This is a genomic window from Amphibiibacter pelophylacis (assembly GCF_037688875.1).
In the GTDB taxonomy this organism is placed as follows: domain Bacteria; phylum Pseudomonadota; class Gammaproteobacteria; order Burkholderiales; family Burkholderiaceae_C; genus Amphibiibacter; species Amphibiibacter pelophylacis.
On sequence record NZ_JAWDIE010000006.1, the window covers coordinates 1 to 55,426 of the forward strand.

General features: G+C 65.5%; 55 protein-coding genes, 1 tRNA gene and 1 CRISPR repeat array (1 of these 57 cut by a window edge). Of the genes, 26 read left to right on the top strand and 30 right to left on the bottom strand.

Going from position 1 to position 55,426, the window contains the following annotated elements; translation table 11 throughout:
• The first annotated feature begins 32 nt into the window (after positions 1-32).
• Positions 33-960: a CRISPR direct-repeat array (repeat unit 28 nt; unit sequence GTTCACTGCCGGATAGGCAGCTTAGAAA).
• A 106-nt stretch (positions 961-1,066) separates the two neighbouring features.
• From RV045_RS04850 to RV045_RS04870, 5 genes are all read right to left on the bottom strand, one after another.
• The gene (locus tag RV045_RS04850) at positions 1,067-1,720 is read right to left on the bottom strand and encodes a DUF6962 family protein (protein WP_423234649.1); all 654 of its coding nucleotides are present in this window, start codon (positions 1,718-1,720) and stop codon (positions 1,067-1,069) included.
• Between the two features lie 140 nt (positions 1,721-1,860).
• The gene (locus tag RV045_RS04855; protein WP_423234650.1) at positions 1,861-3,213 is read right to left on the bottom strand and encodes a DEAD/DEAH box helicase; all 1,353 of its coding nucleotides are present in this window, start codon (positions 3,211-3,213) and stop codon (positions 1,861-1,863) included.
• A gap of 229 nt (positions 3,214-3,442) precedes the next feature.
• Complete coding sequence (purU, locus tag RV045_RS04860) at positions 3,443-4,342, bottom strand: formyltetrahydrofolate deformylase (protein WP_423234651.1); 900 nt, start codon at positions 4,340-4,342, stop codon at positions 3,443-3,445.
• Between the two features lie 19 nt (positions 4,343-4,361).
• Positions 4,362-4,571: a zinc-finger domain-containing protein gene (locus RV045_RS04865; RefSeq protein ID WP_423234652.1), complete on the bottom strand. Its 210-nt coding sequence runs from the start codon at positions 4,569-4,571 to the stop codon at positions 4,362-4,364.
• An 18-nt stretch (positions 4,572-4,589) separates the two neighbouring features.
• A complete protein-coding gene (locus RV045_RS04870; RefSeq protein WP_423234653.1) occupies positions 4,590-5,513 on the bottom strand; it encodes a branched-chain amino acid transaminase in 924 nt (307 codons plus the stop codon).
• Between the two features lie 192 nt (positions 5,514-5,705).
• Here RV045_RS04870 and RV045_RS04875 point away from each other — a divergent pair, with 192 nt between their 5' ends.
• A complete protein-coding gene (locus RV045_RS04875) occupies positions 5,706-6,113 on the top strand; it encodes a YidB family protein (RefSeq protein ID WP_423234654.1) in 408 nt (135 codons plus the stop codon).
• Here the strand turns inward: RV045_RS04875 and RV045_RS04880 are convergent, their stop codons facing one another.
• The 3 genes from RV045_RS04880 to RV045_RS04890 are packed head-to-tail and all read right to left on the bottom strand — an operon-like array spanning position 6,114 to position 8,297.
• The gene (locus RV045_RS04880) at positions 6,114-6,500 is read right to left on the bottom strand and encodes a BrnA antitoxin family protein (RefSeq protein ID WP_423234655.1); all 387 of its coding nucleotides are present in this window, start codon (positions 6,498-6,500) and stop codon (positions 6,114-6,116) included.
• Positions 6,448-6,822: a BrnT family toxin gene (locus RV045_RS04885; RefSeq protein WP_423234656.1), complete on the bottom strand. Its 375-nt coding sequence runs from the start codon at positions 6,820-6,822 to the stop codon at positions 6,448-6,450. Before RV045_RS04885 ends, RV045_RS04880 begins: the two co-directional genes overlap by 53 nt.
• 38 nt (positions 6,823-6,860) lie before the next feature.
• Positions 6,861-8,297 (bottom strand): serine/threonine-protein kinase, encoded by a 1,437-nt coding sequence (locus RV045_RS04890; RefSeq protein WP_423234657.1) that lies wholly within the window; start codon positions 8,295-8,297, stop codon positions 6,861-6,863.
• Positions 8,298-8,345: 48 nt separating this feature from the next.
• Here RV045_RS04890 and argS point away from each other — a divergent pair, with 48 nt between their 5' ends.
• The 12 genes from argS (at position 8,346) to RV045_RS04950 (ending at position 18,859) form a co-directional block, all read left to right on the top strand.
• Entirely contained in the window at positions 8,346-10,097 is a 1,752-nt protein-coding gene (gene argS, locus RV045_RS04895; RefSeq protein WP_423234658.1) for an arginine--tRNA ligase, read from the top strand.
• Positions 10,098-10,116: 19 nt separating this feature from the next.
• A complete protein-coding gene (locus RV045_RS04900; RefSeq protein ID WP_423234659.1) occupies positions 10,117-11,052 on the top strand; it encodes an SPOR domain-containing protein in 936 nt (311 codons plus the stop codon).
• A gap of 150 nt (positions 11,053-11,202) precedes the next feature.
• Positions 11,203-11,892, top strand: coding sequence for a thiol:disulfide interchange protein DsbA/DsbL (locus RV045_RS04905; RefSeq protein WP_423234660.1), 690 nt, complete (start codon positions 11,203-11,205; stop codon positions 11,890-11,892).
• A gap of 92 nt (positions 11,893-11,984) precedes the next feature.
• Positions 11,985-12,956, top strand: a complete 972-nt coding sequence (locus tag RV045_RS04910) for an ABC transporter ATP-binding protein (protein WP_423234661.1) — start codon at positions 11,985-11,987, stop codon at positions 12,954-12,956.
• Entirely contained in the window at positions 12,953-13,774 is an 822-nt protein-coding gene (locus RV045_RS04915) for an ABC transporter permease (protein WP_423234662.1), read from the top strand. The genes RV045_RS04910 and RV045_RS04915 overlap by 4 nt, the downstream gene beginning before the upstream one ends.
• Positions 13,775-13,793: 19 nt before the next feature.
• Positions 13,794-14,042: a BolA family protein gene (locus RV045_RS04920; RefSeq protein ID WP_423234663.1), complete on the top strand. Its 249-nt coding sequence runs from the start codon at positions 13,794-13,796 to the stop codon at positions 14,040-14,042.
• A 55-nt stretch (positions 14,043-14,097) separates the two neighbouring features.
• A complete protein-coding gene (gene murA / locus RV045_RS04925) occupies positions 14,098-15,402 on the top strand; it encodes a UDP-N-acetylglucosamine 1-carboxyvinyltransferase (RefSeq protein WP_423234664.1) in 1,305 nt (434 codons plus the stop codon).
• Positions 15,399-16,085: an ATP phosphoribosyltransferase gene (hisG, locus tag RV045_RS04930; protein WP_423234665.1), complete on the top strand. Its 687-nt coding sequence runs from the start codon at positions 15,399-15,401 to the stop codon at positions 16,083-16,085. The genes murA and hisG overlap by 4 nt, the downstream gene beginning before the upstream one ends.
• Before the next feature lie 17 nt (positions 16,086-16,102).
• Complete coding sequence (hisD, locus tag RV045_RS04935; protein WP_423234666.1) at positions 16,103-17,449, top strand: histidinol dehydrogenase; 1,347 nt, start codon at positions 16,103-16,105, stop codon at positions 17,447-17,449.
• A 234-nt stretch (positions 17,450-17,683) separates the two neighbouring features.
• A complete protein-coding gene (locus RV045_RS04940) occupies positions 17,684-18,331 on the top strand; it encodes a YqiA/YcfP family alpha/beta fold hydrolase (RefSeq protein WP_423234667.1) in 648 nt (215 codons plus the stop codon).
• A 47-nt stretch (positions 18,332-18,378) separates the two neighbouring features.
• Entirely contained in the window at positions 18,379-18,606 is a 228-nt protein-coding gene (relB, locus tag RV045_RS04945; protein ID WP_423234668.1) for a type II toxin-antitoxin system RelB family antitoxin, read from the top strand.
• Entirely contained in the window at positions 18,590-18,859 is a 270-nt protein-coding gene (locus RV045_RS04950) for a type II toxin-antitoxin system RelE family toxin (protein ID WP_423234669.1), read from the top strand. The genes relB and RV045_RS04950 overlap by 17 nt, the downstream gene beginning before the upstream one ends.
• A 7-nt stretch (positions 18,860-18,866) precedes the next feature.
• Here the strand turns inward: RV045_RS04950 and mnmH are convergent, their stop codons facing one another.
• From mnmH to RV045_RS04990, 8 genes are all read right to left on the bottom strand, one after another.
• Positions 18,867-20,048, bottom strand: a complete 1,182-nt coding sequence (mnmH, locus tag RV045_RS04955; protein WP_423234670.1) for a tRNA 2-selenouridine(34) synthase MnmH — start codon at positions 20,046-20,048, stop codon at positions 18,867-18,869.
• Positions 20,049-20,055: 7 nt separating this feature from the next.
• Positions 20,056-21,111, bottom strand: coding sequence for a selenide, water dikinase SelD (gene selD / locus RV045_RS04960; protein ID WP_423234671.1), 1,056 nt, complete (start codon positions 21,109-21,111; stop codon positions 20,056-20,058).
• Positions 21,108-23,021, bottom strand: a complete 1,914-nt coding sequence (locus RV045_RS04965) for a SurA N-terminal domain-containing protein (RefSeq protein ID WP_423234672.1) — start codon at positions 23,019-23,021, stop codon at positions 21,108-21,110. The genes selD and RV045_RS04965 overlap by 4 nt, the downstream gene beginning before the upstream one ends.
• 90 nt (positions 23,022-23,111) lie before the next feature.
• A tRNA-Val gene (locus tag RV045_RS04970) sits at positions 23,112-23,187 on the bottom strand.
• 25 nt (positions 23,188-23,212) lie between these two features.
• Positions 23,213-24,403, bottom strand: a complete 1,191-nt coding sequence (locus RV045_RS04975; protein WP_423234673.1) for a hypothetical protein — start codon at positions 24,401-24,403, stop codon at positions 23,213-23,215.
• A 99-nt stretch (positions 24,404-24,502) separates the two neighbouring features.
• Complete coding sequence (locus RV045_RS04980) at positions 24,503-25,435, bottom strand: DMT family transporter (RefSeq protein ID WP_423234674.1); 933 nt, start codon at positions 25,433-25,435, stop codon at positions 24,503-24,505.
• Positions 25,432-26,601 carry an aromatic ring-hydroxylating oxygenase subunit alpha gene (locus RV045_RS04985; RefSeq protein ID WP_423234675.1) on the bottom strand — a complete coding sequence of 390 codons (1,170 nt, stop codon included), beginning with the start codon at positions 26,599-26,601 and terminating at the stop codon, positions 25,432-25,434. The genes RV045_RS04980 and RV045_RS04985 overlap by 4 nt, the downstream gene beginning before the upstream one ends.
• Positions 26,602-26,779: 178 nt before the next feature.
• Positions 26,780-27,850: a quinone-dependent dihydroorotate dehydrogenase gene (locus RV045_RS04990; RefSeq protein WP_423234676.1), complete on the bottom strand. Its 1,071-nt coding sequence runs from the start codon at positions 27,848-27,850 to the stop codon at positions 26,780-26,782.
• A 106-nt stretch (positions 27,851-27,956) separates the two neighbouring features.
• Between RV045_RS04990 and RV045_RS04995 the strand changes: the two genes are divergently transcribed.
• Together RV045_RS04995 and lplT are read left to right on the top strand one after the other, a co-directional pair.
• Complete coding sequence (locus tag RV045_RS04995) at positions 27,957-28,862, top strand: MurR/RpiR family transcriptional regulator (protein ID WP_423234677.1); 906 nt, start codon at positions 27,957-27,959, stop codon at positions 28,860-28,862.
• Between the two features lie 73 nt (positions 28,863-28,935).
• Positions 28,936-30,210 carry a lysophospholipid transporter LplT gene (gene lplT / locus RV045_RS05000; protein ID WP_423234678.1) on the top strand — a complete coding sequence of 425 codons (1,275 nt, stop codon included), beginning with the start codon at positions 28,936-28,938 and terminating at the stop codon, positions 30,208-30,210.
• Positions 30,211-30,246: 36 nt separating this feature from the next.
• Here lplT and mobA read toward each other — a convergent pair whose 3' ends face one another.
• From mobA to RV045_RS05015, 3 genes are read right to left on the bottom strand one after another with little or no spacing between them, the layout of a single operon-like run.
• Entirely contained in the window at positions 30,247-30,897 is a 651-nt protein-coding gene (mobA, locus tag RV045_RS05005) for a molybdenum cofactor guanylyltransferase (protein ID WP_423234679.1), read from the bottom strand.
• A complete protein-coding gene (locus tag RV045_RS05010) occupies positions 30,894-31,697 on the bottom strand; it encodes a HesA/MoeB/ThiF family protein (protein WP_423234680.1) in 804 nt (267 codons plus the stop codon). Before RV045_RS05010 ends, mobA begins: the two co-directional genes overlap by 4 nt.
• A 4-nt stretch (positions 31,698-31,701) precedes the next feature.
• Positions 31,702-32,709 (bottom strand): D-2-hydroxyacid dehydrogenase family protein, encoded by a 1,008-nt coding sequence (locus tag RV045_RS05015; RefSeq protein WP_423234681.1) that lies wholly within the window; start codon positions 32,707-32,709, stop codon positions 31,702-31,704.
• Positions 32,710-32,892: 183 nt separating this feature from the next.
• Between RV045_RS05015 and RV045_RS05020 the strand changes: the two genes are divergently transcribed.
• Entirely contained in the window at positions 32,893-33,201 is a 309-nt protein-coding gene (locus tag RV045_RS05020) for a DUF485 domain-containing protein (RefSeq protein ID WP_423234682.1), read from the top strand.
• Positions 33,198-34,949, top strand: a complete 1,752-nt coding sequence (locus tag RV045_RS05025) for a cation acetate symporter (RefSeq protein ID WP_423234683.1) — start codon at positions 33,198-33,200, stop codon at positions 34,947-34,949. The genes RV045_RS05020 and RV045_RS05025 overlap by 4 nt, the downstream gene beginning before the upstream one ends.
• Before the next feature lie 50 nt (positions 34,950-34,999).
• On the opposite strand, the gene RV045_RS05030 is transcribed toward RV045_RS05025, so the two are convergent.
• Complete coding sequence (locus RV045_RS05030; RefSeq protein WP_423234684.1) at positions 35,000-36,403, bottom strand: sensor histidine kinase; 1,404 nt, start codon at positions 36,401-36,403, stop codon at positions 35,000-35,002.
• Positions 36,404-36,411: 8 nt separating this feature from the next.
• On the bottom strand, positions 36,412-37,098 hold the full coding sequence (locus RV045_RS05035; RefSeq protein WP_423234685.1) for a response regulator: 687 nt from the start codon (positions 37,096-37,098) through the stop codon (positions 36,412-36,414).
• A gap of 154 nt (positions 37,099-37,252) precedes the next feature.
• On the opposite strand from RV045_RS05035, the gene RV045_RS05040 reads away from it, so the two are divergent.
• From RV045_RS05040 to RV045_RS05060, 5 genes are all read left to right on the top strand, one after another.
• Positions 37,253-38,281 (top strand): ABC transporter substrate-binding protein, encoded by a 1,029-nt coding sequence (locus RV045_RS05040; protein WP_423234686.1) that lies wholly within the window; start codon positions 37,253-37,255, stop codon positions 38,279-38,281.
• Positions 38,282-38,298: 17 nt separating this feature from the next.
• Complete coding sequence (locus RV045_RS05045) at positions 38,299-39,339, top strand: ABC transporter substrate-binding protein (RefSeq protein WP_423234687.1); 1,041 nt, start codon at positions 38,299-38,301, stop codon at positions 39,337-39,339.
• A gap of 32 nt (positions 39,340-39,371) precedes the next feature.
• Positions 39,372-40,157, top strand: coding sequence for an ABC transporter ATP-binding protein (locus RV045_RS05050; protein WP_423234688.1), 786 nt, complete (start codon positions 39,372-39,374; stop codon positions 40,155-40,157).
• A gap of 34 nt (positions 40,158-40,191) precedes the next feature.
• Positions 40,192-41,040 (top strand): ABC transporter permease, encoded by an 849-nt coding sequence (locus tag RV045_RS05055; protein WP_423234794.1) that lies wholly within the window; start codon positions 40,192-40,194, stop codon positions 41,038-41,040.
• 175 nt (positions 41,041-41,215) lie between these two features.
• On the top strand, positions 41,216-41,779 hold the full coding sequence (locus RV045_RS05060) for a sll1863 family stress response protein (protein WP_423234689.1): 564 nt from the start codon (positions 41,216-41,218) through the stop codon (positions 41,777-41,779).
• A 79-nt stretch (positions 41,780-41,858) separates the two neighbouring features.
• Here the strand turns inward: RV045_RS05060 and RV045_RS05065 are convergent, their stop codons facing one another.
• Positions 41,859-42,674, bottom strand: coding sequence for an enoyl-CoA hydratase (locus RV045_RS05065; protein ID WP_423234690.1), 816 nt, complete (start codon positions 42,672-42,674; stop codon positions 41,859-41,861).
• A 187-nt stretch (positions 42,675-42,861) separates the two neighbouring features.
• Between RV045_RS05065 and RV045_RS05070 the strand changes: the two genes are divergently transcribed.
• Genes RV045_RS05070 through RV045_RS05080 form a run of 3 tightly spaced genes read left to right on the top strand, consistent with a single transcriptional unit; the run spans position 42,862 to position 45,319 of the window.
• The gene (locus RV045_RS05070) at positions 42,862-43,509 is read left to right on the top strand and encodes a DUF47 domain-containing protein (RefSeq protein ID WP_423234691.1); all 648 of its coding nucleotides are present in this window, start codon (positions 42,862-42,864) and stop codon (positions 43,507-43,509) included.
• 17 nt (positions 43,510-43,526) lie between these two features.
• Positions 43,527-44,564 carry an inorganic phosphate transporter gene (locus RV045_RS05075; RefSeq protein WP_423234692.1) on the top strand — a complete coding sequence of 346 codons (1,038 nt, stop codon included), beginning with the start codon at positions 43,527-43,529 and terminating at the stop codon, positions 44,562-44,564.
• Positions 44,565-44,602: 38 nt separating this feature from the next.
• On the top strand, positions 44,603-45,319 hold the full coding sequence (locus RV045_RS05080; protein WP_423234693.1) for a hypothetical protein: 717 nt from the start codon (positions 44,603-44,605) through the stop codon (positions 45,317-45,319).
• A gap of 58 nt (positions 45,320-45,377) precedes the next feature.
• Here the strand turns inward: RV045_RS05080 and RV045_RS05085 are convergent, their stop codons facing one another.
• The 7 genes from RV045_RS05085 to RV045_RS05115 all read right to left on the bottom strand — a co-directional run bounded on the left by RV045_RS05085 (position 45,378) and on the right by RV045_RS05115 (position 54,609).
• Positions 45,378-45,947 (bottom strand): hypothetical protein, encoded by a 570-nt coding sequence (locus RV045_RS05085; RefSeq protein WP_423234694.1) that lies wholly within the window; start codon positions 45,945-45,947, stop codon positions 45,378-45,380.
• Between the two features lie 370 nt (positions 45,948-46,317).
• Entirely contained in the window at positions 46,318-46,599 is a 282-nt protein-coding gene (locus RV045_RS05090; RefSeq protein WP_423234695.1) for a hypothetical protein, read from the bottom strand.
• Between the two features lie 958 nt (positions 46,600-47,557).
• Entirely contained in the window at positions 47,558-47,920 is a 363-nt protein-coding gene (locus tag RV045_RS05095) for a hypothetical protein (protein ID WP_423234696.1), read from the bottom strand.
• 109 nt (positions 47,921-48,029) lie between these two features.
• A complete protein-coding gene (gene carB / locus RV045_RS05100) occupies positions 48,030-51,341 on the bottom strand; it encodes a carbamoyl-phosphate synthase large subunit (RefSeq protein WP_423234697.1) in 3,312 nt (1,103 codons plus the stop codon).
• 90 nt (positions 51,342-51,431) lie between these two features.
• Complete coding sequence (gene leuE / locus RV045_RS05105; protein WP_423234698.1) at positions 51,432-52,133, bottom strand: leucine efflux protein LeuE; 702 nt, start codon at positions 52,131-52,133, stop codon at positions 51,432-51,434.
• Positions 52,134-52,140: 7 nt separating this feature from the next.
• The gene (gene carA, locus RV045_RS05110; RefSeq protein ID WP_423234699.1) at positions 52,141-53,292 is read right to left on the bottom strand and encodes a glutamine-hydrolyzing carbamoyl-phosphate synthase small subunit; all 1,152 of its coding nucleotides are present in this window, start codon (positions 53,290-53,292) and stop codon (positions 52,141-52,143) included.
• A 63-nt stretch (positions 53,293-53,355) separates the two neighbouring features.
• The gene (locus RV045_RS05115; protein ID WP_423234700.1) at positions 53,356-54,609 is read right to left on the bottom strand and encodes a multidrug effflux MFS transporter; all 1,254 of its coding nucleotides are present in this window, start codon (positions 54,607-54,609) and stop codon (positions 53,356-53,358) included.
• A 123-nt stretch (positions 54,610-54,732) separates the two neighbouring features.
• Here RV045_RS05115 and RV045_RS05120 point away from each other — a divergent pair, with 123 nt between their 5' ends.
• Positions 54,733-55,404: a DUF1345 domain-containing protein gene (locus RV045_RS05120; protein ID WP_423234701.1), complete on the top strand. Its 672-nt coding sequence runs from the start codon at positions 54,733-54,735 to the stop codon at positions 55,402-55,404.
• Here the strand turns inward: RV045_RS05120 and RV045_RS05125 are convergent.
• On the bottom strand, positions 55,379-55,426 hold the end of the coding sequence (locus tag RV045_RS05125; RefSeq protein ID WP_423234702.1) for a DMT family transporter. Its footprint extends 873 nt past the window's final position; the window shows 48 of its 921 coding nt (coding positions 874-921); its start codon lies off the right edge, out of view; the stop codon is at positions 55,379-55,381. The genes RV045_RS05120 and RV045_RS05125 overlap by 26 nt on opposite strands.

Sequence of the window (55,426 nt, forward strand, 5' to 3'; positions counted from 1 at the left end):
GCAGACCTGTTCAGCAGCTTTGCGCTGGGATTGTTCACTGCCGGATAGGCAGCTTAGAAAAGCTTGAGAGATTCGTGCTGCGGTTGCTGTTGGTTCACTGCCGGATAGGCAGCTTAGAAATGGGCGCTCCTGTGCGTCGCATCTCATCGTTTGTTCACTGCCGGATAGGCAGCTTAGAAACAAACAGCACACAGAACAGAGCGGGTCAGGGGGTTCACTGCCGGATAGGCAGCTTAGAAAATGAGGCCACTTGCTGGATTTGTTGCGCGAGGGTTCACTGCCGGATAGGCAGCTTAGAAAACCAGCTCAGGTCGAGCGCCCCAGCAGCATCAGTTCACTGCCGGATAGGCAGCTTAGAAATTCAACCCGGCCAGCCTGATCGCTGGCGCATGGTTCACTGCCGGATAGGCAGCTTAGAAAAACATTTGGGAAGCCCGCCACCAGTCACAAAGGTTCACTGCCGGATAGGCAGCCTAGAAATTGCAGGCCCCGGCCTGCGCTTCGGTGTTGCGGTTCACTGCCGGATAGGCAGCTTAGAAAAGTGTCGAGGCGAAGGCAAGCGCTTAAATTTTGTTCACTGCCGGATAGGCAGCTTAGAAATCGAAAAAATCCGCGCCGATCGCCAGGATCGCGTTCACTGCCGGATAGGCAGCTTAGAAAAAACACAGGCCTGCTCGATGCCGCCAGGCAGTGTTCACTGCCGGATAGGCAGCTTAGAAATACTGACCAACCCGCAATATGGCGCCGGATTCGTTCACTGCCGGATAGGCAGCTTAGAAAACCAGCAGGACCAACAACCGAGCGCCAGACAGGTTCACTGCCGGATAGGCGGCTTAGAAATGTACGTCACCGACCCGGACCATGGCGCAGGCGTTCACTGCCGGATAGGCAGCTTAGAAACGGCCCAGCGCCGCGCTGCGCTGCCGGACGCCGTTCACTGCCGGATAGACAGCCTGGAAATCAAATAATCGCTTGTGCGTGGGATAGCGCTGATACGCCGCCAGGCCGCAGTGCCGTCCTGGCTGTGGCTATGCCTGCTGGGGCGCTCTCAATAGTTGCCAAGCCTTCAAACCGGTCCACAACTTGCACGTAGCCCGCGCCCACCCAGCGCCATCGGAACCACCGCCACCATGACGATCAGGTGATACAGCCCGTTGTGGTCCAGCAGCTCGGCGCCGGGCCAGCGGACTTTCAAAGCCTGCCCCGCCGATGCCGCCAGCAAAAGCACCACGCCCGCCACCATGGCGGGTGATGCGCCCGGACTTCCCTGGCGCAGATGCAAGACGTTAAGCCCCAGCCACAGCAGCATGACAGGCAGATAGTTGACGATGACGACGACAAAGCGGTCGGTCTGCCACAGCACGCTGCTGTAGGCCGCCCACTGCAGCAGCGCCACGGCCACCAGAACGCGCCGCGTCCGCCCCGTAAAAAACTGCTGCGCGGCGGCCAGCAGCACGCAAGCTGTCATGCCGCCCAGCACCATCCAGTTCAGGTGGGTGATGAGGTAGCGGTCCAGGCCACGCGCCTGGACAAAGCCGTGGTCTATGCCGCCCAGCAGCGCCGACAGGCCCAGCAGCGTCAGGCCCAGCGCCCACCAGAAGGCGGCAGAACCGCGCTGCAGGGCGCCGCTGGATGGGCCACGCGCCAGCCATCCTGCAAGGAAAAAAACCTCGCAGGCCAGCATGAAGTTGGTGATAGCCGTGATGGCAATGGCGTCCATGTCCGCGCTCCCGCTCAGGAATGGACGCCAGTGTAGCCACCCGCTGCGGACAGCGGACGGTCAGAAGTCGCTGATCAGGCGCTGCAGGCCGTGACCCAGCGCAACGCTTACGCGCTGCAGGCCATGACCCAGCGCAGCACTTATGCGCTGCGCGTGCGGGGCGCGAAGCCCGAGCGGCCGCCGCGCGAGGGCGACGGTTTGGGGCTGGCGGGCTTGCTGCCACCTCCCGAAGGCGTGGCCGGACGGCCACCGCCGTGCCCGTTGCCCGATGGACGGCGTCCGCCGTTGCCTGCGCCAGCCCCGATGGTCATGCGGCGACCCAGCACGATGGGCTCGGGCCGCTCGTCGGGACGCGGCTCGAAACCGGCCACGGTATGGCGCGGAATCTGCAGCTTGATCAGGCGCTCGATGTCGCGCAGGAAAATATCCTCATCCACGCTGACCAGCGACAAAGCCTCGCCCGTCGCGCCCGCGCGGCCCGTGCGGCCGATGCGGTGGACGTAGTCTTCCGGCACATTGGGCAGCTCGTAGTTGATGACGTGCGGCAGCTGGTCGATGTCGATGCCGCGGGCGGCAATGTCGGTGGCCACCAGCACGCGCAGCTGGCCGGTCTTGAAATCGGCCAGCGCCTTGGTGCGCGCCGACTGGCTCTTGTTGCCGTGGATGGCCATGGCGGTGACGCCCTGGGTGTTCAGAAAATCAACCAGGCGGTTGGCGCCGTGCTTCATGCGCGCGAACACCAGGACCTGGTCCCAGCGGTTGCTCTGGATCAGGTGGGCCAGCAGCTCTTTCTTGCGATCGCGGCTGACGGTGTAAACGCGCTGCTCGATCGATTCAGCGGCCGTGTTGCGGCGCGCGACCTCGATCAGCTCGGGCTGCTTGAGCAGGCGGTCGGCCAGGGCCTTGATCTCGTCGCTGAAGGTGGCCGAGAACAGCAGGCTCTGCTTGTCCTTGGGCACGATGGCCAGGACTTTCTTGATGTCGTGGATGAAGCCCATGTCCAGCATGCGGTCGGCTTCGTCGAGCACGAAAATCTGCACCTGGCTCAGGTCCAGCGTGCCCTGCTGGTGGTGATCCAGCAGGCGGCCGGGCGTGGCGACCAGAATGTCCACGCCTTTTTTCAGGCGCTCGACCTGCGGCTGCATGCCCACACCGCCAAACATGACCATCGAGGTCAGCGGCAGGTATTTGGCGTACTGGCGCACATTTTCTTCGACCTGCGCAGCGAGTTCGCGCGTGGGCGTCAGGATCAGGGCGCGGATGGGCCAGCGGCCTTTGGCGTCTTTGCGCGGTGGCTGGGCCGACAGCAGCTGCAGCATGGGCAGCGTAAAACCGGCCGTCTTGCCGGTACCGGTCTGCGCGCCCGCCAGCACGTCGCCACCGCCCAGAACGAGCGGAATGGCCTTGGCCTGGATGGGGGTGGGGGTCTCGTAACCTTGTTCGCGGACAGCACGCAAAATCGGTGCCGCAAGGCCCAGGGACTCAAAACTCATGGAATACGACCAATAGGACAAACACCCGTCAGGGTGCAGCGGAATCCTCCTTGGCCTTGGCCAATCAGACAGGAGAAAACAGCCAGAAAGTGCAAAAAGGGCGGAAACGAGCCCTGAGAGGGCGTCTGAGGTCCCTTTCATCAAGCTGCGGATTCTATCGAGGAATCTACTCAGCGCCGGAAAGAACCAACCCCCGCAAACAGGGGGGGGGCGCCACCCGGAATTCCGCCTAGCGAAAAACCACCGTGCGCTGACCATTGATCAGCACACGGCGTTCGGCATGCCACCGAAGGGCACGGGCCAGCACCCGGCATTCGATATCGCGGCCCACGGCCGTCAGATCTTCAACCGTCAGGCGATGGTCAACGCGCTCGACATCCTGCTCGATGATGGGGCCTTCGTCGAGGTCAGTTGTCACGTAATGCGCTGTGGCGCCAATGATTTTCACGCCACGGGCGTGCGCCTGGGCGTAGGGGCGGGCGCCCTTGAAGCTGGGCAGAAAGCTGTGATGGATGTTGATGGCGCGGCCGCTGAGCACCTGGCAGAACTCGGGGCTGAGGATCTGCATGTAACGCGCCAGCACCACGGTATCGACCTGATGATCGTGGATCAGCGCCTCGATGCGCTGCTCCTGGGCGCGCTTGGCCGCGTGGTCGCTGCCCGGGGCCAGCGGCAGGTGGTACCACGGCAGGCCGTAGTGGCGCGCCAGCGCTTCGAAATCGGGGTGGTTGGAGACCACGCAGGCCACGTCCACCGGCAGCTGGCGGTTGTGCCAGCGGTAGAGCAGATCGTTCAGGCAGTGCCCGAACCGGCTGACCAGCAGCATCACGCGCGGGCGCTGACCCAGCGCGTGAAAACTGTGCTGCATCTTCAGGGCCTGCGCGGTCGGCGCAAAGCGCTGCTGCAGCGTCTCCAGCACGTCACCGGCAGCGCCGTCATTCTCGGCCAGCGCCTGAACATGCACGCGCATGAAAAATCGCCCCGAAGCGTCGGCCTCGAAGACATCGCCGTACTGCTGCGATTCGACGATGTTGCAGCCAGCTTCGTGCAGCACCTGCGAGACGCGGTGCACGATGCCCGGCGCGTCCGGGCAGGACAGGGTCAGGACGATGTCCTGCAGGGCGCTCATGGGGCTGTCGCGCGGGTGTTCAGTGTCCGCCGCCAGCCACTTCGCCCTCTTTGAGCTGGTACTGCGTGCCGCAGTAGGGGCAGACGCCCCGGCCGGTGTGGCTGATGTCGATGAAAACGCGCGGGTGGCTGTTCCAGGCCGTCATTGACGGATTGGGGCAGCACACCGAGGTGCAGCCGTGCAGTTCGCGGGCGGTGACGATGACGGGGGAGGCTGTCGGAGTGCTCATGACGGAACCTTGGCGCGATCAGGCAGAAACGGGCGTGAGCCAGTGGGCGTACTTGGGGTTGCGGCCGTTCACGATGTCGAAGAAGGCCGACTGGATCTTCTCGGTGATGGGGCCACGCGAGCCCGCGCCCAGGGCGATGCGGTCGAGTTCGCGAATAGGCGTGACTTCAGCGGCGGTGCCGGTGAAGAAGGCCTCGTCGGCGATGTAGACCTCGTCGCGGGTGATGCGCTTCTGGATGATCTCCAGGCCCAGGTCTTTGGCGATGTGGAACACGGTGTTGCGCGTGATCCCGTTGAGCGCACCAGCCGACAGGTCGGGCGTGTAGATTGTGCCGTCCTTGATGACGAAGATGTTCTCGCCCGCGCCTTCCGACACGAAGCCGCTGGAATCCAGCAGCAGCGCTTCGTCGTAGCCGTCGTCCGTGACTTCCATATTGGCCAGGATGGAGTTGGTGTAGTTGGACACCGCCTTGGCCTGCGTCATCGTGATGTTGACGTGGTGGCGTGTGTAGCTGCTGGTCTTGACGCGGATGCCGCGCTTCAGGCCTTCTTCGCCCAGGTAGGCGCCCCAGTTCCAGGCGGCGACCATGGCGTGCACGGTGTTGCCCTTGGGCGAAACGCCCAGCTTCTCGGAGCCCAGCCAGACCAGCGGACGGATGTAGGCGCTGTCCAGCGCGTTTTCGCGCACGACCTGACACTGCGCGGCATTGAGCTGATCGGCCGTCCAGGTGATGGGCATGCGCAGGATCTTGCTGCTGTTGAGCAGGCGCTGGGTGTGTTCCTGCAGGCGGAAAATCGCGGTGCCCTTGTCGGTTTTGTAAGCGCGCACGCCTTCGAAAGCGCCGCAGCCGTAGTGCAGGGTGTGCGTCAGCACGTGGACTTTGGCGTCGCGCCAGTCGACCAGCTGGCCGTCCATCCAGATTTTTCCGTCTCTGTCATCCATTGTCAGCGCCATGGTCCTGCTCCGCATCCAGTTGTCGTTGAAGCAACAATTCTAGCCGCAGCCGTGGCCTTGTGCGCCTGGCCGGGGGCGTCGTGCGTGGCGGGTGTCCGGTGGCGGCTTGTCTGGCGTCGGGCTGCAGTACAGTGCGGACTCTTGTATTTGCAACCGGGCGCTGCGGCGCAGGAGATCACGATGGGACTGTTCGATAAAGTGGCTGAGATGGCTGCAGGCGTCATGGGCGGCCAGGGCGGCAACGGCAACCTGATCGGCGCGCTGGTCAGCGTTCTGGGTCAGCAGGAAGGTGGCCTGCAGGGCCTGATGGCCAAGGCGCAGCAGCTGGGCCTGGGCGACATCGTCCAGTCCTGGATCGGCAAGGGCGCCAACGAGCCCATCGCCCCCGGTCAGGTCAGCGAACTGCTGGGCACGGACACTGTCAACCAGCTGGCCAGCAAAGTGGGCACGACCGCCCCCGAAGTCACGGACCAGCTCAGCCAGCTTCTGCCCGGCCTGATCGACCGCATCAGCCCCAACGGCCAGCTGCCCACCGGCGGCATCGCCGAAATCGCCCAGCAGGCGCTGGGTTCGCTGTTCAAGCGCTGATCAGGGCTTGTCTGGTGTGCGGGCTTCCTGCAGCACTTCGCGCAGGGCCTGCTTGATCGTTTCCAGTGGCGCTGACCCTGCGCTCCCGCCTTGAGTTGACAGCGCTGCACGCAGCGTACTGTTAATCAGCGACTGATAGCCACGCCCACCCGCTAGAGCCTTGAACTGATCCACCACCGTCCGATCCAGCGAGATCGTGATGCGCTGGCGCCCCTTTTCAGAATCCGCCAGAACCTGCGCCAGCGGCCGAAGGCGCACCGCTTCCGCTTCGGTCAATTCCGGGCTCTCGTCGTCGGGCTGACCGGCGTGGGGCGCGGCATCTGCTCTGGCCCAGTCAATGGCGGGTCTGGGTTCGCCAACGGATAGCGTCAACCATTTTTTGCTCACGATCATTGGCCTTTCTGAGTGAAATAATCCGCATGATGTGCGGTTCTGGCTGACAGAAAACCACCACCATCAGGCGGCTGCTGATGTCGTTGTACCCCCGGAAACGCGGCTCAGGATAGGCGTTGCGCAAGTCTTCGATCACAAGCATGGCGTCACTGGCAGGCGGGAACATGGCTATGGCCTGCAGCAGACCAATGCCGTGTTTGACGATGTTGGATTCGTTTTTGCCTGGATCACATTCGAACTTCATGGGCAACTCCTGTTTTTGTTGTTGTGTGGAGTAGTTTGAAAGATTCAGACAACATTGATTATGCATGTTCATGCATAAGAGTCAATCGTCGCATCTCTTGATAGTCCTCCTCAGCGGCTCGGCGGCAGAATCTGTCTCGGGTGGGCCAGCGATTCGTGGGCGGCGTGCAGGCGGCGCACCAGCACCTGAATGAAGGCCTGGTCGAAGCAGTGGCGGGTTTCGGCGCTGAACTGCGCCATGCTTTCTACTGTCAGGCCCAGCGCCGTGGTGGCTTCGCTGGCGCGCACCAGTGCGCTGTGCTGGCGCAGTTCGGGGCTGGGGGCCAGATAGGCCATCTCGCCGACCGAGGTGCCGCTGCCCAGATCGGCCACGCGCAGATCGCCCCGGAAAACCTCGACCCGGCCACGGCCCAGAATGTAAAAGCGCCCGCCGATTTCGCCGGGGGTGAAGAGCGCCTCGCCCGCCGCAAAACGCTGCCAGTGGCCGCGCCGGGCCACTTCCCACAGCTGCACGTCGTTGAATCCGCCAAAAAACTCCAGCCCGCGCAGCAGCGCAAAGCGTTCGGTGTCCAGCACCTCCTGCTGGCTGGCCTGGCCCAGATCGCCCCGGCTGACCAGATCGGCGAGCTGCTGCGCCACCTGCGCCCAGTCGGGCCAGCGCTCAGCCGGGTCTTTGGCCAAGCCGCGCGCCACCAGCGCGACCAGCGCGGGCGGCAGGTTCTGGCGGCGCTGGTCCAGCAGCAGCGGCGTCTGGCTGTAAATCTGGTGGACCAGCATGCCGTGGTTGGCGGCCTCGAAGGGCGCGCGCCCGGCGATCAGGTGGTAGAGCACCGCACACAGCGCGTACTGGTCGGCGCGGTGATCCAGATCCTTGCCATCGAGCTGCTCGGGCGGCATGTAAGACAGCGATCCCACGCGGAAGACCTGCGTCTGGTCTGAGGTGAAATTGAAGGCGCTGCCGAAATCCGAAATCTTCACATCCAGGCCGTGCCCGCCGCTGCGCGAGTAGAGAATGTTGGCCGGTTTGATGTCGCGGTGCACCACGCCCTGGCGGTAAACATGGTCCAGCGCCTGCGCGCACTTGAAGCCCGCGTCCACCACCTGATCCAGCGGCAGCAGGTGGTCGGCGGCGCAGAACTCGCGCAGCGTGCCGCCGGGCACGTACTCCATCACCAGAAAAGGCGGCTGCGCGTGCGCGTCAGCATCCAGAATCTGGACGATGTTGGGGTGGTTCAGCCGCCCGACCAGTGCGGCTTCTGCGGCAAAAAATCGCGGCAGGAAATCGGTCTCGCCCTCGCAGGCGCCTTCCTGCTGGACCAGCATGCGTTTGATGGCGACCAGGCGCGAGCTGAAATCGTCGCGCGCCAGAAACACTTCGGCGGTGGCGCCACTGCCCAGACGCTGCATCACGCGGTAGCGCCCGATGTGGCCGGGCAGGCCCGTGGCGCTGGCGGCCCCGGGCGGGTCTGAAGCGGCGTGCGCAGGCAGCGCCTCGCCCGCCTGCGGCCGACGCTGGCCCGCGGCCCAACTGGGGAAAAAGCGCTTCATCCCCGAAGTGTGACCGCTTGGCAACGGGGCGCCGTTAAAATAAGCGCCATGATTCAAGCCAAAAAACACCTTCAGCAGGCGCTGGACGCCGTGCTGGTCCGACTTTCGCCCCCCGACGCGCCGGTACGCGCCACCCTCGAACTGCCGCGCCAGGCCGCCCACGGCGATTTCGCCATCACCGCCGCCATGGCGCTGGCGCGCCCCCTGCGCCAGCCCCCGCGCGAAGTCGCCCAGGCGCTGGTTGCCGCGCTGGAGCAGGAAGAGGCCTTTCGCCAGCACGTCGAATCGATGGAGCTGGCGGGCCCCGGCTTCATCAACCTGCGTCTGAAGGCCGCCAGCCGCCAGGCGGTGATCGCCGAAGTGCTGGCTGCCACCGACGCCTTCGGCCACCAGCCGCCGCATGAGCAGCGCGTGATGGTCGAGTTCGTCTCGGCCAACCCGACGGGGCCGCTGCACGTGGGCCACGCCCGCCAGGCGGCGCTGGGCGACAGCCTGTGCCGCCTCTTCGCCACCCAGGGCTGGCAGGTGGCCCGCGAGTTTTACTACAACGACGCGGGCGCGCAGATTCACAACCTGGCGCTGTCGGTGCAGGCGCGCCTGCGCGGCCACGAGCCCGGCTCCGACGAAGCGCCCAACCCCGATTGGCCCAAAGACGGCTACCGGGGCGAGTACATCATGGACATCGCCCGCGAATTTGCCGCGCGCGCCAGCGTCCAGGCCGACGACCGCAGCACCACCGCCAGCGGCGACGCGGACGATCTGGACAGCATCCGCGAGTTCGCCGTGGCCTATCTGCGCCGCGAGCAGGATCTGGACCTGCGCGCCTTCGATCTGCGCTTCGACCGCTACTTCCTGGAGAGCAGCCTGTACACCAGCGGCCAGGTCGAGGCGACGGTGTCGGCGCTGGTCGCCGCCGGTCACACCTTCGAGCAGGACGGCGCCCTGTGGCTGCGCACCACCGATTACGGCGACGACAAGGACCGCGTCATGCGCAAGGCGGATGGCAGCGGCTACACCTATTTCGTGCCAGACGTGGCCTACCACGTGGACAAGTTCCGCCGGGGCTATCACAAGGTCATCAACGTGCAGGGCACCGACCACCACGGCACCATCGCCCGCGTGCGCGCCGGGCTGCAGGCGCTGGACATCGGCGTGCCGGGCGGTTTCCCCGATTACGTGCTGCACAAGATGGTCAAAGTCATGCGCGGCGGGCAGGAGGTGAAGCTGTCCAAGCGCGCGGGCAGCTATGTCACGCTGCGCGATCTGGTCGAGATGACCAGCAAGGACGCCGTGCGCTTTTTCCTGGTCAGCCGCAAAGCCGACACCGAGTACGTTTTCGATGTCGATCTGGCCGTGCAGCACAGCGACGACAACCCGGTGTTCTATGTGCAGTACGCCCACGCGCGCATCTGCTCGGTGCTGGCGCAGTACGCGGCACGCACCGGCCTGCCCGCTGATGTGCTCGATGCGGCCTGGCTTGAGCACCTGCGCAGCGCCGATCTGGCCCTGCTGACCGACCCGCTGGAGCTGGCGCTGATGTCGCGCCTGGCCGAATTCCCCGACATGCTGACCCGCGCCAGTGTTGGTCTGACGCCACACGACGTGGCCTTTTACTTGCGCGACCTGGCAGCGTCTTTCCATTCCACTTATGGAGGGGTGAGATTCCTTGTGGATGATGCGACACTGGCGGCCGCACGCATGGCGCTCCTCTGGTCGACGGCGCAAGTGTGTCGTAACGCATTGCAGGTTTTGGGGGTCTCGGCCCCGCAGCGGCTGGAGCGTGCAGCTGCCCCCGACTGATCTTTTGCAGGAATTCCGTATGTCTTTTCAAGAGTCCCGTCCCTCCAGCGCCACGGTGTTCCGGCCCCGTCGCGCGGACGCCCAGGCAGCCGCCCGGCCGGTGACACAGTCCCGCTTCCAGGCGGGTGGTTTTGGTATCGGCCTGGTCATCGGCCTGCTGCTGGCCCTGGCTGCCGCCCTGATCGCGGCGCTGGTCATCACCCGCACCCCCGCGCCTTTTGTGGACAAGGTGCCGTCGTCCAGCGCGACCGATCGCCTGCCCATGACCGACCCGAACGCCGGCCTGAGCTCGGCGAGCAACTCCACCAAGGTCGTCACCCCGAACCAGCCCGCGCCCGAGCCGGCCGCCCCCGAGCCCGGCGCACAGCTGGCGACCGGCATGGACGATGCCCCGGCTGTGCCTGCGCCCACGGTGCCCAGCACCGCCACGCTGCCGTCGACGGCCCAGGCGCCAGCTGCACCTGCAGCGCCGGCCGCCCCGCCGGCCCGTGTCGCGGCCCTGACGCCGCCTGCCGCAGTGCTGCCCCCGGCGGTTGACCCGGCTGAAGCCGCCCGCAAGGCGAAAGAGGCCAAAGATGCCGCCGACCGCAAAGCCAAGCTCGCTGCCGAGCGCAAGGCCAAGGCCGAAGCTCTGGCCGCCGCAAAAGCCCGCGATGCCGACGCCATCCTGAATGGGGGCCAGGCCAGCGCGCCCGCGCCGCAGGCTCCGGCGGCCCAGAACCAGCGCACCTACGTTCAGGCCGGGGCTTTCTCCAGCCGCGAGCAGGCCGACCGCCAGCGTGCGCAGCTGACACTGCAGGGCTATGTGGTTCAGGTGCAGGAGCGCCAGGTCAACGGCAACACGATTTACCGCGTGCGCCTGGGACCTTTTGCCCGCCGCGCCCAGGCCGAAGTGGCCCAGGCCGAGCTGCAGGCCATGAGCGTGCCGTCCATGGTGGTGGGCGGCGGCAACTGAGCCTGGTGGCGCGGGTGGGGTGGGGAACTTCGCCGCACCCTGGCCCTCCAACCGCTGGGGTGGCCGCAGGGCCATAGGCCCCGACCGTCGCGCACCGGGCCGCTTCAGGCCATACTGTGCGCTGTGTTCCATCCAGTCCATCCATATCTCATGAACCGACGCGAATTTGTGGGCAGCACCGCTGCCCTGTGCCTTGTGACCGCTCCTTTGCTGGCCCGTGCCCAGACGGCAGCGGCGCCTGCAGCCGGTGCTGCGATGTCCGCCGCAGCGCCCAAGGTGGGGGTCAATTTCAACCGTCTGCCCAAGCCCGCGCCGGTGTCCGTGCCCAAGGGCAAGGTCGAGGTGCTGGAGTTTTTCTCTTACGCCTGCCCGCACTGTTTCCACTACCACGACGCCTTCGACGCCTGGGCGGCCAAAGTGCCCGAGAACGTCGTCGTGACCCTGGTCCCCGTCGGCTTCAACCCCACTTACACCCGCCTTCAGCGCATGCACTACACGCTGCAGGCGCTGGGGCTGATGAATACAGCGCTGAGCACCCGCATTTACAACACCATCCACGTGGATGGCAACCGTCTGGACACCAACGCGCTGGAGCAGGCTTTCGTCAAGTCACTGGGCGTGGACTGGGCCAAGTACCAGCAGGTGACCCAGTCGTTTGCTGTGGTCGGTAAACAGCGTCAGGCCCAGTCGCTGATGCAGGCCTATAAAATCCAGGGCACCCCCACGCTGGGCGTGCAGGGCCTGTACACCACGGATCTGGGCATGACCGGCGGTCCGGAAGGCTCGTTTGCAGTGCTGGACTATCTGATTGGCCGCGTGGCCGAAGGCAAACCCGCCTGATCTTTTTCTCTGACCTGGCCGCCTGTCCGTGACGGGCGCCTGGCCCAAAGCAGCGTGACAGCGGCTTTGGGTTTTGGTTTTTCTGGAGTGCCATGAGCGCGCAGGACACAATTTCCCCGCAAACCCCATCCCCGGCCGCGCCGGATCGCCACGCGGCCGTGGTGTTCGAGCAGGTGCACAAAACCTACCCGGGCGGCTTCCAGGCGCTGCAGGGGGTCGATTTCCAGATCATGCCGGGCGAATTTTTCGGCCTGCTGGGCCCTAACGGCGCGGGCAAGACCACGCTGATCAGCCTGCTGGCCGGGCTGTCGCAGGCCACGTCGGGCCGCGTCACCGTGATGGGTCACGACGTGCGCGCCGATTTCGCCACCGCGCGCAAGCTGCTGGGCGTGGTCCCGCAGGAGCTGGTTTTTGATCCGTTTTTCAGCGTGCGCGAATCGCTGGTGCAGCAGAGCGGCTATTTTGGCGTGCGCGGCAACGGCGCCTGGATCGACGAGGTGCTGGAAGGCCTGGGCCTGGCCGACAAGGCACGCGCGAACATGCGCCAGCTCTCGGGTGGCATGAAGCGCCGGGTGCTGGTGGCGCAGGCGCTGGTGCACAAACCGCCCGTCATCGTGCTGGACGAGCCCACCGCCGGGGTGGATGTCGAACTGCGCCAGACGCTGTGGCAGTTCATCAGCCGCCTCAACCGCCAGCAGGGCTGCGCGGTGCTGCTGACCACGCACTATCTGGAAGAGGCCGAAGCTCTGTGCCAGCGCATTGCCATGCTCAAAAAAGGGCGCGTCGTGGCGCTGGACAGCACCAGCCGTCTGCTCTCCAAGGCCTCGCAGAACCTGCTGGTGTTCAAGACCGACGACACGCTGCCGCCCGATCTGGCGGCCGAAGCCCGTGTGACGGGCCGCGTGGTGCAGATGCGCTGCGCGGACGCTGCGGGGCTGGAGCTGCTGCTGCAGCGCCTGCGCCAGGGCGGCGTGCGCGTCGAAGATGTCGAACTGGCGCGCACCGCGCTGGAGGATGTCTTTCTGGACATCATGGGCGAGAGCGCCGAAGGAGAATCCGCATGAAGCCCGCCGTATCCCGCCTGCCCACGTCGGCCATCGCCTGGAACGACCCGGCGCTGTGGCGCCTCGACGGCGCCCGCGCCCTGTGGCGCAAAGAGGTGCTGCGCTTCTGGAAAGTCGGTTTCCAGACCATCGCCGCGCCGGTGCTGACCGCCATGCTTTACCTGCTGATTTTCGGCCATGTGCTGGACAAGCACGTGCAGGTGTTCGACGGCGTGCCCTACACCAGCTTCCTGATCCCGGGGCTGGTGATGATGAGCGTGCTGCAGAACGCCTTTGCCAACACCTCGTCCTCGCTGATCCAGAGCAAGGTCACGGGCAACCTGATTTTCCTGCTGCTGACGCCGCTCTCCCCCGCCGCCTGGTTTGCGGGCTATGTGGGGGGCGCCGTGGTGCGGGGTCTGGCGGTGGGCGTGGGCGTGCTGGCGGTGTCGCTGTGGGCGGGTCTGCCCTGGCCCGCGCAACCGGCCTGGGTGCTGATTTTTGGCGTGCTGGGCGCGACGCTGATGGGCGCGCTGGGCCTGGTCGCCGGGCTGTGGGCCGAGAAGTTTGACCAGCTCGCGGTCTTCCAGAACTTCATCATCCTGCCCATGACCTTCCTGGCCGGGGTGTTCTACTCGGTCCAGGGCCTGCCCGCGCTGTGGCAGGTCGTCAGCCACCTGAACCCCTTCTTTTACATGATCGACGGCTTCCGCCACGGCTTTTTCGGCCAGGGCGACGTCTCTCCGTGGCTCAGCCTGCTCATCGTGGGCACCGCCAACCTGGCCGTGGTGGCCTGGGCGCTCAACCTGCTGCGCACCGGCTACCGCATCCGCAGCTGATTTTTCAGGCAGAACCGACATGAATCCCAGCCCCGACGACGTTCACCGCTACCTGGCCCAGGGCCTGGCCTGCGACCACCTGCAGGTTGAAGGAGACGGACGGCATTTTTTCGCCACCGTGGTCTCGCCCGATTTTGACGGCCTCTCGCGCGTGCAGCGCCACCAGCGCGTTTACGCCGCACTGGGCGAGCGCATGCGCGAGGAAATCCACGCCCTGTCCATGAAGCTGCACACCCCCGCCGAGTGGGCGCAGCGCGTCGCGCCTTAAACTGGCGGATTCGATTCCTTCTTCTTTTTTCCGGTCTTTTTTGCGGGAACACATCATGGACAAACTCGTCATCCGCGGCGGCAACCCCCTGCGCGGCCGCATCGACATCGCAGGCGCCAAGAACGCGGCCCTGCCCGAACTGTGCGCGGCGCTGCTGGTGCCCGGCCCGGTGACGCTGCGCAACGTGCCCGCGCTGCACGATGTGGCGACCATGCTGGCGCTGCTGGGCAATATGGGCGTGACCATCGACCGCCAGGCCGACGGCACGGTGGTGCTCAATGCCGCCGACATCCACACCCCGGAAGCGCCCTACGAACTGGTCAAGACCATGCGCGCCGCCGTGCTGGCGCTGGGCCCTTTGATGGCGCGCTTTGGTCACGCCAAGGTCTCGCTGCCGGGGGGCTGCGCAATTGGCGCGCGGCCCGTCGAGCAGCACATCAAGGGTCTGGAGGCCATGGGCGCCCACATCAGCGTCGAGCATGGCTACATGATCGCCAGCCTGCCGCCGGGCCAGAAGCGCCTGCGCGGCGCCCGCATCAAGACCGACATGGTCACGGTGACGGGTACCGAAAACTTCCTCATGGCCGCCGCGCTGGCTGACGGCGTCACCGTGCTTGAAAACGCCGCGCAGGAGCCCGAGATCCCCGATCTGGCCGAGCTGCTGATCAAAATGGGCGCGCGCATCGAAGGCCACGGCACGCCGCGCATCACCATCGAAGGCGTCGAAGCGCTGCACAGCGCCGCGCACACCGTGGTCGCCGACCGCATCGAGGCGGGCACTTTCCTGTGCGCCGTGGCCGCGACCGGTGGCGATGTCGTCCTGAAAAACGCCCGGGGCGATCACCTGGACGCGGTGATCACCAAGCTGCGCAACGCGGGCGCGGCAGTGACGGCGGTGGACGGCGGCCTGCGCATCCACTGCGCGGGACCGGCCTGGTCGCACCTGCAGGCGCAGAGCTTCCGCACCACCGAATACCCCGGGTTCCCGACCGACATGCAGGCGCAGTTCATGGCGCTGAACTGCGTTTCGCGCGGTGATTCGCTGTGCATGGAAACCATTTTCGAGAACCGCTTCATGCACGTGGACGAGCTCAAGCGCCTGGGCGCGCAGATTCGCATCGACGGCAAGGTCGCGGTGGTTGACGGCCTGCCGCAGCTCTCCGGTGCGACGGTGATGGCGACCGATCTGCGCGCTTCGGCCAGCCTGGTCATCGCGGGCCTGGTCGCCGAGGGCGAAACCACCGTCGAACGCATCTATCACCTGGACCGGGGCTACGACCGCATGGAAGACAAGCTGCGCGCCCTGGGCGCCGACATCCAGCGCGTGAGTGACAAGCCCTCTGACAAGGCCAGCGCATGAGCCTCCCGCCGCTGACCCTGGCCCTGTCCAAAGGCCGGATTTTTGACGAAACCCTGCCGCTGCTGGCCCAGGCCGGCATCGAGGTGCTGGAAGACCCGGCGCGCTCGCGCAAGCTCATCCTGCCAACCAACCAGGACGGCCTGCGCGTGGTGCTGGTGCGCGCCACCGACGTGCCCACCTATGTGCAGCAGGGCGGCGCCGACATCGGCGTGGCCGGGCGCGACATCCTGATCGAGCACGTGGCCCAGCACGTCGGCTGGGGCGCTTCGGGCCTGTATCAGCCCCTCGATCTGGGCATCGCCCGCTGCCGCATGAGCGTGGCCTGCCCCGAAGGCTTTGACTACGCCGCCCGCGTGCGCCAGGGCGCGCGGCTGCGCGTGGCCACCAAATACACGCACATCGCCCGCGAGCACTTTGCGCGCAAGGGCGTGCACGTCGATGTGATCAAGCTCTACGGCTCGATGGAGCTGGCGCCCCTGACCGGCCTGGCCGACGTCATCGTCGATCTGGTGTCCACCGGCGCGACGCTCAAGGCCAACCACCTGGTCGAGGTCGAGGCCATCATGGACATCAGCTCGCATCTGGTCGTCAACCAGGCGGCGCTCAAGCTGCGCCAGGCCCAGATCCGCCCCCTGATCGATGTCTTTGCCCGCGCCTGCGCCCCCGAAGCGCAGAGCGCCTGACTGCGGAGAACTGCCCAATGAATGCCCCTGTGAACGATCTTGCGGCTCTGGCCCCACTGGAGATACGCCGCCTGTCCACGGCCGATGCCGGTTTTGACGCCGCGCTGGACCATCTGCTGCGCGTGCCCACCGATTCCGACCCCGGCATCGCCGAGCGCACCGCCGCCATCGTGAACGATGTCCGCCAGCGCGGCGACGCCGCCGTGCTGGATTACACCCGCCGCTTCGACCGCCTGGACGCGCCCTCCGTGGCCGCGCTGGAGCTGGGTCAGGCCGACCTGAAAGCGGCATTTGAGGACCTGCCCGCCGCCCAGCGTCAGGCGCTGGAGGACGCTACGCGGCGCGTGCGCGCCTACCACGAGCGCCAGCTTCAGGCCTGCGGCCAGGGCTTCCAGTACCGCGACGAGGACGGCACCCTGCTGGGCCAGAAGGTCACGCCGCTGGACCGCGTGGGCGTTTACGTGCCCGGCGGCAAGGCGGCCTATCCGTCCAGTGTGCTGATGAACGTCGTCCCGGCGCACGTCGCGGGTTGCGGCGAAATCATCATGGTCGTGCCTACGCCGGGTGGCGAGCGCAATCCGCTCGTGCTGGCTGCGGCCTACATCGCAGGCGTCAGCCGCGCCTTCACCCTGGGCGGCGCCCAGGCCGTGGCCGCGCTGGCTTACGGCACGGCCACAGTGCCGCGCGTGGACAAGATCACCGGCCCGGGCAACGCCTACGTGGCCGAAGCCAAGCGCCTGGTGTTCGGCCAGGTCGGCATCGACATGATTGCCGGGCCTAGCGAGATTCTTGTCCTGGCCGACGGCAGCACCCCACCCGACTGGGTGGCCATGGACCTGTTCAGCCAGGCCGAGCACGACGAGCTGGCGCAGAGCATCCTGCTGTCGCCCGACGCGGCCTACCTGGACGCCGTGCAGGCCGCCATGGACCGCCTGCTGCCCACGCTGCCGCGCCGGGACATCATCCGTGCCTCGCTGCAGGGGCGTGGCGCGCTGATCTACACGCGCGACATGGCCGAGGCCTGCGCCATCAGCAACCGCGTTGCGCCCGAGCACCTGGAGGTCTCCAGCAGCGAGCCCGAGCGCTGGGAGCCGCTGCTGCGCCACGCCGGGGCCATTTTCCTGGGCCAGTACACCAGCGAATCGCTGGGCGACTACTGCGCCGGGCCCAACCACGTGCTGCCAACCAGCGGCACGGCGCGCTTTTCCAGCCCGCTGGGTGTCTACGATTTCCAGAAGCGCTCCAGCCTGATCGGCGTCAGCGCGGCCGGGGCGCAGGTGCTGGGCCGCATCGCCGTCACCCTGGCCGAGGGCGAAGGCCTGCAGGCCCACGCTCAGGCTGCGGCCTTGCGCCTGCAACCCTGATTTTTCGGCGGCTCTTTCGGGTTAATCCTGGCTGGCAGACGCTGTGATCGAAGTTACAGTTCATCCACTGGATCAGCGGCTCAGCCGCCGATCCGGAGGATGAGGAGACATTGTCCTGAATAGAGGGAAGGACACACGCCAGCCAGCAGGCTGGCGTTTTTTTTTACCGTCCAGCCAGCAGGCTGGCGTTTTTTGGCGCTGGCGCTTTCTTTCCCGCCTCTGGAGCTCCACCGCATGAACACAATCCCAAACGGCTGGCCCGCGCGCGTGCTGTATCTGCACGGCTTCCGGTCGTCGCCGCTGTCGGCCAAGGCGCGTTTCGTGCGCGAGCGTCTGGCGCAGGACGCGCCCGCCACGCAGTGGCTGTGTCCGCAGCTGCCTGCATCGCCCGCCGCCGCGATGGCGCTGATCCTGGAGCTCACCGCCTGCTGGCCGCGCGGCGATGGCGGCACGCTGGTCATGGGCTCGTCGCTGGGCGGCTTTTATGCCGTGCAGGCCGCGCACGCGCTGCAGGCACGGGCGGTGCTGCTCAACCCGGCGGTGTCGCCCGAGCGCGATCTGGCCCGCCACCTGGGCTTGCAGACGCAGTGGCACGATCCGGCACAGCGGCTGGATTTCCGCCCCGAATTTCTGCCCGAGCTGCAGGCGCAGCAGGCCGCGATCGCGCGTGAAGGCATGCGCGAGCGCCTGAGCCCCACCAGCGCTTTCGCCCTGATCACCCAGGGCGACGAGGTGCTGGACTGGCGCGAGATGCACAGTGCGCACGCCAGCGCGCGTTGCCACGTACTGCCCGGCGGCGATCACGCCATTTCGGATTTCGCGCAGCACTGGCCGCTGATCGCCGCCTTTATCCGCCAGCCGCCCGAAACTTCAGCGCAGTGACTGGCCCAGTGCGATAAGCGTATCGCAACCCGATTCTGGAGGCTGTCATGCCCATGTCCCTGCGCCTGCCCGGTGATGTCGAGGCCCGGCTGAAAAAACTGGCTGATCTGACCGGCCGCAGCAAAACCTATTACGCCACCGAGGCCATCTGCGAGCACATCGAAGATCTCGAGGATTACTACTTGGCCGAGCAGCGTCTGGCCGATATCCGGGCTGGACGGACCGAGACCGTACCGCTGGAAGACGTCCTGAGGGAATATGGCCTGGCGGATTGATTTCGACCCCGCAGCCCGGCGCGAACTGGCCCGGCTCGACCCGCAGCAGTCGCGCCGCGTCCTGGCCTTTCTGCGCGAGCGCGTGGCCGTATTGGAGGACCCGCGCAGTATCGGTGGTGCTTTGACCGGCGCGCGACTGGGCAGCTTCTGGAAATACCGGGTAGGCGACTGCCGCATCATCGCCAGCATTGAAGACGGTGCCCTGCGCATCCTGGTGGTGCGCATCGGCAACCGCCGCGACATTGACCGCTGAGCGGTTTTCAGACCCGCCGTCCGGCCAGCGGCCCCTGACGCAGGCGCTCCAGCAGCTCGTCCCGGCTGCCGCGCCAGACGATGCGTCCGCCAAAACCGTCCTGAAGGCGGTGGGCGTACAGGGGGTCGTAGTAATCGCGCAGCAGCGGGGCGATCCAGGCCAGATGCGCGGCCTGGCGTTCGGGACCAAAGGCCAGCGCGGGATCGTCGCTGCCGGTGTCCAGAGCCGCTTGCATCGCCTGGCGCAGATTCTGGTGTCGCACGCCGCCCAGCTTGCGCGAGATGCGGTCCAGGCTGTCCAGCAGGTGGCGCGCGCAGGCAGCGGGGCCTTCCTGCGGGCCCAGCAGGGCGCTGAACTCGGCGCACTGGCCGCTGACGTAATCGCGGTGGATGCGCAGGGCGCGGACGTCGAAATCTTCTTCCAGCCACAGCAGCGGCGCGGTCGACGTGCGCTCGCGCAAGGGGGCAGGCAGGGCGCAGCGGCCGATCAGGCGGCTTTCGTCTTCGACCAGCACGGTGGGCGAGGCGGTTGCGTGCTGCAGGCGCAGCAGGGCTGCGCCCAGGCGGTTCTCGAAATCGATCTGGTTGGGCTGGGGCGTGGCGTGGCGGCCAAAGCCGCTGCCCCGGTGGTGGGCCAGCGCCTCCAGATCCAGCGCAGCGGTGTGCTGCGCTACGGCGGCATCCAGCGGGAGTGCTTCCAGCAGCTCGGTTTTGCCGCTGCCCGTCAGCCCGCCCAGCACCAGCAGGGGCAGGGCGGTGCAGGCACTGCGCGTGGCGTCGATCAGGAACTGGCGCAGCGCCTTGTAGCCGCCTGCGATGCGCGGCAAGGCGATGCCGCCTTCACTGTGCAGCCACTGCTGGCTGATCTGCGAGCGCATACCGCCGCGAAAGCAGTACATCACGCCATCCGGGTTCTGGCGCGCCCAGTCGGCCCAGGCGGCGATGCGCGCGGCCTTGAGATCGCCCCGGACCAGTTCGTGACCCAGCGCGATGGCGGCGTCCTGACCCTCTTGGGCGTAGCACAGGCCGATGCGGTGGCGCTGTTCGTCGTCAATGAGCGGCAGGTTGGTGGCGCCGGGAAAAGCGCCCTGGGCGAACTCGATGGGCGCGCGCACGTCCAGCAGCGGGCGCTGCTGCGTGAAAAGGCGGGCGTAGTCGCCGGGCTGCAGCAGCTCGCCGGGGGCGGCCATGGCGCGCTCAGACAAGGCGGATGCGCGGCTGGCCCTCGGCGGGCGCAGCGGGTGATGCAGCCAGGCGGCCGATGGGCGCGAGATTCAACCCAGCGCCGCGCGTCACGGCGTAAAAATCGTCCAGCGCATCCGGGCCGACCGCGACAAGCAGGCCGCCGCTGGTCTGCGGATCGCACAGCAGGTCGTGCGCCCAGCCGTCCAGCGCGGGCAGCCGTGCGCCCAGGCTGGCGGCAGTGCGGCCCGTGCCGCCGGGCACGCAGCCCAGGGCGTGGCACTCGCGGGCGCCGGGCAGCACGGGCAGGGCGGCCAGCTGCACTTCGGCGTCCAGTCCGCTGCCTTCGGCCATTTCCAGCAGGTGACCGGCCAGGCCAAAGCCGGTGACGTCGGTCATCGCGTGGACGCCGGGCAGCCGGGCCAGATCCTGGCCGATGCGGTTGAGCGTGCACATGCTGTCGCGTGCGACGTCGCGGAAGGCGGCGGGCAGCAGGCCGCGCTTTTCGGCGGTGGTCAGCAGGCCAACCCCCAGGCCTTTGGTCAGAAAGAGCACATCGCCCGCTTGCGCCGTGTCGTTGCGCTTGATCTGGCTGCGCTCGACCAGGCCCGTGACGGCCAGGCCAAAAATGGGTTCGGGCGCGTCGATCGAGTGTCCGCCCGCCAGCGGAATCCCCGCTGCGTCGCACACAGCGCGGCCGCCCCGGACGACCTCGCGCGCCACTTCGGGCGGCAGGACGTTGACCGGCCAGCCCAGAATGGCGATGGCCATCAGCGGTTGCGCGCCCATGGCGTAGATGTCACTGATGGCGTTGGTCGCGGCGATGCGGCCAAAATCGTAGGCGTCATCGACGATGGGCATGAAAAAGTCGGTGGTGCTGACCACGCCGCGCGTCTCGTCGATGCCGTACACGGCCGCATCGTCGCGCGACGCGTTGCCCACCCAAAGGCGCGGGTCCAGGTTCTGGGCGCCGCTGCCCGCCAGAATGGTGCCCAGCACGGCGGGCGAAATCTTGCAGCCGCAGCCCGCGCCGTGGCTGTACTGCGTCAGGCGGACGGGACCGGCGCTCATGGCGCTGCGGCAGGCGCCGGGGCGGCCGCCTTGAGCTGGTCTTCGAAAACTTTGACCTTGTAGCGCGTCTTCAGATCGTCGTAAAAGGCCTGCGCCTGGGCATCGGCGCGCAGGCGCACCAGCGACTGCGTCAGCTGCGCTTTTTCGGCGGGAGGCAGCGGCGTGTCGGTCACGGCGGTGATGCGGCCGGTCACGTAGCCCACACCGGGCATGTCCAGCGTGAAGGGGTGGGGCAGCGGGCTGGCGGGAAGGGCCAGCAGGCGTTCGACCACCGGCAGGGCGAAGCCGCTGGGCTCGCGGCGCGACACGGTGGCTTTGGAGGGCAGGGCCTGTGCAGGATTGCTTTTGAGCGTGGCCAGCAGCGCTTCGGCGTCGGTCTTGACCTTGGCCTGCGCCAGCTCGCGGCGCACAGCCAGCTCGAGTGCCGGGGCGGCTTCGGCCTGCGTCTGCGGGCGCTGCGCCGAGTGCGACAGCACGCGCACGGCGACGTGCTCGCCCGGCTTCACGTCAAAACCGGCGCTGACGGTTTTGCTCTCCAGCACCTCAGGCGAAAACACCTGACGCAGGAACGGCATTTCGGCCAGCACGCCGGTCGCGCCAGGCGCGGGCTGCGGCGTCACGGTGGCCTTGTTCACGGTCAGGCCCAGGGTTTTGGCCAGCTCGGTGAAATCGGCCGGTCCGGTCTTGAGCAGGGTGTCCATCTGGTCCATGGCCTTGTTGTAAGCGTCGCTCAGCCGCGTGGTGCGCAGGGTGTTCTCGATCTGCGTGCGCACGGCGGACAGGGGCTGGACTTCGCCGCCCCGGATGTCGTCCACGCGGATGATGTGGTCGCCAAACTCGGTGGTGACGATGCCGCTGGTTTCGCCTTTCTTCAGCGCGAAAGCGGCTTTTTCGAAGGCCGGCACCATGACGCCTTTGGCGACAAAACCCAGATCGCCGCCGCTCTGGGCCGAGCCCGGGTCCTGCGAGTTGGCCTTGGCCAGCGCCTCGAAACGGTCGGGGTGCGCCTTGAGCTCGTCCAGCAGCTTCTGCGCCTTGTCGTGCGCGGCTTTTTTCACGGCGTCGCTGGCGCCCTCCGGCACGGCGATCAGGATGTGGCGCAGGTGGCGCTCTTCGGGCTGGCGGTAGTCTTCGATGCTGCTGTCGTAGGCCTTCTGGATGTCGGCGTCGCTGACGCTGATTTTCGACATCACGGCGGCTTGGTCGAGCAGCACGTATTCGATCTGGGCCTGCGCGGGCTGCTGGAAGGTCTTGCTGTTCTTTTTGAAGTAATCGGCGAGCTGCTGCGCGGTGGGCTGGACTTCGGTCTGCGCCTGCTGCAGATCAAAGCGCTGGAATTCGATAGCGCGGCCCTGAAAGTAAGCCTTGAGCGCCAGATCAGTCAGCGCCGGGGTGGCAAAAGCGGTTTCCTGCACGCCGTCGATGACCTGGCGCAGCGTGTACTCCTGGCGCAGCTGCTGTTCCAGCAGGGCGGCGTTCATGCCGCGTGCGGCCAAGGCCGCGTCGTCCAGACGGCCATCGGGCTTGCGCACGGCGGCCAGTTGCGGGTCGCTCGCGAAAAGACGCACCAGGCGGGCGTCGTCCACGGCCAGGTGCTGGTCCTGCGCGGCCTGGGCCAGCACCTGCTGGCGAACCAGCCCGTCCAGCGTCTGGCGCAGCATTTCGGGCGTATCAAAGAGCGCGGCGTCCAGATTGGGCATCTGGGCGCGGGCGGCGTTGACCTGCTGCTGGTGCGCGGCGTCCAGCTCGGTGCGGGTGATTTTGGCTTTGCCCACTTCGGCGACCGTGGCCGATGCAGAGCCACTCATGCTGCTGTAGCCCTCGACCCCGACCAGAACAAACGAGGGAACCACCGCCAGCAGGAGCAGGAACTGCATCAGACGCTTGTGGTTTCGGACGAAATCAAACATGGGCGGGTGCGGCCAGGCGGCCGGAAACGGTCAAAAAAAATGCGAACCGCAGTCCGCATCGGGGCGGGAAGCCGCCTCCTGTGCTGCGGTTGGTGGGTGCTGACGGGTTCGAACCGCCGACCTACGCCTTGTAAGGGCGCCGCTCTACCAGCTGAGCTAAGCACCCGCAGCCAGCTTTGGATTGTAACCGCTCAGGCCCGGCCTGAAGCCGACGGCGCCGCATCGCGCCAGGCGGACACTGTGGAGGCGCTGCACAGGCCGCGAGCGTGCAGCAGCGGCAGGTGCTGCTGCGCCAGGGCCGTGGCCGTACGCAAACCGTCCGGCGAGGTGGTCTGAAGGCTCCAGTACAGCAGCCCCTCCAGATGCAGCGCACTTGTGGCATGCAGGGTGGCGGCGCTGTCCGCATCCAGACCCGGTTGGCCCGCCTGCAGCCAGCCGGCCTGCACGCGCAGGCGGTGCCATTGCGCCAGACCGCCCGAACCCGACAGCAGCGGTCCAGGATGCTGGCTTTCCTGCAGCACATGGCTGGCGTGCAGGCCCGGATCAAAGAGCAGCAGGTTGAGCAGCCCCTGCACGCGCACCAGCTCGATCAGGCCCAGATCGCGCCGGGCGTGCGGCAGCAGCGCTTCCAGCGCCTCCAGCGCCTGGCGCGCTTCGACGCGGCGGCGCGACAGCGGCCCCTCGTCGCGCTGGCGCCACCACTGCAGGCGCAGCAGGCCCTGGCAGATGCGGGCTTCGGGCGTCAGTGGGCCGTCCAGCCAGGCGTCGAGGCGCTGCGGGGTGTGGGCGATGCTGCGTGCGCCGGGCGCAGCAGCTTCGAGCAGCACCAGCGTCTGCGCCGTCCAGGCGGCCAGACGCTGCAGCACGGTGTCGGTGTCGCTGCCGGGCAGATCAACAATCAGCGGCGAGGGCCACAGGCTGCGCCCGGGGCCGTGCGCCGGGTCATGCGCCATCGTCAGACTCTGGCGGGCAGCGGGCAGCGGGCTGTCGCCTTCGGTGTCCAGGTGGACGTCCACGGGCGTGCGGCCCGTCGCCGTCAGAAACCAGGGGCCGACGCTGAGCTTGCGCGGCGCGTGTTCCAGCGCCCAGGGGCGTCCGGGCAGCTCGTCCAGCCAGGCGCTCAGGCTCAGCACCAGGCGCTGCACCTGCGAGCGGTTCAGTGGCCGATTCTGTCCGCGTGCCATCAGGTGGGCGTTGAGATCGCTGGCCAGCAGCGGCTGGTGCAGGCGGGCGCGCTCCAGCAGCAGCGCCAGCATGTGAACTTCCCAGCGGCGGTTGAAGCGGTGCGGTTCGCTGTGGCCCCACTGCGCCCGGTTGCGCGCGGGCGACAGCGTCAGCGTCGGGCCAGGATCGGGCCCAGTCAATGTGGATGAGACAGTCATGGGCGCCACTGTAGGGGCCGAAAGCGCTGTCAGACCGGCTGGCCCGCTGCGGCCGCCCGGCCCGGCACGCGGCATGTGCAATCTGTCGCTATGGCGTTGTCAGGCGGCCTTGTGCTGGCTGCGCAGCCGCGTGGCCGTGATGCCGGCCGCGACGATCAGCGCCAGGCCGATCAGTGCACCGGGCGTGACGGCGTCGCCGAACAGCACCACGCCGTAGATCAGTGAAAAGACGATGCCGGTGTACTGCAGGCTGGCGTTGACCATGGGCTGGCCGCGCGTGTAGGCCACCGTCAGCAGCATCTGTCCGGCGGTGGCGAAAACCCCGGCGCCGATCAGCGCCAGCACCCCGCCCGGCGTGCTGTGCAGAAGGCTCTCCAAAGGGCGCACCTGCGCCGCCCCCTGCCACAGCGGGGCCAGCAGGCAGGCCGCGAGGCCCGATAGCGTGGTCAGCCCCGAAAAGTAAAACACCGTGCGCCAGGTGGGCTCGCCGATGCGGCCCAGCGCCGACACCTGCAGATAGGCCATGGCGGCGATCATGCCCGAGCACAGTCCGGACAGCACCGCCCACAGCGCGCCGTCGGGCATGGTCGGGCGCAGCACCAGCACCACGCCGCTGAAGCCGACAAAGACCACAGCGATCAGCCGCGCATCAACGCGTGCGCCCGAAATCAGCCCGCCTGCGGCCAGGAAAATCGCCAGCCAGATCGACGACATGTAGTTCATCGTCACCGCCGTGGCCAGCGGCAGCTGGCTGATCGCGTAAAACCACAGCGCCAGCGAACTCACACCAAAAATCGCCCGCCAGGCGTGCATGACGGGCACGGGCGTGCGCAGGCTCTGGCCGCGCCACAGCGCCTGCGCGCCCAGGATGATCACGCCGACCAGGCCGCGCGCCGTGATGACTTCGGCGACGCCGTAGTCATAGCGCGTGGACGCCCATTTGACGCACAGCGCCATGGTGGCGAAGGACAGCGTCGAGATCAGCATCAGCAGCGGCGCAGGCCAGCCGCTGCCGGGCCACAAACGCCTCATGCGCTGTGCTGCTGCGGCCACAGGCGGCGGCGATACCACTGGTGAAAGTGTTCCATGCCGCGCTCCATGGGCTGCTGGTAAGGCCCGGCCTCGTCGTCGCCCCGCTCGAAGAGCGCCTGCCGCCCGGCGTCCATGCGCTCGGCGATTTCGTCGTCCTCGATGCAGGTTTCCATGTAAGCGGCCTGCTGCGCTTCGACAAATTCGCGCTCGAAGGCGGCAATTTCTTCCGGGTAGAAGAAGGCCACGGTGTTGAGCGTTTCGCGCGGGCCGATCGGGTGCAGGGTCGAAACCACCAGCGTGCCCGGATACCACTCCAGCATGATGTGCGGGTAATAGGTCAGCCAGACCGCGCCAATGTCCGGCAGGCCGGGCGCGGGCTGCGGGCCCAGCAGCGGCAGGCCGGCTGATTGCGCCGCCAGCACCTGGTCGTGCCAGCGCGTGTAAACCGCGCTGCCCGGCTGAACCAGCGATCTGTGCAGGCCCACGGTCTGAAGACTGGCGTTGGGAAGGAGCTGCCAGGCCAGATCGTCGCAGGTGACGAAATGGCCCAGCCCCGGGTGGAAGGGGCCGACGTGGTAATCCTCGAGGTACACCTCGATGAAGGTCTTCCAGTTGTACGGGCAGCGGTGCTGCTCGACGCGGTCCAGCACATAGCCGTCGAACGAGAAGGCCGGGTGCTGCAGCAGCGGCCCCAGGTCGCCGCGCACATCGCAGCCATTGCGCTCGAACAGCAGGCCGCCGATGTTATCCAGCGGGTAACGCTGCAGGTTCAGGCAGGGTTGGGTGTCGAAGTGCGGCGCGGCCAGCAGCTGCCCCTGGGCGGAATACGTCCAGCGGTGCAGCGGGCAGACGATGCGCGGCTCAGATGGGCCACTGCCCAGATCGCCCGCGCCCTTGAGCATCACCGCCTGGCGGTGACGGCAGACGTTGGAGACCAGCTCGATCCCGTCTGGCGTGTGGATCAGGGCGCGGCCCTCGCCCTCGTGGGCCAGCGTCTGGTAGCGCCCCGGCTGGGGCACCTGCAGCGCGTGGCCCACGTAGCGCGGGCCGGAATCGAAGAGCAGCGCCTTTTCGCGCTCGAACAGCGCCGCGTCAAAGTAGCTGGATACTGGTAACTGAGAGCGCGTGCGCTCCAGAGCTTGCAGCGTGGTGCTGAGGTCCGACATGATGCCCCTTGGGATCAAAAGTGCCAGTCAACCCTTCCGCCCGGTGGCCCCGCGGGCGGAATTTCATGGTGAACAAAAGAAGCGGGATTGTCTCAAAAACGGTCGCCTGGGGCCAGATTTCCGCGCAAAACCTGCGCAAAACAGGCCAGAAGTCCCCTGAAGGCCTGCCGGGTGTGGTCTATCGGCCCACTTTGGTTTTGGGGGCAGCCGCATCGCGCAGCGCGCGGGCGCATTCGCCGACCAGATCCGGCCCTTTGTAGATCAGGCCGGTGTAAATCTGCACGGCGCTGGCGCCCGCGTGCAGCTTGTCGACGGCGTCCTGCGCGCTGCTGATGCCGCCCACGCCGATCAGCGGCAGTCCGGGCAGACGCTGGCGCAGGCGGGCCAGCACGCGCAGGCTGGCGGCGCGCACGGGCGGGCCGGACAGGCCGCCGGCCTCGTTGCCGTGCGGCAGGTGGCTGACCGCATCGCGCGCCAGCGTGGTGTTGGTGGCGATGATGCCGTCCACGCCGCTGGCGCGGACGGTCTCGGCCAGCACATCGACGGCCGCGTCGTCCAGGTCGGGCGCAATCTTGACAAACAGCGGTTTGCGCGCGCCGTGCTCCAGCGCCAGGCGGTCGCGCTCGGCCATGAGCTGGCCCAGCAGGTCAGCCAGCGCCTGGCCTTCCTGCAGGCTGCGCAGGTTCTGCGTGTTGGGGCTGGAGATGTTCACCGTGACGTAATCGGCCAGCGCGTACACGCCGCGCAGCCCGGCCAGATAGTCGCTCGCGGCGTTCTCGATGGGCGTGGCGGCGTTCTTGCCAATGTTCAGGCCCACCACGGCACGGCCGCCGCCGCTGCGCAGCTCGCGGCTGGTTGCCACGTTGCGCACGAAGGCCTGCAGACCGGCATTGTTGAAGCCCATGCGGTTGATGATGGCCTGTGCGCCTTCCAGCCGGAAAATGCGCGGTCTGGCGTTGCCCGGCTGCGCCAGCGGCGTCACCGTGCCGACTTCGACAAAGCCAAAGCCCATGGCGGCGAAGGCGTCGATGCAGCGGCCGTTCTTGTCCAGCCCGGCGGCCAGGCCCACGCGGTTGGGCAGGCGCAGCCCGGCGATCTCGACCGGATCGCTGACGCGTTCGCGCGCAAAGGTGCAGCGCAGCGGCGTGTGCTGCAGGCGCGCCAGCGTATCCAGCGCCAGGTCATGGGCGCGCTCGGCATCCATCGCAAAGAGGGCTTTGCGGGCCAGCGAAAAAGGCAGGGCGAACATGGCTGAAACTTGAATCCGAAAACAGTGAGGGAAGGGCCCGTATTGGACCACAGCGCCTGTGCCCCTGCGGTCCCGCTGGCCCGGCGGCTGGCGCACAATAGGGGCCATGAGTGACAGCCCCCTCCTTGATAGCCCTGCGCCGCCCGCCAGCGTGGATGAGCTGGTCCAGCGCATCGCGCAGGATTACGACGGCCTGAGCCGCCAGCTCAAGGTCATCGCCCGCTACATCGAGCAGCACCGCGACCACGTCGGCCTGGACGGCATCCAGACGGTGGCCCAGCAGTGCGAGGTCCAGCCCTCGGCGGTGGTTCGTTTTGCCAAGCACTTTGGCTTTTCCGGTTTTTCGGCGATGCAGGCCGTGCTGCGCGCCGGGCTGACGCAGCAGATTGCGCCGTCGCGCAGCTACCAGGCGCGCATCCGGGGCCTGATCGACGAAGGCAGCACGCGCCTGTCCGCCCCCGACATCGCCCGCGAATTTCTGGGCGGCAGCGTGGCGGGCATGCAGGCGCTGCAGCAGCAGCTGGACGAAGCGGCGTTTGCGCAGGCGGTCGATCTGCTGGCGGACAGCGATGCGCTGTGGATCGTGGCCTCGCGCCGCTCGTTTCCGGTGGCGGTCTACCTGGATTACGCGCTGCAGCACACCGACAAGCGCGTGGGGCTTTTTTCGGCGCTGGGCAGTATGCACGAGGGCCAGGTGCGCTCGGTGCGCACGGGCGACGTGCTGGTCGCGGTGTCTTTTGCCCCTTACGCCGAAGAGACGCTGGCTGTGGTCGACCAAGCGGTGGAGCGGGGCGCCCGCGTCATCGCCCTGACCGATAGCCGCATGTGCCCGCTGGCGCGCCGCGCCGAGGTGGTGCTGGCCGTGCAGGACAACGTCACGCTGGGCTTTCGCGCCCTGACCAGCACCATGGGCCTGGCGCAGAGCCTGTTCATCGCCCTGGCCTACCGGCTGGAGCTGCCCTACCGCAGCACGACGCGCACGCCGGGCGGTTCTGACGCGCCGGGGGCCTGAAGATGGGCGGTTTGTGCTCTTTTGTGCCGTATCCTTGCGGTTTTGATGTCTGGAACAGATCGGCGCCCCGGCGATGAAAAAAGGCTTTTACACCATCATGACGGCGCAGTTTTTCAGCTCCCTGGCTGATAACGCGCTGCTCCTGGTGGCCATCGCGCTGCTGCGGCAGTCGCATGCGCCGTCCTGGCATGTGCCCGCGCTGGTGCCCATGTTTGCCCTGTTTTATGTGCTGCTGGCGCCGGTGGTCGGGGCCTTTGCTGACGCCATGCCCAAGGGCCGCGTCATGTTCATCGCCAACAGCATCAAGGTGCTGGGCTGCCTGATGATGCTGGGCGGCCATCACCCGCTGCTGTCTTACGCGGTGGTGGGCCTGGGGGCGGCGGCCTATTCCCCGGCCAAATACGGCATCCTGACCGAGCTGCTGCCGCCCTCGCAGCTGGTGCGCGCCAATGGCTGGATCGAGGGCCTGACCATTGCCAGCATCGTGCTGGGCGTGCTGCTGGGCGGACAGATGATCAGCCCGGCGGTGATGCACCCGCTGGATCAGGCCTTTGTCCGGATCGGCGTCGATTTTGCGCTGCCGGTGCAGGCGTCCATCGTGGTCATGGGCGTGCTGTATGTGATTGCGGCCGGCTTCAACCTGGGGATTCCGCGCACCGAGGTGCCCATGATTCCGCTGCGTGGCTCGGTCTGGGTGCTGATCACCGATTTCATGCGCTGCAACGCCTGGCTGTGGCGCGACAAGCTGGGCCAGATCACGCTGGGCACGACCACGCTGTTCTGGGGCGTGTCGGGCAATCTGCGCGTGATTGTGTTCGCCTGGGCCGCCGTGGCACTGGGCTACACCACGACGCAGGCGTCCAGCCTGGTCGGCGTGGTCGCCATTGGCACCGCCGTGGGCGCGGTGGCGGCGTCCATGCTCGTGCGCCTGCCCGCGGCGCCCAAGGTGATCCCGCTGGGCGCGGCCATGGGCATTTTCCTGATGGGCATGGTGTTCATCGACAGCGTCTGGATGGCCATCCCCTTCCTGCTCATCATGGGCGCGATCGGCGGTTTTATGGTTGTGCCCATGAACGCGCTGCTGCAGCACCGGGGCCACAACCTGATGGGCGCCGGGCGCTCGATTGCGGTGCAGAACTTCAACGAACAGGCGTGCATCCTGATGCTGGGCGGCCTTTATGCGCTGCTGGAGCGCGCGGGCGTGTCGGCCTACACCATCATCGTGCTGCTGGGCGCCACCGTGACCCTGGTGATGGCCGCGCTGGGCTACTGGCACCACAGCAACCTGCGCCGCACGCCGGGGCGCGTGCAGCGGCTGCTGCGGATTGCGGAGGGTGGGGGGCATTGAGCCCTGCTGCCCTGACCTGCTGATCCACTGACAGGGTCAACCCCTTTGGCCTGAATTTTCCAGATCCCCCGGCGTGTTGCAGTTGACGAAATCGGTCGCGCTGCCGTCTGCCATATTCACAGCCACGCCGCCCAGGGCGTGCAGCAGCCGCACCACGCCGCCGCGGCCGCCTTCCAGCGCCTCACGTACAGCTTGGGCACAGCCCAGCGGCCACAGCGCGCAGGCGGGGTGATCGCGACCCTGGTGGCGCACCCAGCGCGGCTGGGTGGCGTCTGCGCCAGGGGGGGCCAGCAGCGCCGCCAGCAGGCCGGGCGGGAACTGCGGCACGTCGCAGGGCAGGGTCCACAGCCAGGCGCGGGATTCAGTCGTGCCCGGCGAAGTGATCTGGCCCAGGTGATGCAGCCCGGCCTCGACGCCCGCCAGCGGGCCGGGCCAGCCGGGGCGCAGGTCGGGCAGGATGGTGGTGCAGCGGCGGGCGTAATCCCCTTCGTTTCGATTGGCCGAAATGGCCAGCGCCTGCACGGGCCGCGTCTGCGCCCCGACGCCATCCAGCACGGCATCGACCAGCGCCCGACCCTTCCAGGGCTGCAGGCCCTTGTCCACGCCGCCCATGCGCCGCCCCTGGCCGCCCGCCAGAATCAGCGCCAGGACGGTGTCGCTGCAGGGGTCTTCTGAAAGCGCTGTCACGGCAAGGAGCGGCCACCGCACACCGGGCAGTGCGGGTCGGCGGGCACGTCCATGCGCTGGTGCGACAGGCTGCGCGCGTCAAACAGGTGCAGCGCCCCGGCGGCCGGGCAGGGCCAGCCCAGAAGAATCTGCAGCGCGGCCAGCGCCTGCAGGCTGCCCACCCAGCCCACCAGCGGCGCCAGCACGCCATAGGTGGCGCAGCGCTGTTCGATATAGGCCTGTCCGGGCGGGAAGACGCAGGCATAGCAGGGGGCGCCAGACTGGGCCGGGTCACGGATGAACATCTGCCCGTCCAGCCCCAGCGCGGCGCCGGCCACCAGCGCCACGCCGTGGCGCACGGCAGCGGCATTGAGCGCCTGGCGGGTCGCCATGTTGTCGCTGGCGTCGATCAGCAGGGTGATGGGCGGCCAGGCGTCCGGGCCGTCTGCACGGGCCTCAGGCGTCAGCAGCGCATCCAGCGCCGCCGCATCCACACGCTGCGCCAGCGGGCGCACACGCACATGCGGGTTGAGCGCCGCCAGCGTCTGCACCGCCGATTCAACCTTGGCCTGGCCCACGCTGGCCTCGGTGTGCAGGATCTGGCGCTGCAGGTTGGTCAGATCGACGGTGTCGTCATCCGCCAGGCTGATGTGGCCCACGCCACTGGCGGCCAGATAAAGCGCCACCGGCGAGCCCAACCCCCCCGCACCGACGATGAGCACGTGGCTGGCGGCCAGGCGCTCCTGGCCTTCGACGCCGACCTCATCGAGCAGGATGTGGCGCGCGTAGCGCTGCAGCTGGGCGTCGTCGAGGCCGTCCACGGAATCAGTGCTTGACTTTGAGGGCATCGGGGTTAACGACGCCCGTGGGCTGGCCTTTGAGGAAGTTCAGGATGTTGTCGAAAGCGTGGCTGAAATAGCTGTTGTAGTTGTCCAGCTCGACATAGCCGATGTGCGGCGAGCAGATGGCGTTTTCCAGGCGCATGAGCGGGTGGCCCTGCAGGATGGGTTCGGATTCGAAGACATCCACCGCCGCCATGCCCGGCCGCCCCCGGTTCAGGGCGCCGACCAGGGCGTTTTCGGCGACCAGTTCGGCGCGCGAGGTGTTGACGAAGAGCGCCGTGGGCTTCATCAGCGCCAGATCGTCGGCGGTCACCAGGTGGCGTGTGGTGTCGGACAGGCGCAGGTGGACGCTAAGCACGTCGCTGGCCTCAAAGAGTTCGGCGCGCGAGGCGAAGGTGTCGTAGCCGTCCGCGCGGGCGCGCTCCAGCGATTCGCTGCTGGACCAGATTTTCACCTGCATGCCAAACGCGCGACCATAGCCCGCGACGATCTGGCCGATCTTGCCGTAGCCCCAGATGCCCAGCAGCTTGCCGTGCAGGTTGGTGCCCAGGCTGAAATTGGCCGGCATGGACGCTGAGCGCAGCCCCGACTGCTGCCAGGCGCCGTGCTTGAGGTTGCCCACGTACTGCGGAATGCGCCGCATGGCCGACAGGATCAGTCCCCAGGTGAGCTCGGCCGGGGCGCGCGGCGAGCCCGGCCCCTCGGTGACGACGATGCCCTGGCGGGTGCAGGCCTCCAGATCGATGTGGCCGGAGACGCGCCCCGTCTGCGCGATCATGCGCAGGCGCGGCAGCTTGGACAGCAGCGCCGCATTGAAATGCGTGCGCTCGCGGATGGGCACCAGAATCTCGGCGTCGCGCAGCCGCACGGCCAGCTGCCCCGTGCCCTTGACGTTGTTGGTGAAGATTTTGTAAGGCAGGCCGTCGAGTTTCTGGATGCAATCCAGCTTGCGCACGGCGTCCTGGAAGTCGTCCAGAATGATGATGTTCACAGGCTTTTGTCCGCTGGCCCCGCAGGGCGTTGTCCCTTTGATCCAGTTTATCACCCGCCAAAGTGCGTGGGCTTTGCCAGGGCAAACCCCCCCCCGCGCTGTCAGAGACCAGCAAGACCCGCTCACTAACCTTGCTCCCGACACAGCGGTAAGGTGCCGCTGGTTTTTTTCGGGGAGTCATCGATGAAAGACGAACTCGGCGACCGCATCCGGGCCAATCCTAAATACCAGGAACTGGTCTCGAAGCGCAACGCCTACAGCTGGGCCATGACCATCGCCATGATGGTGGTGTATTACGGCTTTATTGGGCTTATTGCCTTTGATAAATCAATGCTGGCCAAAAAACTGGGCGCCGGCGTTTCGTCGGTGGGTATCCCGGTGGGGCTGGGCGTGATCGCCTTCACGGTGATCATCACGATCATCTACATCCGTCGCGCCAATGGCGAATTCGACACCCTGAAAAAACAGGTCATCAAAGAGGCGGGCCAATGAAACGCAGTACTCAACTCCTGGCAGGCGCTTTGGCCCTGCTGGCCGCTGGCGGAGCGCTGGCGGCAGGCGCTGACCTGGGCCAGGCCCAGAAACAGGCCACCAACTGGACCGCCATCGTCATGTTTGCCCTGTTCGTGGTGGGCACGCTGTTCATCACCAAGTGGGCGGCGGCCAAAACCAAATCGGCGTCGGACTTCTACACCGCTGGCGGCGGCATCACCGGCTTCCAGAACGGCCTGGCGATTGCGGGCGACTACATGTCGGCGGCTTCTTTCCTGGGCATTTCGGCGGCCGTGATGGCCAACGGCTACGACGGCCTGATCTACTCGATCGGCTTTCTGGTCGGCTGGCCCGTCATCACTTTCCTGATGGCCGAGCGCCTGCGCAACCTGGGCAAGTTCACCTTTGCTGATGTGGCCGGTTACCGTTTCCAGCAGGCCCCGATCCGCGCCTTTGCGGCCTCGGGCACGCTGGTGGTGGTGGCCTTCTACCTGATCGCGCAGATGGTGGGTGCGGGCCAGCTGATCAAGCTGCTGTTCGGCCTAGACTACTGGATCGCCGTGGTGGTGGTGGGCGCCCTGATGATGGTTTACGTGCTGTTCGGCGGCATGACGGCCACGACCTGGGTGCAGATCATCAAGGCCGGCCTGCTGCTGGCGGGGGCTTCGTTCATGGCCTTCATGGTGCTGCTGCAGTTTGGTTTCAGCCCCGAAGCGATGTTCGCCAAGGCGGTCGAAATCAAGACCATGCTGGCCGGCAAAGACCCCAAGGTCATCGCTGACGCCACCGAAAAAGGCATAGACCTTGCGACAGCGGCGGCCAAGGCCGGGGATTCCATCATGGGCCCGGGGACCTTCGTGAAAGACCCCATCTCCGCCATCAGCTTCGGCATGGCGCTGATGTTCGGCACGGCCGGTCTGCCCCACATCCTGATGCGCTTCTTCACGGTGCCGGATGCCAAGGAAGCCCGCAAGTCGGTGGGCTGGGCCACGGTGTGGATCGGTTACTTCTACATCCTGACCTTCATCATCGGTTTCGGTGCCATCACCTTCGTGCTGACCAACCCCGATTTCCTGGATACGGTCAAGGGCGGTCTGCAGGGCGGCAATAACATGGCGGCGGTGCATCTGGCGCATGCGGTGGGCGGCAACGTCTTCCTGGGCTTCATCTCGGCGGTGGCTTTCGCGACCATCCTGGCTGTGGTGGCTGGCCTGACGCTGTCGGGCGCATCGGCGGTGTCGCATGACCTGTACGCCACGGTGTTCAAGAAGGGCAATGCCGACAGCGCCTCCGAGCTGCGGGTGTCGCGCATGACCACCATTGCCCTGGGCATTGTGGCTGTGGTGCTGGGCATCGCCTTCGAGAAGCAGAACATCGCCTTCATGGTGTCGCTGGCCTTCGCGATCGCGGCTTCGGCCAACTTCCCGGTGCTGTTCATGAGCGTGCTGTGGAAAGACTGCACGACCAAGGGCGCCGTGATCGGTGGCTTCCTGGGCCTGATCTCGTCGGTGGCCTTGACGGTGGTATCGCCCTCGGTGTGGGAAGCCACGCTGGGCAACCCCAAGGGCTCGGCCTGGTTCCCCTACACCTCGCCTGCTCTGTTCTCGATGACCATCGCCTTCGTCGGCATCTGGGTGTTCTCGCTGATGGACCGCAGCAAGCAGGCCGCCGCCGAGCGCGCCGCTTTCCCGGCACAGCAGATCCGCTCGGAACTGGGCATTGGTGCCTCGGGCGCGTCGGGCCACTGATCGCCTGACGTCTGACTCAAAGCCCCGGTTCGCAAGGACCGGGGCTTTTTTTACGTTGGGCCCGGGCCCGCAGCTTCGGGCCAGATGACTTGCACGCGCAGGCCCGTGCCGCCGGGCGGCTGGCCCAGCACGACCCGTGCGCGGCAGGCCTGCGCGGCTTCGCGCACGATGGCCAGCCCCAGGCCGCTGCCGGTGACATGGGCGCCTGGCGCACGAAAGAAGCGGTCGAAGACGCGTTCGCGCAGTTCGGGTGCGATGCCGGGCCCGCTGTCGTCCACCTGAACAAAGGCGCCCGTGCTGTCCTGGCCCGTGCTGACGGTGACCTGGCCTCCGGGCGGCGTGTGGCGCAGCGCGTTGTCGGCCAGATTGAAGAGCAGGGCGTGCGCCAGCGCAGGCCAGGCTTTGACCGTGAGCGCCGGGCTGGCCTCGTCCAGACCCAGATCCATGCCGCGTGCGGCGGCCAGCGGTGCCAGCTCCAGCAGCACCTGCTGCGCCAGCGCCAGCAGATCGACCGCCGTGCTGGGTGGTGTGCTGCCGCGCTGGGCTTCGGCCTGCGACAGATCCAGCAGCTGGTTGACCAGCTGCCCGAGCTGGCGCACGCCGGTGCGCGACGACTGCAGTGCCTCGCGCGCGGCAGCTGGAACGGCCGGACCGGCGTGATCGCGGGCGTAATCGAGCTGGGTGGCCAGCAGCGCCACGGGCGTGCGCAGCTGGTGCGCCGCGTCGGCAATGAAGCGCCGGTGCTGGTCCACATGCCGGGTCAGGCGGGCGCTGTAATCGTTCAGGGTCTCGACAACGGGGCGGATTTCCTGCGGCAGTTCGCTGGTGCGCAGCGGGGAGAGATCGTCCGGCGCGCGCTGGTGCAGCGCATCGCGCAGGCGCACCAGCGGGCGCAGTGCCCGGTTCAGGCCGAGCAGCATGCAGGCCAGCGCCAGAGCCAGCAGCCCGGCCTGCGCCAGCAGCGTGGGCTCCCACAGGCTGTCACGCAGGGCGCGGGCGCCCTCGCGCGTCTGTGCGACGGTGACGTAAACCGGCTGCGCCTGGTCGCCGGTGTAGAAGCTGCGCACCAGGGTGACGCGCCGCACGGTCTGGTCGCGAAAGGTGCTGTCGTCAAAGCGCAGGCCCTGGCTGTCCACCCCGGCGATGGGGTGCAGATCGGGCCAGCCCGCCAGCAGATCGCCCCGGCCCGAAATCACCTGAAAGTAGACGCGGTCATGCTGCGCGGTGCGCAGGCTCTCCAGCGCTTCGGGGGGTGTGCTGGCCACGAGTTGACCTTCGTGCACATCGACCTGACTGGCCATGAGCTGGGCCGTGGCCAGCAGCTGGTGGTCCTGCATGGTGCGCGAGACATCCACCGCGCGCTGGCGCGCCATCGAGACACTCACGGCGATGACGACCAGCATGGGACCCAGCACCCACAGCGCCAGTCGCCAGCGCAGGCTGTTGCCGGCCATGACCGGGCTCAGAGCGCCGCGCCTGCGGCGTCGCTGTCCTGCAGCAGATAGCCCAGGCCACGCAGGGTCAGGATGCGCACGCGAGCGGTGTCCAGGCGGCGGCGCAGGCGGTGGATGTAAAGCTCGATGGCGTCTTCGCCCGCCTCGTCGTGCGGGCCGAACACGGTCTGCGCCAGTTTGTCCTTGCGGGTGGTTTTGCCCTGGCGCAGCATCAGCGCTTCGAGCAGGCTGTGTTCGCGCGGCGGCAGCGCCAGCGTCGCACCGGCCAGCGTGAAGGTGCGCGTGTCCAGGTCGTAGTGCAGATCGCCGCACTCCAGCGCCGACTGGCTGGCGCCGCTGTGACGGCGGATCAGCACCTTGATGCGGGCAACCAGTTCGCGCATTTCGAAGGGTTTGACCAGGTAGTCGTCGGCGCCCATGTCCAGGCTGTCGACTTTGATGTCCAGCGAGGCGCTGGCCGTCAGCACCAGCACTGGCAGGCCATTGCCGCTGCGGCGCAGGCGGCGCAGCACGGCGCGGCCGTTCATGTCGGGCAGGTTGAGATCCAGCAGCAGCAGATCGAAAGGCTGCTGCGCCAGGTGGGCCAGCGCGGTCTCTCCGTCGGCCGCGTGGGTGACGGTGAAGCGCGCCTCGTGCAGCGAGCGACCCAGCCACAGGGCCAGCTCGGCGTTGTCTTCCACCAGCAGGATGTTCATGGAGCGAGCATGCCACAGCCGCCTGCGCCGCGATTCGGGCAAACCCCTAAAAATCAGCGTCCTGGCTGAAAGCTGGATGAAGGCTGCGCCGACGCATCATCGTTTTCACTTTGATCCTGACCGATCCCCTTTGATTCTGACTGCGAGGCATACCATGTTCCGTCCCCTGACCGCTTCCCTGAAACTGGCGCCGCTGGCTCTGGCCGCCGCCGTGACCCTGGCCGCTGCACCGGCCCGCGCCGCTGAACCCGTCACCCTGATGGTGGGTGGCATCAACAAGATCATCTACCTGCCCGCCAAACTGACCGAGCAGCTGGGCTACTTCAGGCAGGAGGGCGTGGACGTCAAGCTGCTGTCCGAGCCCGCAGGCGTCAACGCCGAGAACGAGATGCTGGCCGGGGCCGTGCAGGGTGTGGTCGGCTTTTATGACCACTGCATCGATCTGCAGGCCAAGGGCAAGCAGGCGATGTCGGTGGTGCAGTTCGCCAAAGTGCCCGGCGAGGTCGAGCTGGTTTCGGCCAAAGACGCGGCCACGCTCAAATCGGCGGCTGACTTCAAGGGCAAATCGCTGGGTGTGACGGGTCTGGGCTCGTCCACCGATTTCCTGACGCAGGCCATGGCCGTGCGCGCGGGCCTGAAGCAGGGCGACTACTCGCTGCTGCCGGTGGGCGCGGGCAACACCTTCATCGCCGCCATGCAGCAGGGCCGCATCAACGCGGGCATGACCACCGACCCGACCGTGGCGCAGATGCTGTCCACTGGCCAGGCCAAGGTGCTGTTTGACATGCGCACCGAAGCGGGCTCCCGAGCCGCCGTGGGTGGCCTCTACCCGGCGGCCAGCCTGTACATGCCCGCTGACTGGGTGGCCGCGCACAAGGACGAGGTGCAGAAAATCGCCCGTGCCTTCGTGCGCACCATGAAGTACATCAGCACGCACAGCGCCGAAGACATCGCCAGCAAAATGCCCGCCGACTACTACGGCAGCGACAAGAACCTGTACATCAGCGCCATCAAGGCCTCGATGCCCATGTTCACCGCGGACGGCCGCATGCCCGCCACGGGCCCGGAAACCGTGCTCAAGGTGCTGTCCGAGTTCAAGCCCCAGATGAAATCGGCGCACATTGATCTGGCCAAAACCTACACGACGGCGTTTGTGGATGAAGCGCTGAAGACGGTGAAATGAGCGCGGGAGATACGGCCATGCCGACACGCCACACCCCGTCCAGGAGGCTGAAGCGGCTGACGGTCGCGCTGACAGCGTTGGCGGCCCTGACCGCAGCGCCTGTGCATGCGGCAGAAAAAATCACGCTCATGGTGGGCGGCATCAACTACATCATCTATCTGCCCGCCATGCTGACCCAGCAGCTGGGCTACTTCCGCGAGGAAGGGCTGGATGTGACGCTGCTGTCCCAGCCTTCGGGCTCCAGTGCCGAAAACGAGCTGCTGGCTGGCTCGGTTCAGGGCGTGGTCGGCTTTTACGACCACTGCGTGGATCTGCAGGCCAAGGGCAAAGCGCTGCAGTCGGTGGTCCAGCTGGGCAGTGCGCCGGGCACGGTGCTGCTGGTCAGCCAGAAGTCACCTGACATCACCCGTGCAGCGGCGCTCAAAGGCCAGACGCTGGGTGTGACGGGCCTGGGATCATCGTCCGATTTTCTGACGCAGTACACCGCGATCAAGGCCGGCCTGAAGCCGGGCGATTTCTCGGTGCTGCCTGTCGGTGGTGGCCAGACCTTCATCGCCGCCATGCAGCAGGGGCGTATCGCTGCCGGGATGACGATAGACCCAACCGCGACCGAAATGGTCCGTACCGGCCAGGCCCGGGTTCTGGTGGACATGCGCACCGAATCGGGGGCACGTCAGGCGCTGGGCGGTGCTTACCCGGCCGCCAGTCTGTACCTGTCGGCCGACTGGATCAAAACCCACGGCAGCGAGGTCCAGAAGCTGACGCGTGCCTTCGTGCGCACGCTGCAGTTCATCCACACGCACAGCGCCGAACAGATCGCTGACCGCATGCCCGCCGATTACTACGGCGGCGACAAGGCCCGCTATGTCGAGGCGCTCAAGGCGTCGCTGGGCACGTTTTCGGCCAATGGGCTGATGCCGGCGGATGGCCCGGCGACTGTGCTCCAGGTGCTGTCGGCGTTCAAGCCGCAGGTCAAGGCGGCCCACATTGATCTGTCCCGCACGTACACCACCGCTTATGTCCAGGCCGCGCTGAAAAGCCGGCCTGAAAGTCACTGAGGCCCTTGCGGCCCGCAAACCCGGAGCTGTTTATGACACCCACTCCCACGCCAGCCATCGAGCTGGATCACGTCACCTGCCGCTTCCTGTCGCCCGACGGGCGCGCCACGATTGCGCTGCAGGACTTTTCCATGACCGTCAACCGCGGCGAGTTCGTTGCGGTGGTCGGCCCGACCGGCTGCGGCAAATCAACCACGCTCAGCCTGATCACGGGGCTGCTCAAGCCGACCGTGGGGCAGGTGCGCATCATGGGCCAGCCGGTGACCGAGATTGATCCGCGCATCGGCTTTGTCTTCCAGAACGACGCCGTTTTTCCCTGGCGCAATGTGCTGGACAACGCGGCCGCCGGGCCGATGTTCCGGGGCATGCCCAAGGCCCAGGCGCACGAGAAGGCGCGCGACTGGCTGCGCCGCGTGGGCCTGGCGGGCTTCGAGAAGCACTACCCGCACCAGCTTTCCGGCGGCATGCGCAAGCGCGTGGCGCTGGCGCAGACCTTCATCAACCAGCCCGAAATCCTGCTGATGGACGAGCCCTTCAGCGCGCTGGACATGCAGACCCGCACGCTGATGCAGGACGAGCTGCTGCAGCTGTGGTCGGCCAGCGGCGGTTCGGTGGTGTTCGTCACCCACGATCTGGAAGAGGCCGTTGCGCTGGCCGACAAGGTGCTGGTGCTGAGCGCGCGCCCGGCCACGGTGCGCGCGGTGTACGAGATCGATCTGCCCCGGCCGCGCATCATGTCGCAGGTGCGCTACGAGCCGCGTTTCATCGAGTATTCCCGGCAGATCTGGGAAGAACTGAAAGAAGAAGTCCACATCTGAGGTCACCATGAGCACAGCACTGAAACTCTCCCCCATGCAGGCCGCTGCCCTGCAGACCGCGCAGGACGAGGCCAACGCCGAATCCATGCGCCGTGTCAGACGCCGCCAGCAGCTGGTCATTTTCTGGCGCATCGCCGTTCTGGTCGGCATTCTGGGCGGCTGGGAAGTGGCCGCACGGCTGAAATGGATAGACCCGTTTTTCTACTCCATGCCCAGCCAGATCGCCAACCAGATCTGGGTCTGGATGCGCGACGGTACCTCGCAGGGCCCCTTGTGGCAGCAGGTGCTGGTGACTCTGGAGGAAACCGTTCTGGGCTTTCTGATCGGCGCCATTGGCGGCGTCATCTGCGGCATCCTGCTGGGGCGCAACCGCTTTCTGTCGGACGTGTTCAGCCTGTACATCAAGATCGCCAACTCGATCCCGCGCGTGGTGCTGGGCTCGGTCTTCGTGATCGCGCTGGGCCTGGGCATGGCGTCCAAGGTGGCGCTGGCGGTGGTGATGGTGTTCTTTGTGGTCTTTGGCAACGCCTTCCAGGGGGTGCGCGAAGCCGACCGCTTCATGATCGCTAACGCGCAGATTCTGGGCGCCTCGCCCCGCCAGGTCACTTTCAGCGTGGTTGTCCCTTCGGCCCTGAGCTGGATTCTGGCCAGCCTGCACGTCAGCTTCGGTTTTGCGCTGGTGGGCGCCGTGGTGGGCGAATTCCTGGGCGCCCGCGAAGGCATCGGCCTGCTGATTTCGACCGCGCAGGGCGCTTTCAACGCCAGCGGCGTGTTCGGTGCCATGATCGTTCTGGCCGTGGTGGCGCTGGCCGCCGAGTTTTTGCTGACGCGGCTGGAAAAGGTGCTGCTCAAGTGGCGCCCGGCGCAGTTCGAGAGCGCCTGATCCGCCCGGTGTGATGGTCCGCCGCGCAGCGCCCGGGTGCTGCGCGGCGGACTTTTTACTCACTTCAGGGGCACGGGATTGGGATTGTGACTATGATAAATCTACTCAGTGACGTTCTGTCATTGCAGTTTTTCCCTCTTTTTACCCCACACCCACCCCCACAAGGAGACCTCACATGGACGACAGCGTGACCCTGCACAAACAGAAACTCCAGGCGAAGATTGACGGCTGGACCGCTGATCTGGACAAGCTCAAAGCCGTCAGCAGCGAACTCAGCGCCGACGGTCAGCTGGCGCTCAAGGACCATGTGGAATCGCTGTCTGGCAAGCTGGAAGAGGCCAAAACCTCGCTGGCCAGCCTGGCCGAGGACGTGAAAGACGCGGCGGCTGGCGCTGTGGACAAGGCCAAGGACGCCGCCGAAGCGGTGGGCGACAAGGCCAAAGACATGGTCGAGGACAAGGAAGAATACAAGGCCAAGCTGCAGGCCAAGCTCGACGAGTGGGCGGGCGACATCGAGAAGCTCAAGGAACGCAGCGCCGATCTGGGCGAAGACGCCAAGGCCGCCATCCAGGAGCAGATCGACGCCATGGAAGGCAAGCTGTCCGAAGGCCGCTCCGAGCTGGACAAGCTGGCTGACGCTGCCGACGACGTCTGGGAAGGCGTCAAGGACAAGACCCAGAGCATGTTTGCTTCGCTGAAATCGGCTGTGGGTTCGGTGGTGGACAAAGTGCGCAGCTGATTTGCTTCAGTTGCCATGACAAAGAGGCCCCTCGGGGCCTCTTTTTTTGTCCGTGGACGGTTGCCGGGCGGTTGGTCGCTCAGCGGTTCTTGAACTGCGGCGGGCGCTTTTCGGCAAAAGCGGCCATGCCTTCTTTCTGGTCCTGCGTGGCGAAGCTGGCGTGGAAGAGGCGGCGTTCGAAGCGCACGCCTTCGGCCAGCGTGGTCTCGTAGGCGCGGTGAACGGCCTCTTTGGCCATCATCACGATGGGACGCGAGAAGCTGGCGATTTTCTTCGCCGTGGCCAGCGCTTCGGCTTCCAGCTCGGCGGCGGGAATCACGCGGGACACAAGGCCAATGCGCTCGGCCTCGACCGCGTCGATCATGCGGCCGGTCAGCACCATTTCCATGGCCTTGGATTTGCCCACATAGCGCGTCAGGCGCTGCGTGCCGCCCGCGCCGGGCAGGGTGCCGATGGTGATTTCGGGCTGGCCGAATCTGGCCGTGTCGGCGGCCAGGATGAAATCGCACATCATGGCGATCTCGCAGCCGCCGCCCAGGGCGTAACCGGCCACGGCGGCGATGCTGGGCTTGCGGCAGGTGGTCAGGCGCTCCCAGGTGGACGAAATCAGGTCACTGTCGTACACGTCCATAAAGCCGCAATCCTTGATGGATTTGATGTCGGCGCCCGCAGCGAAGGCTTTCTCGCTGCCGGTCAGCACGACGACGGCGATGTCCGGGTGGCGTTCCAGCGCGTCCAGCGCCTGGCTCAGCTCGGTGGTCAGCTCCAGCGACAGGGCGTTGAGCGCCTTGGGCCGGTTCAGGCGCACTAGCGCGACGGCATCGTGGCGCTCCAGCAGCAGGGTCTCGAAGGCATGGGCAAACACATCGTCGGTCAGAGTCGCGGGAGTGATCATGTCGGGATCCTTGGTGGTGGTTGATGGCGGTTGTCGTTGAGGAAGGCTTCGCGCTATTTTAGGGGCCGTGCTGCTTTTGACGGACGCGCCAGGCCGGATAATGCGGGAGTGCGCCGTCTTCTTCCTGACGGCGCGGTGCGTGCTGGCTGCCCGGCCGCCATTTCCTGTTCAATCAAGGTCATCAAACATGCTTTTTTCCAAGCTGTTGCCCCGCGAGGACAATTTTTTCGAGCTGTTCAACCAGCACGCCCGCCACACGGTCGAAGCCGCCGAGGCCTTTGTGCGGCTGATCCGCCATTACGACGATGCGGCGCTGCGCGAAAAGCACAGTAAAGAGGTCGATGACGCCGAGCACGCCGCCGACCGCATCACGCGCGAAGTCAGTCGCCTGCTGCACAAGACCTTCATCACGCCCATCGACCGCGAGCAGATCCATGTGCTGATCAACACCATGGACGACGTCGCCGACCTGGTGCAGGACACAGCGCAGACCATGACGCTCTATGACGTGCGCGCCATCACGCCCGAAATCGAGCGCCTGGCCGATCTCAACCTGAAGTGCTGCAACTGCGTGCGCGACGCCATCGCGCTGCTGGCGCATGTGTCGCAGCCCGACAGCGCGCAGGCCGCGATCAAGACCTGCGAGGCCATCGACCAGTTTGAGTCGGACGCCGACCGCGTCATGCGCTCGGCCATCAGCAAGCTTTTTCGCGAGCAGCCCGATGTGCGCGAACTGATCAAGCTCAAGGCCATTTACGAACTGCTGGAAACCATCACCGACCGGTGCGAGGACATCGCCAACCAGATCGAGGGTGTGGTGCTCGAAAACTCCTGACCCGGACCGCGACTGCTATGGATGTCACCCAAGTCAGCCTCGGGCTGGTGATCGCGCTGGTGCTGCTGGCGCTGGCTTTTGATTTCATGAACGGCTTTCACGACGCCGCCAACTCCATCGCCACGGTGGTGTCTACCGGCGTGCTCAAGCCCGTGCAGGCCGTTGTTTTTGCGGCCTGCTTCAACCTGCTGGCCTATTTTGTCTTTCACGTCAGCGTGGCGGCGACCATCGGCAAGGGCATTGTTGATCCGGGCATCGTGGACATGCAGGTGATTTTTGGCGCGCTCACCGGCGCCATCGCGTGGAACATCATCACCTGGATGTATGGCATTCCCAGCAGCAGCTCGCACGCGCTGATCGGCGGCATGGTGGGCGCGGGCCTGGCCAAGGCGGGCGCGGGCGTGCTGCAGATGACGGGCATCATGAAGGTGGTGCTGTTTATTTTCGTGTCGCCTTTTCTGGGCTATCTGCTGGGTTCGCTCATCATGGTGGCGGTGGCCTGGATCATGCGGCGGCGCTCGCCCTCGCAGGCCGACCGCTGGTTCCGTCGCCTGCAGCTGCTCTCCGCCGGGGCCTACAGCCTGGGCCACGGCGGCAATGATGCGCAGAAAACCGCCGGCATCATCTGGCTGCTGCTGATCGCCGCGACCAGCGCCCACGTCCCCGGCATGCCGCACTGGATGGAGGCGCACCCCGACCACCTGCCCGGCTGGGTGGTGCTGACCTGCTACGTCACCATCGGCCTTGGCACCATGTTCGGCGGCTGGCGCATCGTCAAAACCATGGGGCAGAAGATCACCAAGCTCAAGCCCGTGGGTGGCTTCTGCGCCGAAACCGGCGGCGCGCTGACTCTGTTCATGGCCACTGGCCTGGGCGTTCCGGTCTCGACCACGCACACCATCACCGGCGCCATCGTGGGCGTGGGCTCGACGCAGCGCGCCAGCGCCGTGCGCTGGGGGGTGGCCGGGCGCATCGTCTGGGCCTGGATCCTGACGATTCCGGCCTCTGCGCTGGTCGCCGCGCTGGCGTACTGGGTGGCGGACTGGGTGATGTGATCAGAATCGTTTTTTGGTGCATTAATCAGGAGACAGGCATGCGTATCCCCCATTCTTTGACTCTGGCTTTCATGGCCACCAGCGTTTTTCTGGCGGGCTGCGCGACCGCACCGCCGCCGCCGCCCGGCCGCATCCCGGTTGTTTACTCGACCGAGTCTCCCGGCGGCAGCAAGCTCAAGGAAAAGCCGACCGAAGTGACGGTTGTCAGTCGCGCCTCGACCCAGAAAGAGGTCGGCAAGCAGGTCGCTCTGAACATTGCCCTGGCGGTGATAGGGGGCGGCTTTGCCGCCAGAACCTTCAGCAAGGATGATCTCAAAGGCAGCCCGATTGACATCCCCGGAGACCGGGCCAATGTCAGGAATCCGGTCCCCGAGGATTTTGTGAAGCGCCTGGATCAGCAGATCAACGCCGTCATCAAGGCCGATCCCGCACTGTCCCAGATGTCGTGGAAAGAGCCGATCAACGTGTCCGATGGCTACGCCAGTCTGGTTTACGACACGCTGGGGGGCAACGACACCGAAAAGCTCAGCCTGGTCCTGCAGCTGAATATCAACAAGTATCGCGAAACCACTGGCCGGCTGAATTTCGCCAAACCGCCTTTTGAGGTCAACTGCAGCAGCAGCTCAGAGCCGCCCCTGCCGCTTGCGGCCTGGACCGCCAATAACGCCATCCGCGTCAAGACCGAGCTGGACAAAATGCTGGATCAGTGCTCGGGCAAAGTCATGGCGGCGTTACCGCAGATGCTGAAGTACTGATTTCCAGAAGGTTCCAGAGCGTTATCTAGCGCAGTATATTGAGGTTGGGCTTCAGGACCTACTGGCAGATGATGTCAGTTTGCCCGCTATGGCTGCGGGCCAGCAGAAACATGTCGCCGTCGTGAAAGCCCCATGTATACAGCCGTGAGTAAGGGCTTTGAGCCTGCGCAATGGCTTCGAGGACAATCAGGCCTGAGTATCCTAGAAACAGCATGTAGTCTGCGATGGGGTAAACAGATTGCCATTGTGCAAGCGAGTATATTTGGTGGAGTTGATAAAGCCCGTCAAGAAAGACAGACTCCCCATGCGTAAGCTGGCCATAAATCCAGTCGCTCTGGTTTAGGCGGGTGTCGCAAGTCGTCCAGCCAATATCAATGTTCTTGCCTTGGCCTTGATCCATATTCAAGGTGTCGAGGCCAAGATAGACCCCGGTTGGAGCGGCGATGTCCGCAAGCTGCAGCTCAAGCCACTGGTGCATGCGAAGAATATTGGCGTCAAATGGGACTTGCGCCAGAGACTGCCATAAGCTACGGCCTGTATGCTCTTCGAGTATATTCAGAACCTGAGACCAGGACGCTTCAAAATTACGATGATTTCGAAGAATTGAAAAAAGTTGTTCGATGGGCATAGGCTGGGCTTCGGGAGGTGAGTGTGTTCTGGGTTGTTGACGAGTCGGGATGCTGCCCGGTATGTATGCTGTGCCAGCTGTGGTTTTCTGCTCGTGAGTTTCTCATACTGATCATCATAGTAGCGTCCATACAGTCGGATTTGGCCCGATGCCTGCAGAAAGTGGCCATACTAATTTCAATGTCACAACACTGGCCGGAAAAGCTTTAGCCAGCTTCGACATGCTTGACTGTGACTATGATCTCGCTGCTGGCAAATCGGGGATTCCTGTAGAGAAATACACTCAGAAAATTTCTACTTCGCGATACAATGGATTTATAGGGATTGGTCTGTTTTTTATAAAATTTATGATGCGGCCTGATCAGACGTTTTTATGTGCTGCCTTTGTTTTCAGTCGAATCCGGTTTTGATAAAAATAGAAGAATGCCGGTTGCTAATATAAAAAATGATGCGGCCGTCATCACCTCATCTTGGATTTTAAGGTTGGTGGATGCGCCGAATAAAATCATTTCGAAGGGGATGCCTATTGTGCCAGCGCTTTGATCATATTGTGCAAATTCATGAATACTTTCGACCGAGCCTATTGACTGATCGAGCGTGTCCCATAATATACCGGCAAATGTTACTGTGGCTGAGCCGGCGAAGTAGCTCAATCATGAGCTCATATTTTTCTGATGCATAAGTAAATGCAAGAATTTGGATAAAAATGGCAATGGTGCAAATAATTTGAATTGGTCTCCAATGGGGGCTATTGCCGCCACTTATTAATGAAATCATTGAGCCTGTCAAAGAGCCGGCGACTATGGCGGTTGCTGTTATTGCCCATCCATTTGATGACAATCGGTCAATGATTAAAGCTGGCCCGGCAACGCCCATCAATCCAATTGCCATATAAATCATGAGCCATGAAACAAGGCCCATTTTATCCAACGAAGTAGCGCAAAGAATCTATGCGCATATTCGGGTATAGATTTTTGCCTAGGGCGGAATGCGGATTATTTGTTGCCTCATCCCGAATGGTTTTTTGCATTGGCTCTTTGATGCCATACAAAAACAGTGCTGCAACAAAAAACGTGATGACATCAAAGGCGAGGATGCTTTGAAAACCATATTCAATAATAATGAGCGACCCAGCTAACGGTCCGGTTATTGAAAAAGTATCGCCAAGAATTGATAAAAAGTTGCGCGGTTGACCGCGCTATATCAGATTTAATCATTCTGATGGCTGATCTTTCGGGGGCTTTAAACCTGCGAACAATTAAGACGCCCAAAATCCGCCCGCCCCACAGTGAAACCAAAACCGACGTGATTTCCCAGCCAGTTGGCTCAATACGATGACTCTCAATTGCAAAAGCAATTGGGATTATCGCGTCGCCAGGTCCTGATATCAGGGAGGCGAAAAATAACAGATTGAAATTTTGTAATTAAAACAGAGATGTCAGTAATTTTAACTTTTCGTTCATGTGTGTTCATTCAAAATTAACTAATATTTCATTGCATCTGAAATAAAATATTCGCATTGGTATTTATTTAATAATAAAATCTGGCTCTGATGAAAATAAAGGCTCCCTGTTAACTCACATACTTTTGGGAGACGCTCTTTTTCAATGGTCAGCGCTTCACCCACTCACACCGCCCCTGCGACTGCGCCGCGCCGCGGTAATCGCTGCTCCATTGCAGCGTGCCGGTGTCGATCTGGATGCGTTCGTTGTCCAGTGCGGTAAAAATCCGGGTGCCATTGATCTGGAAGGAATACACCTTCACGCCGTCGATGCTCACGGCATTGAGCTGCTTGCCGTCGTAATCCAGGCCCACGGTGCGCACCCAGATGCTGCGGACCGGGGTGTAAAAGGCCTGGCAGCGCATTTCGGCGTGGCCGGTGTCTGTCGCCGCCGAAGCGCCGGGCACCGCCAGAATCAGGCTGGCGCCCACAAGAGCGGTGGCGGAAAAGAGTCGGGTGAGCAAGTCAGGCATGGCGCATTCCTGGTGAACGGTCTGTCCCGATTGTGAACAAAAAAGCCCCGCAGGCGAAAAGCCTGCAGGGCCGGGTGGAGATCGCGGATGGAGTAGGGCGCTGCGCGCCTCAGCCTTCCAGCAGCTCGGCGTGCATGTCCTGCAGCGAGCGCACGGAGAGCTGATCCTGCATCTTGATGGCCTCGACCGCCGCCTCGGAGCCCGCCAGCGTCGTGTAGTAGGTGACGCGCTGGGCCAGCGCGGCGGTGCGGATGTAGCGGCTGTCGGCGATGGCGGTGCGGGTCTCTTCCATGGTGGTGAAGACCAGCTGCACCTCGTTGCCCTTGATCAGGTCGGCGATGTGGGGGCGACCTTCCTTGATCTTGTTGACGACCTGCACGGGGATGCCTTCGGCGGCAATGGCCGCGGCGGTGCCCTTGGTGGCCATCAGCGTGAAGCCCAGCGCGTGCATGTCGCGGGCGACCGCCACGGCGCGGACCTTGTCGGCCTGTTTGACCGACAGCACCACGGTGCCCGATGTGGGCAGGCGCGATCCGGCGCCCAGCTGGCTTTTCAGCATGGCTTCGCCAAAGGTGGCGCCCGCACCCATGACCTCGCCGGTGGAGCGCATCTCGGGGCCCAGAATCGGGTCCACGCCGGGGAACTTGTTGAAGGGGAAGACCGCTTCCTTGACGCTGAAATAGGGCGGAATGATCTCGCGCGGGGGCAGGCCGCCCAGCGCTTTCTGGCTGGCCAGGCTCTGTCCCGCCATGCAGCGTGCGGCGATGCGCGCCAGCGGTTGGCCGGTGGCCTTGCTGACGAAAGGCACGGTGCGGCTGGCGCGCGGGTTGACTTCCAGCACGTAAACGGTGGTGTCGCTGCCGTCCTGGCCGTCGCCCTGCAGCGCGAACTGCACGTTCATCAGGCCGACGACTTTCAGGGCTCTGGCCATCAGCGCGGTCTGGCGGCGCAGCTCGGCCTGCACGTCCTGCCCCAGGGTGTAGGGCGGCAGCGAGCAGGCGGAATCGCCGCTGTGGATGCCGGCTGCTTCGATGTGCTCCATGATGCCGCCGATCATCACCGCGTCGCCGTCGCAGATGCAGTCGACATCGACCTCGATGGCGTCTTCCAGGAAGCGGTCGAGCAGAACGGGCGATTTCTCGGAGACGCGCACGGCCTCGCGCATGTAGCGCTCCAGATCCTTGTCGCCGTGGACGATTTCCATGGCGCGGCCGCCCAGCACGTAGCTGGGGCGCACGACCAGCGGATAGCCGATTTCGCGCGCCAGCTTGAGCGCCGCCTCTTCGGTGCGCGCCGTGCGGTTGGGCGGCTGGCGCAGGCCCAGATCGTTGAGTAGCTGCTGGAAGCGCTCGCGGTCCTCGGCCATGTCGATGCTGTCCGGGCTGGTGCCGATGATGGGCACGCCTTCGGCCTCCAGGTCCAGCGCCAGCTTGAGCGGCGTCTGGCCGCCGTACTGCACGATGACGCCGACCGGCTGTTCGACGGCGACGATTTCCAGCACGTCCTCCAGCGTCACCGGCTCGAAGTAGAGGCGGTCGCTGGTGTCGTAATCGGTGGACACCGTCTCGGGGTTGCAGTTGACCATGATGGTCTCGTAGCCGTCTTCGCGCAGCGCCAGCGCGGCGTGGACGCAGCAGTAATCGAACTCGATGCCCTGGCCGATGCGGTTGGGACCGCCGCCCAGCACCATGATCTTGCGCCGCGTGGTGGGCTGCGCTTCTGATTCGGCGCCTTCGGCCTCGTAGCAGGAATAGAGGTAGGCGGTGCTGGTGGAAAACTCGGCCGCGCAGGTGTCCACGCGCTTGTAGACCGGGCGCACGCCCAGCGCCTGGCGCGCGCGGCGCACGTCGTGGACGCTGACGGCGCTGCCCTGGCTGGAGAGCAGCGTGGCCAGGCGGCTGTCCGAGAAGCCCTTCTGCTTGAGCCTGCGCCAGTCGCTGGCCGACAGATCGGCCAGGCGGCGCTGCGCCACGCGCTGCTCGGTCAGCACCAGATCGTGGATCTGGTCCAGGAACCAGGGGTCGATGCGCGTTTCGGCGTAGGCCTCATCCAGCGACATCCCGAGGCGCAAGGCGTCGGCCAGAAAGAGAATGCGCTCAGGGCCGGGGGTGCCGATTTCCTCGGTGGCTTCTTCCAGATCGTCGCAGCGCGGCGTCAGGCCGTCGATGCCGGTTTCCAGGCCGCGCAGCGCTTTCTGAAAGGATTCCTGGAAAGTGCGGCCCATGGCCATGACTTCGCCGACCGATTTCATCTGCGTGGTCAGGCGGCTGTCGGCTTCGCGGAATTTCTCGAAGGCGAAGCGCGGAATCTTGGTCACGACGTAATCGATGCTGGGCTCGAAGCTGGCGGGCGTGGCGCCGCCGGTGATGTCGTTCTTGAGCTCGTCCAGCGTGTAGCCCACGGCCAGTTTGGCGGCGATCTTGGCGATGGGAAAGCCCGTCGCCTTGGACGCCAGCGCGCTGGAGCGCGACACGCGCGGGTTCATTTCGATGACGATCATGCGGCCGTTCTCGGGGTTGATCGAGAACTGCACGTTGCTGCCACCGGTGTCCACGCCGATTTCGCGCAGGATCGCGATGCTGGCGTTGCGCAGCAGCTGGTATTCGCGGTCGGTGAGCGTTTGCGCGGGCGCCACGGTGATCGAATCGCCCGTGTGGATGCCCATGGGATCCAGGTTTTCGATGGAGCACACGATGATGCAGTTGTCGGCCTTGTCGCGCACGACTTCCATCTCGTATTCTTTCCAGCCGATCAGCGATTCTTCAATCAGTAGCTCGTTGGTCGGCGACAGATCCAGCCCGCGCTTGCAGATGGTTTCGAACTCTTCGGGGTTATAGGCAATGCCACCGCCCGAACCGCCCAGCGTGAAACTGGGGCGGATGACCATGGGAAAACCGTTGCCGCCCACGCGGGATTGAATGTCTTTCTGGACCGCCCAAGCCTCTTCCATACTGTGCGCGATACCCGACTGCGCCGAACCCAGACCGATTTTGGTCATGGCGTCTTTGAATTTCAGGCGATCTTCGGCTTTTTCGATGGCGTGCTCGTTGGCGCCTATCATCTCTACGCCATATTTGTCCAGCACACCGTGGCGGTGAAGGTCCAGTGCGCAGTTCAGGGCGGTCTGGCCCCCCATGGTGGGCAGCACGGCCATTTTTTCGTGCGGGTGCGCGGCGCGCTCCTTGGCGATGATCTGCTCGACCACCTGCCAGGTGATGGGCTCGATATAGGTCGCATCCGCCGTGGCCGGGTCGGTCATGATCGTCGCCGGGTTGGAATTGACCAGCACGACGCGATAGCCTTCTTCGCGCAATGCTTTGCAGGCCTGCGCGCCGGAGTAATCAAACTCGCAGGCCTGGCCAATGATGATGGGGCCGGCGCCGATAATGAGGACGCTGTGAATGTCTGTGCGCTTGGGCATGGTCGTCGCTACCGTTTAATCTAAAAACAAAATCCAAAAATCAAAAACCGGAACAAACAAAATACCGGGTGGAAAAGCATTCCGCGAGAATCAATCCAGGCGGGATAAAGCCAGCTGCAGGGCAAACCCGATGAACAGCAGTCCCACCAGCGCACTGAGCAGCGCCTTGAGCCAGGGCAGCCGCGCAAAACGCTGCGACAGTTTGGCGCCCGCAAAAATCAGCGTGCCCAGATAAATCATGCTGAAGCATTCGATGATGCTGCCCAGAATCAGAAAAGCCAGCCCCGGCGTTGCTGTACCCGGCTGGATGAACTGCAGCAGAAAAGACAGGTTGAACAGGATGGCCTTGGGGTTGAGCAGGCTGATGATGAGCGCGCGCTGAAAAGGCTTATCGAGCATCACGGCGCGGCGCAGATCGTCGGGCAGCTCTTCGGGCGCCGTGCCGGCCGTGGCCGGGGGTGTGGCGCGCGCCTGGACGCCAGCCGCCAGCGCGGCACGCAACTGGTTCAGCCCGACCCAGAACAGATAGGCCGCGCCCAGCAGCTTCAGCGCAAAAAACACCTGCGGCCAGGTGCGCAGCACGGTGGCTGCGCCCAGCGCCGTCAGCGTGATCAGCACCGCATCGCCCCAGAACACCCCCGCCGCCGCCGACCAGCCGCGCCGCACACCCCGGCGCGAAGCCACCGACAGCACAAACAGCGAATTGGGACCCGGCAGCAGGATGATAAAAATCACCCCCAGCACAAAAGTGCCGAGGTGGATGATGCCGAGGGATGTCCCAAGGGATTCCACGGCGCGTTCAGGCGCTCATCAGGCCGACAAACCGATCGAACAGCGGTGCGATGTCCTGGGGGCCGGGCGAGGCTTCGGGGTGGCCCTGGAAGCCGAAGGCAGGTCGGTCGGTCAGCGCGATGCCCTGCACGGTACCGTCGAACAGGCTGCGGTGCGTGACGCGCGCCGTCGCGGGCAGGCTGTCTTCCTGGACGGCGAAGCCGTGGTTCTGGCTGGTGATGGCCACGCGGCCGCTGTCCAGATCGACTACCGGGTGGTTGGCGCCGTGGTGGCCGCATTTCATCTTGAAGGTGCCGCCGCCTGCGGCCAGCGCCAGGATCTGGTGACCCAGGCAGATGCCGAAAACCGGGATTTTGCGCTCCAGCAGGCCGCGCGTGGCGGCGATGGCGTAATCGCAGGGCTCGGGGTCGCCGGGGCCGTTGGACAGGAAAACACCGTCGGGCTTTAGCGCCAGAATGTCGTCCAGCGAACTTTGTGCGGGCAGCACGGTGACCTTGCAGCCTCGCTGGGCCAGCATGCGCAGGATGTTGTGTTTGACGCCGAAATCCAGCGCGACCACGTGGTGGCGCGGGGCGGGCGGGGCTTCGAAGCCGCAGTCGCCGTCCTGGATCGACAGGGCCCATTCGCCCTCGGTCCAGACGTAGGGCTGGGTGCAAGAGACCTCGCGGGCCAGGTCGGTGCCTGCCATGGCGGGAGCGGCTTTCGCCAGCGCCAGCGCCTGCTGGATGTGGGCGTCGGTGAGCGTTTCGCCCGGGGCCAGAGACAGGACGCAGGCGTTCTGGCTGCCGTGTTCGCGCAGGTGGCGGGTGAGGGCGCGGGTGTCCACCCCGGCGATGGCGACGATGCCTGCGCTGCGCAGGTAATCGCCCAGCGGCTGCTGTTCGCGGAAATTCGAAGAGCGCACGGGCACGTCGCGCACCACCAGGCCAGCCGCCTGCACGCCGCGCGATTCGCAGTCCTGCGCGTTGGTGCCGGTGTTGCCGATGTGCGGGTAGGTCAGGGTGACGATCTGGCGCGTGTAGCTGGGGTCGGTCAGGATTTCCTGGTAGCCCGTCATGGCGGTATTGAACACCAGCTCGCCGGTGGTGCTGCCAGCCGCTCCCACTGCCTGACCGCGGAATACGCGGCCATCAGCCAGCGCCAGAACCGCAGGAGTCACAGGGGGGAATAGGGCTTCGGGCTGCAAAGGGGACTCCAGGCTGTTGCGGACAAAACCCCGGAATTATAGCCGAGCGCCAGCCTCTTCCCCGGGTAAACCCCGGCTCTCGTCCTGGGCGGCGCGCTCGGCCAGGCTGGGTGCCGGGGCGATCTTCTGCGCCAGCGTCCACATCGCCATACTGGCCACCAGCAGCCCGGCCACGCCCAGCGCCAGGTGCAGCGCCGAATCAAACAGAACCGGCGCCAGGAAGCCCGAGGCCAGCGCGAAAATCATCATCTGCCCGAAGGACAGCATGGACGAGGCCAGACCGCGGTTGGCGGGGAAAAGCTCCAGCGCGCGCAGCGTGATCGCCGGGGTGGTGAAGGCCACGCCAAACGAATAAACACCCAGCGGTAGCACCGCCCAGGGCACGACAGCCGGGAAGAAGCTGTTGTAGCCCACGTTCAGTGCGGTGGCGACGATCATGACCGTGTAGCCAAAGGCCACCAGGCGGCGCGTGCTGTGGTGGGCGGCGTAGCGGCCTGACAGCGCCGAACCCAGCATGAAGCCGCCGATCATCGGGATGAACATCCAGGCGTAAGACGTTTCACCCAGGCCCAGAATGTGCGTGACAAATTGCGCCGCCGAGCCGATGTACAGCGAGAAACCGCCAAAGCTCAGGCCCACCGCCATCGACAGGGCGATGAAGGCCGGGTTTTTGCCTACGCGCCAGTAATTGCCCAGGATCAGGCCCAGACGCAGCGGCGTGCGCTGCGCCACGGGCAGGCTTTCGGGCAGGGCGCGCCAGACGACAAAAGTCAGCACGGTGGCAAACAGCGTCAGGAACCAGAACACGCCGCGCCAGCTGAAAAACACCAGCATCCAGCCGCCCAGCACGGGCGCGATGGCGGGCGCCAGGCCAAACACCATCATGATCTGCGACATGACCTTCTGCGCCTGCACGCCCGAGAACACGTCCTGCACGATGGCGCGCCCGACGACCGAGCCCGCGCCCGCCGCCAGGCCCTGCAGCACGCGCATCACCAGCAGCGTGGGGTAGTTGGGCGACAGCGCCACGCCAATCGACGCCAGGATGTAAATCACCAGCGAGACCAGGATCACGCGGCGGCGGCCAAAGCTGTCGGACAGCGTGCCGTAAATCAGCATCATCGCGGCGAAGGCGAACAGAAAGCCGCTGAGCGACTGCTGAATCCAGAACTCGCTGATGCCGAACTGGTCGCGGATGGCCGGCATGGCGGGCAGATAGGTGTCAATCGCCAGCGGGCCCACCATGCTCAGGGCGGCCAGGATGAAAGTCAGTCTCAAGGTTTGGGTCAAGGGGGTCTCCAGGTGCAGCGCGCATTCTAGGGAGAGGCCGCAGGCGCGGTACGGGTTTCCCGCGCGGCCCTGGTGGGACTGGGGTCACCGGGACCACGACGGGCCGGTCTAGAATCGCGGCCCATGTCCAGAATCTCCCGCCGCTTTCTCCATTTTGTGCGCTCCCGGCCCCGGCTGTGGGGCTCGGTGCTGGCGGGCCTGCTGGTCTGGGCGCTGCTGCCGCTGGCGGGCCTGAACGAAGAGGGACCGCGCTTCCTGCTGGCCTGGAACGCGGCTGTGCTGCTCTTTCTGGCCCTGATGATGGTGCTGATGACTGGCGCCGACGCGCGGCTGCTGCGCCGCCGTGCCAGCGAGCAGGACGTCGGCCAGATCGCCGTACTGGCCTTCACCCTGGCGACTACGCTGATCAGCCTGGTGGCGGTGGTGATCGAGCTGCCCGACGTGAAGGCGCTGACGCCCGGCCTGCGCGCGCTGCACCTGGGGCTGGCGGCGCTGACGGTGGTCTCGTCCTGGCTGTTCATGCACACCATGTTTGCCCAGCACTATGCGCACGTCTACACGCTGGAGCAGGCGCGCTGCGGCCACGGCGGGCTGGCGTTTCCCGGCAGCGAGGCCCCCGATTACTGGGATTTCATGTACTTCGCCTGCGTCATCGGCACGTCGGGGCAGACGGCGGATGTCTCGTTTGAATCGCGCCCACTGCGCCGTGTGGGGCTGGCGCACTGCATTGCGTCCTATTTCTTCAACATCACCGTGGTCGCCATGGCGATCAATCTGGCGGCAGGGCTGTTCTGAGCGCTTCCATGGCGCGGCGGGA

Excerpts from the sequence above, each read along its gene's own strand:
- purU (WP_423234651.1), bottom strand. The coding sequence starts at position 4,342 with ATGAGCGCCCTGCAGGACATCGTCCTGACCCTGTCCTGCCCGGACGCG.
- RV045_RS05095 (WP_423234696.1), bottom strand. The coding sequence starts at position 47,920 with ATGCCTGACTTGCTCACCCGACTCTTTTCCGCCACCGCTCTTGTGGGC.
- RV045_RS05075 (WP_423234692.1), top strand. The coding sequence starts at position 43,527 with ATGGATGTCACCCAAGTCAGCCTCGGGCTGGTGATCGCGCTGGTGCTG.
- RV045_RS04855 (WP_423234650.1), bottom strand. The coding sequence starts at position 3,213 with ATGAGTTTTGAGTCCCTGGGCCTTGCGGCACCGATTTTGCGTGCTGTC.
- RV045_RS04905 (WP_423234660.1), top strand. The coding sequence starts at position 11,203 with ATGAACCGACGCGAATTTGTGGGCAGCACCGCTGCCCTGTGCCTTGTG.
- RV045_RS04875 (WP_423234654.1), top strand. The coding sequence starts at position 5,706 with ATGGGACTGTTCGATAAAGTGGCTGAGATGGCTGCAGGCGTCATGGGC.
- hisD (WP_423234666.1), top strand. The coding sequence starts at position 16,103 with ATGAATGCCCCTGTGAACGATCTTGCGGCTCTGGCCCCACTGGAGATA.
- RV045_RS05060 (WP_423234689.1), top strand. The coding sequence starts at position 41,216 with ATGGACGACAGCGTGACCCTGCACAAACAGAAACTCCAGGCGAAGATT.
- RV045_RS05065 (WP_423234690.1), bottom strand. The coding sequence starts at position 42,674 with ATGATCACTCCCGCGACTCTGACCGACGATGTGTTTGCCCATGCCTTC.
- RV045_RS05055 (WP_423234794.1), top strand. The coding sequence starts at position 40,192 with ATGCAGGCCGCTGCCCTGCAGACCGCGCAGGACGAGGCCAACGCCGAA.
- RV045_RS04980 (WP_423234674.1), bottom strand. The coding sequence starts at position 25,435 with ATGAGGCGTTTGTGGCCCGGCAGCGGCTGGCCTGCGCCGCTGCTGATG.
- RV045_RS04915 (WP_423234662.1), top strand. The coding sequence starts at position 12,953 with ATGAAGCCCGCCGTATCCCGCCTGCCCACGTCGGCCATCGCCTGGAAC.
- RV045_RS05120 (WP_423234701.1), top strand. The coding sequence starts at position 54,733 with ATGTCCAGAATCTCCCGCCGCTTTCTCCATTTTGTGCGCTCCCGGCCC.
- RV045_RS05085 (WP_423234694.1), bottom strand. The coding sequence starts at position 45,947 with ATGCCCATCGAACAACTTTTTTCAATTCTTCGAAATCATCGTAATTTT.
- lplT (WP_423234678.1), top strand. The coding sequence starts at position 28,936 with ATGAAAAAAGGCTTTTACACCATCATGACGGCGCAGTTTTTCAGCTCC.
- RV045_RS05030 (WP_423234684.1), bottom strand. The coding sequence starts at position 36,403 with ATGGCCGGCAACAGCCTGCGCTGGCGACTGGCGCTGTGGGTGCTGGGT.
- RV045_RS04890 (WP_423234657.1), bottom strand. The coding sequence starts at position 8,297 with ATGAAGCGCTTTTTCCCCAGTTGGGCCGCGGGCCAGCGTCGGCCGCAG.
- RV045_RS04940 (WP_423234667.1), top strand. The coding sequence starts at position 17,684 with ATGAACACAATCCCAAACGGCTGGCCCGCGCGCGTGCTGTATCTGCAC.
- RV045_RS05050 (WP_423234688.1), top strand. The coding sequence starts at position 39,372 with ATGACACCCACTCCCACGCCAGCCATCGAGCTGGATCACGTCACCTGC.
- relB (WP_423234668.1), top strand. The coding sequence starts at position 18,379 with ATGCCCATGTCCCTGCGCCTGCCCGGTGATGTCGAGGCCCGGCTGAAA.
- mnmH (WP_423234670.1), bottom strand. The coding sequence starts at position 20,048 with ATGGCCGCCCCCGGCGAGCTGCTGCAGCCCGGCGACTACGCCCGCCTT.
- carB (WP_423234697.1), bottom strand. The coding sequence starts at position 51,341 with ATGCCCAAGCGCACAGACATTCACAGCGTCCTCATTATCGGCGCCGGC.
- RV045_RS04975 (WP_423234673.1), bottom strand. The coding sequence starts at position 24,403 with ATGACTGTCTCATCCACATTGACTGGGCCCGATCCTGGCCCGACGCTG.
- RV045_RS05025 (WP_423234683.1), top strand. The coding sequence starts at position 33,198 with ATGAAACGCAGTACTCAACTCCTGGCAGGCGCTTTGGCCCTGCTGGCC.
- RV045_RS04950 (WP_423234669.1), top strand. The coding sequence starts at position 18,590 with ATGGCCTGGCGGATTGATTTCGACCCCGCAGCCCGGCGCGAACTGGCC.
- RV045_RS04850 (WP_423234649.1), bottom strand. The coding sequence starts at position 1,720 with ATGGACGCCATTGCCATCACGGCTATCACCAACTTCATGCTGGCCTGC.
- RV045_RS04910 (WP_423234661.1), top strand. The coding sequence starts at position 11,985 with ATGAGCGCGCAGGACACAATTTCCCCGCAAACCCCATCCCCGGCCGCG.
- RV045_RS05020 (WP_423234682.1), top strand. The coding sequence starts at position 32,893 with ATGAAAGACGAACTCGGCGACCGCATCCGGGCCAATCCTAAATACCAG.
- hisG (WP_423234665.1), top strand. The coding sequence starts at position 15,399 with ATGAGCCTCCCGCCGCTGACCCTGGCCCTGTCCAAAGGCCGGATTTTT.
- RV045_RS05070 (WP_423234691.1), top strand. The coding sequence starts at position 42,862 with ATGCTTTTTTCCAAGCTGTTGCCCCGCGAGGACAATTTTTTCGAGCTG.
- RV045_RS04885 (WP_423234656.1), bottom strand. The coding sequence starts at position 6,822 with ATGAACATGCATAATCAATGTTGTCTGAATCTTTCAAACTACTCCACA.
- RV045_RS05040 (WP_423234686.1), top strand. The coding sequence starts at position 37,253 with ATGTTCCGTCCCCTGACCGCTTCCCTGAAACTGGCGCCGCTGGCTCTG.
- RV045_RS04990 (WP_423234676.1), bottom strand. The coding sequence starts at position 27,850 with ATGTTCGCCCTGCCTTTTTCGCTGGCCCGCAAAGCCCTCTTTGCGATG.
- selD (WP_423234671.1), bottom strand. The coding sequence starts at position 21,111 with ATGAGCGCCGGTCCCGTCCGCCTGACGCAGTACAGCCACGGCGCGGGC.
- RV045_RS04920 (WP_423234663.1), top strand. The coding sequence starts at position 13,794 with ATGAATCCCAGCCCCGACGACGTTCACCGCTACCTGGCCCAGGGCCTG.
- RV045_RS05080 (WP_423234693.1), top strand. The coding sequence starts at position 44,603 with ATGCGTATCCCCCATTCTTTGACTCTGGCTTTCATGGCCACCAGCGTT.
- murA (WP_423234664.1), top strand. The coding sequence starts at position 14,098 with ATGGACAAACTCGTCATCCGCGGCGGCAACCCCCTGCGCGGCCGCATC.
- RV045_RS04985 (WP_423234675.1), bottom strand. The coding sequence starts at position 26,601 with ATGTCGGACCTCAGCACCACGCTGCAAGCTCTGGAGCGCACGCGCTCT.
- argS (WP_423234658.1), top strand. The coding sequence starts at position 8,346 with ATGATTCAAGCCAAAAAACACCTTCAGCAGGCGCTGGACGCCGTGCTG.
- RV045_RS04870 (WP_423234653.1), bottom strand. The coding sequence starts at position 5,513 with ATGGATGACAGAGACGGAAAAATCTGGATGGACGGCCAGCTGGTCGAC.
- RV045_RS04965 (WP_423234672.1), bottom strand. The coding sequence starts at position 23,021 with ATGTTTGATTTCGTCCGAAACCACAAGCGTCTGATGCAGTTCCTGCTC.
- RV045_RS04865 (WP_423234652.1), bottom strand. The coding sequence starts at position 4,571 with ATGAGCACTCCGACAGCCTCCCCCGTCATCGTCACCGCCCGCGAACTG.
- RV045_RS05045 (WP_423234687.1), top strand. The coding sequence starts at position 38,299 with ATGCCGACACGCCACACCCCGTCCAGGAGGCTGAAGCGGCTGACGGTC.
- RV045_RS05035 (WP_423234685.1), bottom strand. The coding sequence starts at position 37,098 with ATGAACATCCTGCTGGTGGAAGACAACGCCGAGCTGGCCCTGTGGCTG.
- RV045_RS04900 (WP_423234659.1), top strand. The coding sequence starts at position 10,117 with ATGTCTTTTCAAGAGTCCCGTCCCTCCAGCGCCACGGTGTTCCGGCCC.
- RV045_RS04995 (WP_423234677.1), top strand. The coding sequence starts at position 27,957 with ATGAGTGACAGCCCCCTCCTTGATAGCCCTGCGCCGCCCGCCAGCGTG.